Genomic DNA, 41,562 nt, shown 5'->3' on the forward strand with positions numbered 1-41,562 from the left:
GCGCGAGGTCCTGCTGCAGGACACCCCGCCGGATCTCATCGTCAGCACCCTGCGCCGGCTGGTGGCCGAGCGCGGCGAACGTTGAGGGGGCGGCCATGGAAGCCTGGACCTTCCCCACCGCCTACGACGACAGCTACTTTCCGGCGGACGACAGCCGCTACTGGTTCCCCCGGCGCGAGACCATGCCGGCGGGGGAGCGCGAGGCCGCGATCCTCGGCCGCCTGCGCGAGGTCTGCGCCTACGCGTACGCCAATGCGCCGTTCTACCGCCGCCGCTGGGACGAGGCCGGCTTCCATCCGGACCAGCTGAAGAGCCTGGAGGATTTCGAGGACCGGGTGCCGGTGGTCACCAAGGCGGAGCTGCGCGCCTCGCAGAACGCAGCCCCGCCCTTCGGCGACTATCTCTGCGTGCCGGACCGCGAGATCTTCCACATCCACGGGACGAGCGGCACCACTGGGCGGCCCACCGCCTTCGCGATCGGCCGCAACGACTGGAACGCCATCGCCAACGCCCATGCCCGGATCATGTGGGGCATGGGGATCCGGCCGGGCGACATGGTCTGCGTGGCCGCCATCCTCAGCCTGTACATGGGCAGCTGGGGGGCGCTGGCCGGGGCCGAGCGCCTGGGCGCACAATCCTTCCCGTTCGGCGCCGGCGCCCCCGGCATGACCGCCCGCTGCGCCCAGTGGCTCGCGAGCCTGAAACCCGCGGCCTTCTACGGCACGCCGACCTACGCCCTGCACCTCGCCGAGGTCGCCCGCGGCGAGGGGCTCGACCCGCGCGATTTCGGCCTGCGCATCATGTTCTTCTCGGGCGAGCCCGGCGCCTCGATCCCGGGCGTGCGCGACCGCATCGCCGAGGCCTTCGGCGCGAGGGTGTTCGATTGCGGCTCGATGGCGGAGATGTCGCCGTTCATGAACGTCTCGGGCACCGCCGAGACCGAGGGCATGCTCTGCTGGCAGGACGTGGTCTACACCGAGGTCTGCGACCCGGCCACGATGCGCCGCGTGCCCTACGGCAGCCGCGGCACCCCGGTCTACACGCATCTGGAGCGCACCTCCCAGCCGATGATCCGGCTGGCGTCGGGCGACCTCACCCTCTGGACCAACGATCCGACCCCGTGCGGCCGGACCTATCCGAGCCTGCCGCAGGGCATCTTCGGGCGGATCGACGACATGTTCACGATCCGCGGCGAGAACGTCTACCCGAGCGAGATCGACGCCGCGCTCAACGCCACCGCGGGCTACGGCGGCGAGCACCGGATCGTCATCAGTCGCCAGGCGGCGATGGACGAGCTGCTGCTGCGGGTCGAGGCGGATGACGGCGTGTTCGCCCGCGGCCCCGAGGCCGTCGAGGCGTTCCGCCGCGACACCTGCCACCGGCTGCAGAAGATGCTGGGCCTCCGGGCTCAAGCGGAGATCCTGGCCCCCAACACCCTGCCGCGCACCGACTTCAAAGCCCGCCGGGTGATCGACGACCGCGCGGTGTTCCGCGACATGCACGCCCAGATCGCCGACCCGGGCGTCGACAGGGGCGCAGCGTGACGCCCTCCCGCGATCTCGTGGCGCGCGTGGCGGCGGGCGCCGTGCCGGCGATCGGGCGGATGATCTCCCGGGCCGAGGCCGGCTCGCCGGAGGCGCGGCCCGCGCTCGCCGAGATCTACCGCCGGGCCGGACGCGCCCACGTGGTCGGCCTCACCGGCGTGCCCGGCAGCGGCAAGTCGACCCTGGTGGCGACGCTGACCGCCCATCTGCGCAAAGCCGGCCAGAAGGTCGGCGTCGTGGCGATCGACCCGTCGAGCCCGTACTCGGGCGGCGCCATCCTGGGCGACCGGATCCGCATGGCCGACCATGTCTGCGACGCGGGCGTCTACATCCGCAGCATGGCGACCCGCGGCGCCATGGGCGGCATGGCCCGCGCGGCGCTCGACGCCGTCGACATCCTGGATGTCGCGGGCTTCGACACGGTGATCATCGAGACCGTGGGGGTCGGCCAGGACGAGGTCGAGATCGCCCGGGCCTCGCACACCACGGTCGTGGTCTCGGCCCCGGGGCTCGGCGACGAGATCCAGGCGATCAAGGCCGGCATCCTGGAGATCGCCGACATCCATGTCGTGTCGAAATGTGACCGCAGCGACGCCAACCGCACGCTGACCGACCTGAAGCAGATGCTCACCCTGGGCACGCTCACGGCCGGCCGAACGGAATGGCGCGTCCCGGTGATCGGCCTGTCCGCCTACAAGGGCGAGGGCTTCGAGACCCTGATGACGGCGATCGGAAACCACCGCCGCGTCGCCTTCGAGACCGAGGCGGGCGCGCGGCGCCGGGCGGCGATCGCCCGCTTCCGCCTGGAGAAGACCGCCGAGACCCTGCTCATCGAACGCTTCACCCGCGGCGCGGCGCCCGTCGCCGGGCCCTTGGCCGAACGCCTCAGCACCCGGGACGGCGACCCCTACGGCCTCGCCACCGAACTCCTCGAACAGGCGCTCGCGCCGCACGCATCCGGAGCATCGACATGACCAGCCTGATCGACCGCACCACCGTCGAGGCTTTGCGCTCGGAGGAGGCCGAGTGGGAGCAGAAGGAGGTCGGCGCCTTCCTGAAGAAGCAGGCCGAGCGCAAGCCGGAATTCTTCACCCTCGGCGACATCCCGGTGAAGCGCGTCTACACGGCGGCCGACGCCGCCGAGACGCCGATCGAGGATATCGGCCTGCCGGGGCGCTACCCGTTCACCCGCGGCCCGTACCCGACCATGTACCGCTCGCGGAACTGGACGATGCGCCAGATCGCCGGCTTCGGCACCGGCGAGGACACCAACAAGCGCTTCAAGTACCTGATCGCCCAAGGCCAGACCGGCATCTCGACCGATTTCGATATGCCGACCCTGATGGGCTACGATTCCGACCATCCGATGAGCGAGGGCGAGGTCGGGCGCGAGGGCGTGGCGATCGACACGCTCGCCGACATGGAGGCCCTGTTCGACGGCATCGACCTGGAGAAGATCTCCGTGTCGATGACCATCAACCCCTCCGCCTGGATCCTGCTCGCCATGTATATCGTGCTGGCGGAGAAGCGCGGCTACGACCTCGACAAGCTCTCGGGCACGATCCAGGCCGACATCCTCAAGGAGTACATGGCGCAGAAGGAATACGTCTTCCCGGTGGAGCCGTCGGTGCGGATCGTGCGCGACTGCATCACCTACTGCGCCAAGACCATGAAGCGGTACAACCCGATCAACATCTCGGGCTACCACATCTCGGAGGCCGGCTCCTCGCCGCTCCACGAGGCGGCGTTCACGCTCGCGAACCTGATCGTCTACGTCGAGGAGGTGCTCAAGACCGGCATGCCGATCGACGCCTTCGCGCCGCGGCTGGCCTTCTTCTTTGTGTGCCAGGCGGACTTCTTCGAGGAGATCGCCAAGTTCCGGGCGCTGCGGCGCTGCTACGCCAAGATCATGAAGGAGCGGTTCGGGGCGCAGAACCCGGACTCGATGCGCCTGCGCTTCCACTGCCAGACCGCCGCGGCCTCGCTGACCAAGCCGCAATACATGGTCAACGTGGTGCGCACCTCCATGCAGGCGCTGGCGGCCGTGCTCGGCGGCTGCCAGTCGCTCCACACCAACGGATACGACGAGGCCTTCGCCATCCCCACCGAGGACGCGATGCGCATGGCCTTGCGCACCCAGCAGGTGATCGCCGAGGAGACCAACGTCACCCAGGTGATCGACCCGCTCGGCGGCTCCTACTACGTCGAGAGCCTGACCACCGAGTACGAGACCCGCATCTTCGAGATCCTCAAGGAGGTGGAGGAGCGCGGCGGCACGCTCAAGCTGATCCAGGAGGGCTGGTTCCAGCGCCACATCGCGGATTTCGCCTACGAGACCGCGATCCGGAAGCAGACCGGCGAGAAGCCGGTGATCGGCGTGAACCGCCTCGTGGACGACACCCCCGATCCGAAGATCGAGACCCACCCCTACGACCAGTCCACCGCCGACCGCCAATGCGCCCGCACCCGCCGGGTCCGCCAGGAGCGCGACCCGGTGAAGTTCGACCTGCTGCTGCAGCAGCTCGTGGCGGTCGCGAAGGACCCGAACCAGAACATCCTGCCGATCACGATCGAGCTGGTCCGCTCGGGCGCCACGATGGGCGACATCATCGAGACGCTGAAGGGCGTGTGGGGGACGTACCGGGAGACGCCGGTGTTTTAGAGCTGGGTACTGACGGACGCGCCGCTCTCCCTCCCCCCTCTGCGGGGAGGGTGGCCCCCGAAGGGGGTCGGGCCGGGACGAAGTCCCGCAAGAGGGGAGCGACGGTGCAGAAGAAGGCCGTGGCCTTCATGCCGCCTTCGCCCTTTCCGGATGCCGGGTTCCCCTCTCCCGCCCCCTGCTCGCGCAGGGGCCACCCTCCCCCGCAGAGGGGGGAGGGAGGGCGCGTGGTGGAATTCAACCTCTCAGCTAAAACGCGGCTCCGGCTCCTCCGCCGGCTCGAACGCGGCCCGGATGGCGTTCGGATCGACGGCGTCGAGCGTCGCGGGCTGCCAGGCGGGGCGGTTGTCCTTGTCGACGAGCACCGCGCGCACGCCCTCGTAGAAATCGTGCCCCCGCATGATGCGGGTCACCAGCCGGTACTCCGTCCGGATCGCCTCCGGCACGGTCATATCGGCCCCGCGCCGCATCTGCTCGCGGGCGAGGCAGAGGCTGGTCGGCGAGCGGAGGCGGATGGTGCGCGCCGTCTCGGCGGCGAAGTCCGAGCCTTCGACAGCATCGAGCCGCGCCAGGATGGCCGGGACGCTCTCGGCCGAGAAGCACGCCGCGATCAGAGCCGCTTCCCGGGTCACCGACCCCCCTTCCGGTCGGGGCGCGGCGTGGGCGGCCAGGGCCTGCTCGATCGGGCCGCCCGCCGCCAGGGCGTCGAGGATGGCCGGGAAATCGGCCGCGCGCGCCGCGTGGGTCGCGAGCCCGAGGGCGAGGGCGTCGCCCGCGCCGATCCGCGATCCGGTCAGCGCCAGATAGGTGCCGGCATGCCCCGGCAGGCGCGGCAGGAGCGCGGTGGTGCCGACATCCGGGATGAAGCCGATGCCGACCTCCGGCATCGCGAAGGCGTAGGCCTCGGACGCCACCCGGACCGGCCCGTGCACCGAGATGCCGACACCCCCGCCCATCACGATGCCATCGATCAGCGCGATGATCGGCTTCGGGTAACGGGCCATCAGGGCGACGAGCGCGTACTCGCCCCGCCAGATCGTGAACATCGCCGCGGTCTGCCCGGCCTTGGCGGCCTCGTAGATCCGCCGGACATCGCCGCCCGCGCAGAAGGCCCGCCCACCGCTGCCCTGGACCGCCACGCGGGTCACGCTCTCGTCCGACTCCCAGGCCTGGAGCCGGTCCTGCATCGCCCGGATCATGCCGAGCGTCAGGGCGTTCAGGGCCTTGGGCCGATTAAGCGTCACGAGGCCGAGGGAGCCGCGTGTCTCGAACAGCACCTCGTCGGTCGCAGGTTCGGTCATCGTCGGACGCGTCCTCCCGTTTTCGTTTGGATCGATGGGCTGATTGAATAGGTGTGCCGCCAAGTCGCCGCAACGATGGGCGGCACGGAACAATCGCGGCCGACCGTACCGGATCCGGCCCGTCCCGCGCTCAAGCTCCGCGACCGCATGGGCTACGGCATCGATCACCCGATCGGCGGAGGACGAACCCGATGCTCTACATGGTCCACATGCAGGTCGACATCCCGGCGAGCCTGCCGAAGGCCGAGGCGGATCGCCTGAAGGCCGAGGAAAAAGCCTTCTCCCAGAAACTCCAGCAGGACGGAAGGTGGCGGCACCTGTGGCGCGTCGCCGGGCAATACGCGAACGTCAGCGTGTTCGACGTCGCCGGGAACGACGAGCTCCACGATCTCCTGACGGCGCTGCCCCTCTACCCGTACATGGCGATCCAAGTGACGCCGCTGGCGCAGCACCCGTCCGCCATCGCGGCCAACTGAGCGCGGGGAATCATGCCCTACATCATCGAGACCTTCGACAGGCCCGGCAGCCTCGACATTCGCAAGGCGAACCGTGCTGAGCATCTCGCCTATCTCGACCGAATCAAGGATCGCCTCCTGGCCTGCGGCGCCAAGCTGAACGACGACGGGACCGATGCGGGCGGCGGCCTCTACGTCGTCGATGTCGAGAGCCGCGCCGAGGCCGAGGCGCTCATCGCGGCGGATCCGTTCTTTCAGGTGGATCTGTTCGAGCGCGTCGAGATCCGGCGCTGGCGCAAGGCCTATCTCGCCGGCAAAAGCTATCTTTGAAGACAGGGAGGAGCCGGATGGCGTTCGCGGAACTCGACGGGGTCCGATTGCACTACAGGGCGGAGGGCGACCCGGCGCACCCCGCACTCGTGCTGTCGAACTCGCTCGGCGCGTCGCTCGACATGTGGGCGCCGCAGGTGGAGACCCTGGCGGCCCGCTTCCACCTGATCCGCTACGACACCCGCGGTCACGGGCAGTCGACGGTCACGCCGGGGCCCTACACGATCGCGCAGCTCGGCCGGGACGTGATCGGCCTCCTGGACCATCTCGGCCTCGATCGCGCGCATTTCTCCGGCGTGTCGATGGGCGGCCTGACGGGGCAGTGGATCGCCCTCAACCATCCGGAGCGGCTGCACCGCCTCGCCCTGTGCAACACGGCCGCCTATATCGGCCCGCCGGAGAACTGGACCAACCGGGTCGCGGCGGTCCGCGCCGACGGCGTCGGCAGCATCGCCGACGCGGTGGCCTCGCGCTGGCTGACGGCGGATTACGCGGCCGCCAAGCCCGAGCTGGCCGCCAGCCTGCGCCGGATGCTGGCCGCCACGGCCTCGGAGGGCTACGCGGCGGCGTGCCTGGCGGTGCGCGATGCCGATTTCCGCGCCGACCTCCCGCGGATCGCCGTGCCGACCCTGGTGATCGCCGGGACGCACGACGCCGCGACACCGGCCGCGGAGGGCCGCTTCCTGGCCGATCACATCCCCGGTGCGCAGTACCGCGCGCTGAGCGGCGCGCACCTGACCAATCTGGAGGATGTCGCGCGCTTCAACGAGGCGCTGCTGGCGTTCTTCGGCGAAGCAGACGCGGCGTAGTATGACAGCCGGGTTTCCGCGTTCGGTGCCGGTCGAGGCGAGCCCGAAGGGCGCGGGTGAGCGGGCGGCTCCGGAGGAGGCTCATCCTGAATCGCACCCTTGGAGGCACTGGACTCGGGGCTGGGGCGGCCCTCGATCCCCCCGCGATGCGCTGCGCCCCACCCTGCTGCAGGCGTTCTTCTCGGTGCGTTCCGAGCGCATGCTGATGGAGCAGATCGACTTGGTACCTTCGGCTATGCTGCAATCATGATTCGACGCGCCGCAGCCCGTCCATTCCGCAGGCTCGCAATCGGTCTCGCGCTCGGGGCCTGCGGCCTGTCGGCGGGGCCTGCCGCCGCCCAGGCCCTCCTCTGGCCGTCGATCGGCTTCGCCCCCCTGCCGTCCTTTGCCTGGCCCGGGTCCGTCGAGGACGCGGCCGGCCGCTGGACCGGCTCCTATGCCCGCCTGTCGACCGGCTATGCGGTGACGAGCAGCCGGCATGTCGGCAGCTATTCCGGCCCCACCCTCGGCTTCGAGGCCGGGCGGATGTGGCAGGAGGGCCCGATCCTCTACGGCATCAGCGGTGGCTTCGACGACCTCGCCGGGCGCGACGGTGCCCTGACGCCGGGCTACGGGCGGCGCGCCTACAGCCGCGACTTCGCCGGCACCCTGGCGGTGAAGGTCGGGACGCTGCTGGCGCCGGACGTGTTGGTCTATGCCAAGACCGGCGCCGTGGCCGTGCACGACACCCTGCGCGTCGGGCCGACGCCCGGGACGCTGCCGTTCAGCCGGCAGGACATCGCGGTGCGGCCGGCGGCGGGCGTCGGGGTCGAATGGGCCGTCACCGATCGGCTATCGCTGGCGGTCGAGGCGGGCGTGGTCGGCGGCGGGGTCCGCTGAGGGGGCCCTCGGCCGCGCCGGGATCCCGGATCGCAGGCCGTCGCCAGGAATGCGAGATCGTGCCAACCGTAGGCGGCCTCCACGAGGCGGCCTTCGGGCCGCACCTCCTCATTCTCGCCGGTCACGACCCCGCCGAGACCTTCGTGAAAGTGCCGGGCGGTCGCAGTGTCGCGCAGCACCCAGAGCCCGGCACCGCGATGGCCGACCGCGCGGAGATGCGCCGCGATAGCTCCCATCAGGCCCCGCCCGATGCCCCGTCGCCGACCCGCGCGCAGGACGTAGAGCGCACTGATCTCACCGGCAAAGCCGGACGCCGCCAGGTCGGCCGAGCGCCGCGCGTGGCCGGCACCGAAGCCGACGAGCGCGCCGCGCGCCTCGGCGATCGGGACCGCCACACCGGGGGCGGCCGCCGGATCGCCCAGGATGCAAGCCCAGCGGGCGCGGCGCTTGTCGAGCGTGCCGGCCGCGATCACCGCGTCGGGCAGGAGGCCCGTAGAGGTCTCCGACCCGGCCGCGACATGGACCGCCGCGATGGCCGGTGCGTCGTCCGGCTTCGCCGGCCTGATGAGCGCGGCTTCGGTCCCCGGGCCGGTCATGCGTCGTGCCCTGTCATGCGTCGTGCCCGGGCCTGCACGGATCGGGCGTGGACACGGGCGATCCCACGCCCCGTCCGAGCGCCGCCAGCGGCGCGAGGTTGCGCCACCCGTAGGCGATCTCGGTGAACCGGCCGTGCCCGCGGACCGCCTCCGGCCCGTCGAGCAGGGTGCCGCCGAGCCCGTCGATGAAGCGCCGGCCGGGCGCGTTCGTGCGCAGCACCCAGGCGCCGACGGCCCGATACCCGGCCTGCTGCAGGCCGTTTGCCATCGCGGCGACCAGGGCCCGGCCGCCGCCGCGCCCCTGGGCGGCCCGCACCAGGTAGGGCCCCCGGAACTCGCCGTCGAAGCCCGCCGCCGCCAGGGCGCCCGCGCGCTGGGCGTTGCCGAGGCTGAACCCGACCGGCGTCCCGCCGAGTTCGGCCAGGTAGGCCGCCTCGTCGGCGCCCGGCTGCGGGCTGCTGAGAACCTGCGCCCACCACGCCTGCCGCACCTCGACCGTGAGGGCGTCGATCATCGCGGAGGGAAGAAGACCGCCATAGGCCTCGTGCCACGCGGTCACGTGGACGGCGGCGATGGCGGCCGCGTCCTCCGGTCCCGCGCGCCGGACGACGAGGGCGCTCCGCCTCGGGATCCGGGTTGGCGCCTTGGGCATGGGGTCCGGTCCCCGGGCCTTGCCGAGCGCGCTATTTCGGCACGAACGCCCAATAGTCGAGGTCGAGGATCACCGCGGGGTCGTAGCCCTCCCCGGCGCGGTCCGGGAAGGCGCCGCAGGGCTGGTTCTTGGTGGCGACCGTGCGCAGGCGCAGGAGCCCGACATCGGCGCGGCCGACATCCGCCGTCGCCAGAACCTCGCTCCAGGCGTAGACCGTGTCCCCGGCAAACAGCGGCGCCACGTGCCGGCCAGCGTTGATGCCGGCGAGCGCGAAGGCGTTGGCCAGCCCGTTGAAGCTGAGCGCCCGGGCGAGCGAGATCACGTGCCCGCCGTAGATCAGGCGGCGGCCGAAGCGGGTGTCCTTGGCGGCCAGCCCGTCGAAATGCACCTTGGCGGTGTTCTGGAACAGGCGCGTGGCGATCTGGTGCTCGGCCTCCTCGACGGTCATGCCGTCGACGTGGTCGATCCGCTCGCCCACCGCGTAATCCGCGAAGCGGTGCGGGCTGCCGGCGAGGTCCGTGTCGTAGGCGGCGGCCGAGAGCGGCGGCAGGGCGCCCGCGAGATCCTGCGAATCGACCACCTTGGCGAGGGTGGGCACGTGCTCCTCGGCGATCGCGGCCCCGGGGTCGCGCTTGCGCACCAGCACCCAGCGGCAATAGCTCAACACGGTCTCGCCGCGCTCGTCGGACCCGACCGAGCGGACATAGACCACGCCGGTCTGGCGATTCGAACTCTCCTTGAGGCCGATCACCTCCGACACGGTCGACAGGGTCTCGCCCGGATAGACCGGCCGCCGGAACCCGCCCTCCGCGTAGCCGAGATTGGCCAGCGCGTTGAGGGAGACGTCCGGCACGGTCTTGCCGAACACCATGTGGAAGGTCAGCAGATCGTCGAGCGGGCTCTTCGGGTAGCCGAAGGCGCGCGCGAAGGCGTCCGAGGATTGCACGGCGAAGCGCGGGCCGTAGAGGCCGGTGTAGAGGGCCACGTCCCCCACCGTCACGGTGCGCGGGGTGGCGTGGCGGATGGTCTCGCCGAGGCGGAAATCCTCGAAGAAGCGGCCGGGATTGGTCTTCACGGGTGGGCGATCCTACTGCGTGTAAACGTAGGTTGCGGGCACGGCATATTCGTGCAGCAGGCGGCTGATGAACAGCAGCAGCAGGATCAGGATGATCGGCGAGATGTCGACGCCGCCGAGATTGGGCAGCAGGTTGCGGATCGGCCGCAGCACCGGTTCGGTGACGCGATAGAGCACCTCGCCGATCTGAGCGACGATCGGGTTGCGCACGTTGACCACGTTGAACGCCACGAGCCAACTCAGGACCGCACTGGCGATGAGGACGTAGATGAAGAGCTGGACGACCGTGTCGAAGAGCCAGATCAGGGCGTTCATGCGGGTCCGCGCGCTATCCTTGGGGCGCCCGCACCCCAGCGCCGAAACGGCGCGCGGCGGGCGGCGTTGAAACAGGGAATTGACAGGCTGAGCCGCCCGCGCCTACAAGGCCGGCGCCTCGACGGGGCTGTAGCTCAGATGGGAGAGCGCCGCAATCGCACTGCGGAGGTCAGGGGTTCGAATCCCCTCAGCTCCACCAGGCTTTCCTGGTGAAAAGTCAGCGTCTTGGACTGCATGGCGATTGTGCTGTCGCGGCCGGGGCTTAGTGGCAGCTCGCAGGGTCTCCGTCACCGTTCGCTAGCGACCGTCTGGTCGACCTCAGGCTTGCTGACGGCCAAGTTCTCGACGCCGGGTCTTGCGTTTTCCCGAGCTCCCTGATCGCAGCGTATCCGGAGACTGGTTGGCACTGCGATGTGAGACGCGAGTTCGCAGAGAAAGCGCGCTGTCGAGGAGCCGTTCCGCGTGCCGCTAGGATCAGGAACCGACGCACCGACCGGCGCGGCGTCTGGTGGCGGGCCATCGGATGACCGCGACGAGCAACAGCCGGATGTGACGAGGACAGTACCCCGTGGCGGTCAGGCCGCGCTGCTCTTCGCCACGATGTTCCCGCAGGCCGCCCTGTCGATGCTCAGCCTCGCGCCGCCGGTCATGGCGGGGCCGATCGCGCACAGCTACGGCCTGCCCGCCGAGGTCGCCGGCGCCTACTCGGGGCTGGTCTACGCTTTCGTCCTCCTGGGCAACCTGCTCGCCGCGCCGCTGATCCGGCGCTGCGGACCGCTGCGGCTGAGCTTCGCCTGCGTCCTCGGCGGCGCTCTCGGCCTCGCGATCTTCGCGCATGCCGGCATCGCCGGCCTGCTGCTAGGCGCCGTCCTGATCGGCCTGTGCTACGGGCCGCTCACGCCCGCCAGCTCCCAAGCGATCGCCCATCAGGCGGGGTCGCCCGCCTTCGTCTTCATCGTCTCGGTCCGGCAGACCAGCGTCCCGCTCGGCGGCGTGCTCGCCGGGCTGCTGGTCCCGCCCCTGCTGGCACGGCTCGGCTGGACCGCGACCTGCGCGACGCTGGCCGTCGGCAGCGCTCTGGCCGCCCTCGCCTTCGCGGCGGCCTCGCCCCTGGTCAGGGCCGAGCGCGCCGTCGGTGCGCGCGGCCGGACCTCACGCCTGCTCGATCCGCTGGCCATGATCTTCCGCAACCCCGCGCTGCTGCGGCTCGCCGGCGCGTCTGCGATCTTCGGGGCGATCCAGCTCGTCCTGAGCGCCTTCTTGGTGATCTACCTCGTGCGCGTCGTCGGGCACGACCTGATCACCGCCGGGGCCCTGCTCTCGGCAAGCCAGGTGGCGGGCATTTTGGGGCGGCCGGCCTGGGGCCTCATAGCCGACCGCACGCGGGCCTCGCGCACGGTGCTGGTCGGACTGAGCCTCGGCATGGCACTGAGCTGCCTCCTGACCGCTGCCTTGACGCTCCTCGGCCCATCCTGGCTGTCGCTGCCCGTGGCGCTGGTGTTCGGCGCGACGGCGACCGGCTGGAACGGCGTGTTCCTGGCGGAGATCATGAGCGCGGTCGCGCCGGCGGAGGTGGGTGCGGCGACGAGCGGCGGCCTTCTGTTCACCTACGGCGGCATCGTGATCGGGCCCAGTCTGTTCGGGGCTCTGGCGCACGCGGCCGGGTTCGGCACCGCTTTCCTGACGCTGGCGCTCGGCGCGCTGATTGCGGCATGGCTCGTGGGCAGGTCGCCGCGTCCGCGGCCGGGCACGCGCTGACCAGGCGCTGACGGCCGGTCGCCTGCCGAACGGGTGCAGCCGCCGCTTGCGATGACAGCATGCCAGTCAGTTTGACGACGCCCATCGCGGTGCAGGCGGACCAGCCGTTTAGGCCACCCCGGACGCTCTGCGCTAAGAGCGGAAGTCGGCGGTCCGCCCGGAAGCGGACGTTCGGTTTTAGGTGAGCGACCGTCCGGTGTCGACCCTTCTCTGACTTTCGGAACGTCTGCGTGCCGGCAGTCTGAGGGGCCGCGAATGACTGAATCTGGCCGTAAGCGGAACGGCCGCTTCGGAGAAGGTCCGCGGGAAAAGCGGACGGCCTGCTACCGACCCAGCCCAGCCGCGGGGAGCGCTGTCGGCGTTCCCTCGAAGCAGACGTTCGTCAACCGTCCGGCAACTTCAGCTCGGGGTTGGGGAGCGGACGTACCGCCTACGACCCAACTCAGCCGCCTAAGCTGCCGTCAGCGTTTCTCCAAAGCAGCCGTTCGCCAGCCCTCGGGCAACTTCGGCTCGGGGTGGATTTGACGCGGTCCGGTTTCGAGCGGCGGATCAATGATAACGGACGTTAACACTCAGCCCAGCCTCAAATGGACGAAGCTGGAGCATGCGCCGCCTTCAACTACAAAAAACCACCCTCGAAAACCGTTAATCTACAGCGGCCTCTTCCTCGGTGAGGTCGTTACAAGGCTCCGAAAATTGCCATTAAATGCATGTTCATTCCACATCAATTGAAGGTCGTCATAGGAGATTGAGTTACGCCCCGGAGCACTTGCATTTGGGTCAACGACATTGATCGCCTGCGTTCTCTCATCAAAGCCGGTAATCACGATAGTATGTCCTTCCGGCATGCTCAAATCGATCATGACAGGGTGCCCACGAATGAGCTCGTCCTTCACGATAGCTAAACCCCTACGAAATCCGAAATCGTTGTCTTCAAAAATTTGCTCGTGCCATTCATACCCTAGGGCGCGCGCGGCTCTTATGATGTCTCTGTAATAGGTAATCGAAAAGTCGTCGAATGGCTTTGAGGAGGAGTATTCGATGCCGCGAGACATCGTCTTTAATTTTCTGGGGGAGTGACGGTCGCCATAGAAGGCCATGATCATTGAGGCTGATGTAGGCACGCACAACAAATCTTCTTGACGTAGATATTTCACGTCAAGGTCGTTAGTCGTCGAGATTGAAGGCAATTGACCAAGCACATTCGGACTTGCAACCGCCGTCGGCGGTCGATGCCATGCATAGCTCAATGCTATGACGCATGCGATCCCTAAGACAAAACTTTGAATTAAGCCCAACATGCCAGTCAAGAAACATATGGAAGGGGAGCGGTGATGACTAAGCTCCGAAAATTTCGCTTGAATGCATGCTCGTTCCAGATTGATTGAAGATGAGCATAGTTAATAGTGTATCGACCGGGCGCGGCGATGTTGGGGTCGACCACAAAAATGCACTGGAGCGTTTCGTCGAAACCGGAGACGACAACTGTGTGTCCCTCTGGTGCGCTGACATCAATCATGAGGGGGCGGCCATGTTCGAGTTCCCGCTTGATGGTTTCCAAGCCTTTTTGAAAGCCAAACCCATCGTCGGGGAAAGCTTTCTCGTGCCAAACGTAGCCGAGTTCAGCAACAGCTTTCACAATATCGCGGTAGAACGTAATTGAAAAATCATCGAACGGCTCTGATTCCACATAAGCTGTGCCGCGAGACATCTTTTTTAACTTTCGCGGTGATTGCTCATCTCCATAGTATCTCATGATTATTGCCGCAGACGTGGGCACGCCAAGCAATTTTTCTTGCCGAATAAACCCGATATTTAGATCAATTTTTGTTAGATGCCCTTTTGTTGTTTTTCCTGTGTCTGCTGTCTGTGCTGAAGATGATTTTGATTGAACCACGAAAATGGATACAAGGAGGGCGGCCAGAATCTGGCGAACCTTCGCTAGAAGCCGGGTATTAACGAAATGCACAATCATAACATCTTGTCTTGAAAGTAAGCGATCTCTGTCCGAAGATCGCATAGATATGAGATTGGCGGTCATTACCCTATGTGACGTTAAATTTTCATACTCCAGCGGCTGCCATTTTTAACAGCTCATAGTAGGACCCAGAGCTTGTCGTATAGCGGTCTACCCTGACACGACATCCTGCACGCGCTGTGTAGGTCTGCGTCAGGGATGCCGATGCGCCTGGAGGTTCCGTCCGCAACGGGTCGATAGGAGGCCGTCCGCTTTTCCGGCAGCGCCCCTCCGACTCGGTCATTCCGCTATCGACCAGACTAGACACCTCGGATCGTGAACACGCGCAGCACGGGACATTCGGCTGTGCGCCAATCCGTACCGTCGATAACGCCGACGATCTGCTGGATGGCATCGACGAGCGCAGCGCCGAGAAGCTGGAGTTGATTAGGAAACACTCGGTTTCGGTCCCGAGCCCAGACGGGGAAGCCTCGGCTCGGGTCGATCGGCCGGCTGCAGTGGCGGGGGCTCAGAACGGGTAGTACCGCAGCGAAGTCAGCCCGGTGACCAAGTGGTTGGAGGGCTGGATGCCCTGCGCCCCCCGGAACGCGTCGCGCTCGGTGTAGGAGACCTGCGCGCCCGCCACGAGGCGGCCGTAGCCGCCCTTGTAGAGATCGTGCCAGAATCCGCCGGTGATCTGGCGGATGTCTCGGGTCTCCGCCTGGCAGGTCCCGCTCGCCGCCCCCTCGACGTCGCAGCCGGTCACCACCAGGGTGGGCGAGCCGTACCCGGTGGCGTTGCGGGCCCCCGCCCGTGCGGCGTGCTCCCAGCCGGCGTAAACGTAGACGTCGGTCCCGGGCTGGACGTGGGCAACCGCGCCGGCCAGCAATTGGAAGGCCGGGATCGTCGCGACCGAGCCATCGGCTTTCAGGGCGAAGTCCGGTAGCTGCGCCGAGCCGTAGCGGCCGATGCCCTGGCCGACGAGGCCGCTGACCTGGAGATCGAGACGCTTGTCGATCACCGGCAGAGTCGCGGCGCCGCCGATGCCGTAGCCCACGGCGGTGTCGCTCCGTCCGGGCAGGCGGGTCGCGGTGGTCAGGTTGGTGGCGCTCAGCCGGTCGTCGAAGAACCGCACTAGTCCCTTGACCTCGTAATGGCCGAAGCCGGGCTCGATGGCGACCTTGCCGATGACGTCGGGGACGCTGTTATTGGAGTAGGTGGTCGAATTGTTTAGCAGGCCGGCCGCATCGCCGGTGTTGTTGACGTTGACGAGGCCGGGCGCCGCGAACGGGCTCGGCGGCAGCACGCTCTGGGGCGATTCAACCGACAGGCCGACCCACAGGCCCGGTGCGACGTCCTTGACGACGCGCACCTGCGGGTTGCGGGTCCAGTTGAAGCCGACGACGTACTGCGCGTCGATGGTCAGCGGGATCTGCTCCTTGAGCGGTATGATCCCCGTCGCGTCGGTCGTGATCAGGCTCCAGGCCTGGCCCGCCAGGACGTGCCAACCCGAGTCGAGCGCGTCGATGGTGGTGAAGACCTGCCGGACACGCGGCGTGTAGCTGTTGCTCTCACGCGAGTTCGAGGTTGTGCCGGCCGCCAGGAAATCGATCTCGTAGTAGGCCGAGATCTGGAGCGTCGGATCGACCTTTGCGGTGAACAGGCCGCTCAGGCGGCTCTGCCGGGCGGAGAAGCGGAACTCGCTCTCGCGCGACTGCGGGCTATTGCGGAACGGGATGCCGTTGAAATCGGTCGCGACATCCGAGACGACGTTCGGGCTGCGGAAGATGCCGGCGAGTTCGACGAAACCGCCTGGGGTGAAGCAAATCGCCGAACCCAGCGCGTAGCTGCCGGCGTTGCAGATGAGGTCGTTGGCGAGGATCACCGGCGTGTGCTCGCTCGCCGATGGCCGGGCGCCCCCGGGGCCGCCAGCCTGGGCAACGCTCTGTTGGCGCTGGGTCCGGGCAGCGAGGCGCGACTGCTCCTGCGACAGCATTCGCCGCTCGCGGGTCTCCCCGGCCAGCGCGGTGCGCTGGGCGCCGGCCTGCCGGCGCAGGATGGCGAGCTCCTGCTGCATCGCCAGCATCTGGCGCTGCATGGCGTCCATGCGGGCGGTCATTTCGGACACGGTCTGAGCGGAGGCCGGATGGGGAACGGCCACCCCAGCGAGGAGCGCTAGACAAAGGATCCGTGGCGTGGGCCGATGAATCGGGGGCATGGCGAACGGTCTCCGATGCGAGGCACGGGACCCGTCGCTTTAATGGGCCACGCCCCGGTCAGATGCGCGTCCGTTCATGACGCTGCGTCAACTCAGATTGCCGTCATCCGCAGGAATGGTCGAAAATCGTCGCAAAATACCATTTTGGTGCAGCTCGTGGTAATTCTGGAACGCTTGCCTGAGACAGAGGGGCGGTACTTAGCGCGGCCGGGTCGGCAATCTCATACCGATCCAAAGAAATGGCGTGCTCCAGCAGTAGCACGCCCTGAGTTCGTCCTCGTCTCGGACTGCGCGTTGTCCAGGTCTTATGTAAGACTTAGCGCTGCGACAGGGGCTTCCGCGGGCGGCCTCAACGCCATTAGGATGAGAAGCCATCGGTGTGGCCGTGTCATCCAACTGTCATCCATGTTACGTCGCCCTTCGCCTCGAGCATGGATCATTGCGTCGGCGCTGCGAAGCATCGCGACACCGGGAATGAAACCGAAGGCTCTTCGGGCGGCCGTCCGGGAGAGATACCCTGATGCAAGCAAGAAAGAGCTTGCTCGCGCGGCATTCTACGCCCTGACGGAAGCCTCATCGGCAGACCAAGAGACTCATTCGGAGCTTCATAACTTCGCCCTCGCTGAGCGCATGGCTGACGACAAGGCGGTTGAGGTGCACAGGGCTGGCAAGCTCAAGAAGAAGCGCCCCCGCGATGCCGATGGAAAGTCGCCAATGCAGTAGGGCATCGGCTCCACCCGCCAAGCCCGCCTGCGACCGTTCTGTTGAGACGGGCAGGCGGGCGTGGGGGTCGGGATTGGAAGTCCGACGTACCGGCATAGCCCAAAGCGTACGACACGCTGACGACCCACAGAATCATGCGCTGTTCACGGCTGCGCAGCGTGGGCTTTTAGCGAGCAGACCTTTCCGCTGCTTTGGTCGGAAATCGAATGGCTGTTCGGGGTGGTTTGGGGATGGTCAGCTTCGGCCACAGAACGTGGCAGACGCTGGCGCTGGGCTACTCTCGTTGAGCCTGAGCTGCGATGCCTCGTCAGACGACGACAGCCTCAGAGTGCCGGAGTTGGGTTTGCGTCGCGACCTCGATGAAATAGCCACCCTTGGCCTTGAAGTAGAATGTCCAGGCCCCGTGGTAGTCACGCGGCTCCGGCACGTCCCAGCCATCAGCCTTCAGGCGCGTGTTGAGCGCGTCGACCTGCTCCCGGCTGTCTTGGATGAAGCCGATATGGTGGACGTCACTATCCTCGGGGTAAGCAAAATTGCCCCGCTTCTTCGCGAAGTCATTTACGACCAGCAACATGCCGTCATCGTCGTGCATGACGGCAAGCGCTTTCCCGCGTGCGACCGACGTGCGCAGTCCAAAATAGGTCTCGAACATCGCCACGTCAGCTGGAACGTCGATGCTCGTTAAATTGATGTGGTTGAGCTTCATCGGACGCACCTTTCCTGTTCATCGGAAAGGACGCGCTGGTAGTCGACCGCTGATGGCGGCCGCCATGTACGAGCGCTGAGCCACCCGGACTACCGACCGGGCTGTGACTTCTACACGTCCAAGGCCGGGGTAAACAGCGCGCGGTTGCCTGTCAACGATCACGCCCGTCCAGAGGCTCGAATGAACATGCGGCACGCTCTGGAGGTGCAGGCGCGGCGGCCGATGCAGCTTGCTCTGGTCGCAAGTGGGCCGGCGGCTTTGGGTGGAAACGCGAGCTTCTGCTTTTGAGCCGCAAAGGCCAGAAAGCCGACGGCCTTAGCCGTATCGCCAACCCTTCTGACGAGCACGACCACCAAGCATCTATCCGGCGAGAACCATCGCCTTCGTCACACTCAGTAGACCTTTAGGACGCTCGCCGCACGTTCCAGAACACAGACAGGTTCTTGACCACGTCCTGGAGATCGTCCCGATAGGCAGTTCGGCTGAGATACTGCCCAAGGGGCAGGTAGGGCACCTCCTGCATCGCCAGCGCTTGGATGTCGTGTGCGATCTTCCTGCGGCCGTCTTCGTCCGGCGCCTCGATCCATGCCCTGCGCATCGCCTCGATTTGCGGAAGATTTGGCCAGCCGAAGAAGCCCGTCTGCATGCCGCCGCAGCGCAGCACCTGCTCCACCGCCGGGTTCAGCATGTCGAAGCCGGACCAGTCAGTGCAGAAGATGTTCCAGCCTCCCTGGTCCGGAGGCGCCTTGTTGGCCCGGCGGGTGACCATGCTCCCCCAGTCCGAAACGGCGTGCTGCACGTTCATGCCGATGCGCTGGAGCAGGTCGCTCATCACATCGCCCATCGCGGCCAGCCGCGGCAGGTCGCCTGCTGCCAAAAGGACGACGCGCTCGCCATTGTAACCGGCTGCGATCAGATCCCTCTTCGAGCGTTCCAGGTCGCGCGGAACTGTCAGCGCATCGAGACCCACATCGGAGGCCATCGCAGTGTCGGGGGCGAACAGACCGACGCCGGTACGGATCAGGTTCGGATCCGTGCCGTTGATCGCGGTCATGAAGTCCTCTTGTGAGAGTGCCTCCAGCAGCACGCGGCGGACCGCAGGTTTGTCGAAGGGCGGGTGCAGATGATTCATCACCCCGGTGCCCATCGTCCCCAGCCTGCCTGATAGCGGCGTGACGATCCCGCGGTCGGCTCCCAGTGTTGGAAGCAGGTCGTTGATCGGGTTCTCCCACCAGTCGACCTCGCGGTTCTTGAGCGCGGCTGCGGCCGTACTGGGGTCGGGCATGGTCGTCCACTCGACTCGGTCAAAATGCACCCGCTTCGGCCCGGCCACTCCGGAGACCTCCCCGTCTGCACGTGGCACGTAGTCCGGGTTGCGGTCGTAGACGACGCGGGCGCCGATGATGCGCTCGCGGGCGTTGAACCGGAACGGACCCGAACCGCCGACCTCGGGAAGCTGCTGTTTGGGGTCGAGGACAGCCAGCCGCTCGGGCAGGATCAGCAGCGCCGGGGGCCCGAGCTTCGACAGGGTCGCCAGCATCAGGCCGTAGGGCCGATTAAGGCGGATGATGAAGCTGCGATCGTCGGGGGCTTCCATCGCATCGGTACGCGCCAAAAGCAATTGGCCAAGGTTGTCGCGAGGGGCCCACCGCCGGATCGAGGCGACGCAGTCGCGCCCGCGCACCGGCTCGCCGTCGTGGAACCTGAGCCCATCCCGCAGGCGGAAAGTCCAGCGCTTCCCGTCGTCCTGCACCGTGTGGCCCTCGACCATCTGCGGCTGAGGCCGGAGATCGCCGTCGATCGCGAAAAGCTGGTCGAACACCAGCAGTGCGTGGTTGCGCGTGACGTAGGCGCTCGTCGTGAGCGGGTCGAGGATGGTGACATCTGCCTGCGGCACGATGCGCAGGGTCCGCTGGCGATCACTCTGCGCGAGCGCGGGTCGGGCGGGGAGGAACGAGGCGGCGCCTGCCGCGGCGGCGGTCCCGAGAAAGCTTCGACGCAGCATAGCCTGAGGCCTCGACAGATGCGTTGGAAGCGACCTGACCTCCCAGCCGGGCAGGCGGTACTTCCCGTTCCGCACCCTACCATGCTGAATGGCTTTGGGCTCATCCCGTCATCTTACGCCGGGTTTGAACATCGGGCGCTTCGTCTGCTTTGCGGATGCCCGAGCGACGCTCAGGACGTCCGGAAGGGGTCGTGAGCGGGCACGGAGGCGATGTCCGCTTCTATCATTACTGTCCGAAAGCAGACCGGCGGAAAACCACCCATCTGAGATGCCACAAGGCGGTTTGCGGCAGCTGATGCTGGCCGTAAGCGGAACGGCAGCTTTTGAGAGGGACGGTCGGAAAAGCGGACTGGCTCCTACCACCCCGAACGCAGTCAATTACGCGTGGCCGTGTGGATCCCGAAAGCAGAGGGGGTGGATGGCTCCCGCTCCGACCGACGGCATCTGTGTGCGAGCCGCTTGCTGCACGTTGTGCGCAATCTCGTGAGTCGCCGCATTCTGCTCCTCTATCGCAGCCGCACCAACGTGACAGAGAGGCGAGAGCAACCCGCCTATTTCAACCGTTTCGAACGGCATGGGAACGTGACCGCCATGCCACGAGCGTCGTGTTTTGAGCTTCCATTGGCACATGTGCTTGTCGCCGCCGTGGCGAACTGCTCTCTGACACCGTGATCAAAACGCGCCGCGCCGCAGCCTTCTTGGCCGTCTCCCTCGCTCTCGCGGCGCCTGCCAGCGCCGGGGACGACACGTTCGAAGGCATGGCCGGCCCCTACGGAGAGCGCTTGCGCTACGATGAGAAGGGGCTGACCCTCACGTTCCGTGACCCGGATGTGAAGCTGAATATCGGCGGTCGTCTACACATTGATGCTGGCGCGGCTGGTCTCAGTCAACCGGGTCTACCTGAGGCCTTCCCGGACAATGTCGCGGTGCGCCGTTCCTGGATCGAACCGACACTCACTATCGGCCGCGACTGGGTGATCGCCTTCCAGTACGATTTCAGCGATCCCGTCCTGCCGATCAACGACGCCTTCGTGGCCTGGAAGGGGTTGCCAGACACGATCTTCACGCTTGGCAACATGAAGGTGCCGTTCAGCCTCGAATGGCTGCAAAGCAACAACGACACCCTGTTCGCCGAGCGTTCGCTGGCCAACGCATTCGTGCCGGACCGCCGGTTCGGCTTCGCAATGGGCCATCACGGGCAGGCTTGGACTGCGGTGGCAGGGGTGTTCGGCAATGCCGCCAGCAACGGCATCTCCGGCGACGGAGTGGCGGTGGCCGCACGGGCCACCGTGGCGCCCATCATGAACGAGGACGAGACCCTCCATTTCGGGCTCGCTGGGATCTATCGCCGTCGCTCCCGCGGCGACGACAATTTCAGCTTCTCCACCCAGGCCGAAGCCTCTTTATTTGCGCGCTCCTTCGTCGACACCGGCGACTTGCCCGACGTTGCACGCGCTACTCGCATCGGCGCGGAATTTGCCTACCGCAACGGCCCATTGCTGCTCCAAGCCGAGTACATCCACGCAGACATTGAGCGGTTCGAGGGGCTTGCTGGCCCATTGCCGGTCCTCGGTTTCCAAGGCGGCTATGTCGAGGCGGGCTTAGTGCTGAACGGAGAAGGCCGAAGCTACGCTATGACACCTCAAGGCGGCACGACTTACGCGACATTCAAGGGCGTGACCGTGCCGGAGGGGCAGCGGGTATCCCGGGGCGGGATCGGTGTGTTCGAAGCCGCCGCCCGCTACAGCAGCATCGACCTTAACGCTCGGGGCTTCCGTGCCGGTTCGGAGCGAGATGTGACCCTTGGCCTGAGCTGGTACCCCGAGCCGAACCTGCGCCTGATCGCGAACTATATCCACGGGCGCGTGCAGCCGAGCGAGTCCCAATCTGACGCCCTCAGCCGCACGTCATTCTCGGTCGACACGATCATCACGCGCCTCCAGATCTACTGGTGAGCGCCGTTCAGGCAGAAGGCGGCGCAGGCGCTCGATGTCAGGACTGCTCGGCACGGTCGCGCGATGTTAGGCAGGCTGCCATTGAGCTTCAGGATCAGCAAGCGGACATTCGTAGATCGGCAAGAGCTGATCGATGCCGTGCCGGCTGCTTCTGGATCACGCGGCACTCTTCGAAGCCCAGCACCGGTCAAATGATCGATCACGGATTTGCTGGACCGCGTCGCGGGCCCATTTCGTGCGGATGCGCGTGTGGCCGCCCGTTCGGCTTCGGTAGCATCACGATGATGGAACATCGCGTTCGCAACAAAGCACCGAGAACGGTCGCACCTTTCCCGAGATCTCGCGTTTCACTCATGATCGGCCGAGCGCTCTCAAGTCGTTGCTTCGTTGGAGGAAAGAATGGCTAGGCAACTTGACGCGGGCGGTGCGCCCCGGCCGCTGCACCCGTTGTTCGTCGGATTGGGTGGGGCTTTTCTAATAGCCGCCTTGTTCACGGACTCCATGTATTTCAGCAACGCGTTGATGCAGTGGGCCAACTTCTCGGCGTGGCTGATCACCGGCGGGCTCGTCCTGGCCCTGATCGCCGCGCTCGTCCTGGTGCTGGATTTCGTGCTTGGGAGGGCCGGGCCGATCAGCTGGTCCGACTTCGGCCTGCTGACCGTCGCCGCGCTCCTCTCGATCGTCAACGTTTTCATTCATACGCGCGATGGGTGGACGTCCGTCGTCCCGTCCGGGATCACCGTGTCGGCCATCGTTGCGATCCTGCTTCTCGTCGCCGGCCTTCGCGGCTGGTGCGTGACCGGCCCCAAGATGCCCGCCCAGGGAGACAACGCATGACCGTGAAGCGATTCCGCACGGCTTCCAGCTTGATGGTCGTCGCTTTGCTGGCTGGCTGCAACGACAAGGGAGGCGATCCAAGGAAGCAATACGGGTCGAACCCGGACATTCCGGAGTCGCGCCAGTACCTCGTCCCCCCGATGAGCGTACCGCAGGCCGTCGGCTGGAAGGCCGGGGAAACGCCCACAGTTCCCTCCGGCCTACACATCCAGGCTATGGCGAACGGGCTGATGCATCCGCGTATCGTGTACCCGTTGCCCAACGGCGACATCCTCGTCGTCGAAAGCAACGGCCCCGGCACCAAGCCTTTCCGGCCGAAGGATTACATTTCCGGTTTGATCAAGGCCCGCGGCGGCTCCGCCGAGAAGGGCGGCAATCGCATCACGTTGCTGCGGGATGCCGACGGCGATGGCGTTCCGGAGATGAAGACGGTGCTCGTCGACCACCTGCACTCGCCCTACGGGGTCGCGGTGGCGGCGGATACGCTGTACGTGGCCAACACCGACGCGATCATCGCCTATCCGTTCAAGCCCGGGCAGACGGAGATCAAGGAACCGGGGACCAAGCTCGCGGATCTGCCGGCCGGCCCGATCAACCATCACTGGACCAAGTCGTTGGCCGCCAGCCCGGATGGATCAAAGCTCTACGTCGGCGTCGGGTCCAACAGCAACGTCGCCGAAAACGGGCTGGATATCGAGGAGGATCGCGCGGCCATCTTTGAGATCGATAGGCTGACCGGGGCCAAACGCCTCTACGCGACCGGGATCCGCAACCCGACGAACCTCGCCGTCCAGCCCGGAACGGGGCAGTTGTTCGCCGTCGTCAACGGACGCGACGAGAACGGGCCGGATGCGGATCCGGATTACCTATCGTCGATCAAGGAGGGCGGCTTCTACGGCTGGCCCTACAGCTACTGGGGGCAGCACGTGGACGACCGCGTCCAGCCGCAGAAGCCCGACATGGTCGCGAAAGCGATCAAGCCGGATTACGGACTAAGCTCCCACGTTGCGACCCTTGGTGTCGCGTTCACCCAAGGTCAGAAGGTGTCGCCGCAATTCGGCGATGGCGCGTTCGTGGGCGAGCATGGCAGCTGGAACCGCGACCCGCTAAACGGCTACCAGGTGATCTTCGTCCCCTTCGTCGATGGACGCCCGAGCGGAGCACCGATTCCGGTGGTCACCGACTTCCTCGCGCAGGACAAGAAGACGGTCCGCGGACGCCCGGTCGGTGTGTCCCTCGATCGGACCGGCGCTCTCATCGTCGCCGACGATGTCGGCAACACTGTTTGGAGAGTGAGCTCGACGACAGCCACGCACTGAGTGTCGCAACGTCCGCTCCGATGGAGCTGATATCGGCGGCTGACCGGCCGAGATGGGCGCGAAGCTGAACGCGAGCATTGGGCTATGCGGACCGGTGAATATCCGCGCGTCCACTGGGATGCGCGGATTCGTCAGATCAAGGCTTCGAGGCCGGCCCGTGACTTTGACTTAGGTCAAGCGGAAGCGCAGTTCACCCAGACCTTCGAGTTCCGACACGATCTCGTCGCCGGGCTTCAGCCATGCCCGCTCCTTGCGCGGTATCTTCTCCCCAAAGATCACCCCTTGCGGCGTACCGGTGTAAAAGATGTCCCCGGGCTTAATCGTCATCACCTTCGACGCGAAGCTGATCAGCTGGCGGCAATTGAAGATCATGTCATTGGTGTTCCAATCCTGGCGCACTTTGCCGTTCACCACAGTGCGGAGCTTCAAGTTATTGGGGTCCTTCACCCGATCGGCGGTGACGAGATAGGGACCGAGCGGGGCGAAGCCGTCCGAGGTCTTTCCGATCATGAACTGCGAGGTCAGCGTCTGGAGATCTCGGGCACTGAAGTCGTTGCCGGTGCTGTAGCCCGCCACATAGTCGAGGGCATCCGCCTCGCTCACGTTCCGGCATTCGCGTCCGAACACGATGACCAATTCGGTCTCGTAGTCGAACTCACGCGCCGCCGCGGTCGGCAGCTTGATCGCGCCACCATGATAATTGAGGGCGTTGTTGTACTTATTGAACAGCGGCGGATCCTTCGGGATCGGCGTTCCGGTCTCTTCGGCATGGTGCTTGTAGTTGAAGCCCATCATGATGATCTTTTCCGGACGCGTCACGACTGGGGCGTAGTCGATGGCAGCCTCGTCCAATACGAGCCGCTTGTCGGGCGTCGCCCCGACCGTGTCGATGAGCGCCCGCAGGACCGGGCCGCGACTGTTCTGCAGCAGGTCATCCATGTCGGCTGGGAACGGCATCCCCAGGGCGCGGCCGGCAGCCACAACGTCGAGCACGCCGCTCGTCATTTTCACGCCAAGCGCGTAGCTGCCATCCCGGCGCATGTTGATCAGCGTCATGTCCCGCGGCATTCCCGTCGGCTCGGGCGCGGCAGTGCCCTTCTCCGTTCGGCCGTCCGTCGCCCGCGCTGGGGATGTCGCGGCAGCGAGACCGACCGCCGTGGCCGTCAGGAATTGGCGCCTGTTGCTCATGATCGGTTCCTCCGGAAGGCCCGTCTTTGCGGGCCGTTTGCGGCCTGCGGTTCACACCAGGCCGTGCCGCGAGCCTGCGCTCACAGGGACCGGATCAGTACAGCATTTTCCGCCGAAGCGGATACGGTTCGGCGTTGAACGATGCGGCAAGAACAATGACCTGGCATTTTCTGAAAGTCTTGGATCACGCCAACCGGCACACCTGCCGGTGTCGGCCGCAAGGTCTCACCGACGAAGGTCGGCAGCCGTCTTCTTCCACCGCTCCCATGCGCGCCGGTGGATCAGATCGAGGGCCTGATTCGCCGTCTCGCCTTCCTCGACATCCAGGTAGGTGACCGGGCCGCCGAGCGCGATCGCCTGCGCTTGAATCTTGGCGTTCGCTTCAGTGTAGACGGCGCAAAAAACGGTAAGGGGAATCGTCGGCCCGACCACGACATCGCCGTGGCCGCGCATCAGCACCACACTCTTGCGCCCCAACACATCGGCGAGGGACTTCCCGAGACGCGGGTCGCGTTCAGCGGTTCTGTGCCCGGTGAGCCTGGGTCAGGCCGCCATAGCCCCAACTGTCCTTCGGCACCTCGTGGATGACGACGTAGGAGACGTCCGCGAGCTGGGAGCCGAGAACGTCTTTCAGGAGGCGGCTCGCCTCGGCGATGAACCGCCCCTTCTCCTCGGCTGTGTTGGTCCCCGCGCTGATGACGGCATCGACCTGCGCGGCGCACGCGACCGGCGCGGCGCCGACGCTCCATCCCGCCAGCGGTACCTCCTCGACCAGCACGCCGACGAGTGGGCCGACCTTGTGCAGGATGTCGGTCATCAGGGTCGTGACGCCCGCCTGGATCCGCTCGACTTGGTCCCGAGACAGCTTCTGACCTGCCACCTTGACGTTGATGAAGGGCATGGTTGTCTCTCCTCCCACGCGCCACCGCCGCGGCGGCAATCCGTGAGACGGTGCTACTGACGCCCGAGAGTTTGGTAAATTTGAAAATTCCGGATTAAATCTTCCGTGAAATCGAACGAAAGACGTCGTACCCAATGCCGCCGCATCCGGTGTCGGCCGCGCCGGGCCGGATGATCATGGGATGGTGTCGGGTCAAGTCTGCCCCGCGCTCTACGCGACATGCTCACGGATCGTCTCGAGCAGGATATCCGTGAGCCGCGCGACGGCCGGCGACAGGTCGGCTTCCGCCTGATGGAGGGTGAGCGGCGCGCACGGAAGGGCCGGCAGCCCTGTCGCGGCCGGGTCGAGCACGCTCAGCGTCTTCGGCAGACCGACGGCTGTCCGCGCTGTGATGCCGAGCCCACCCTCGGCCGCAGCCCAGAGACCCGAGAGGCTGGGGCTCGTGAACACCAGACGCCAGGGCAGACCATCGTGGTCCAGGGCGGCGACGGCCGCGGACCGGAACGTGCACGGCGGCGCGAAGGCCGCGAACGGCAGGGGCTCCCGGCCGAGGCTCGCGAGGCCCGGCCAATCGGGCTGACCGATCCAGTGGATCGGCACCGCGGCGACCCGCTGGGCATGGGGGGCGTCGCCCACATCCCCCCAGACCAGCGCGACGTCGAGTTCGCCCTTCAGCGTCCTCTCGACGAGCTGCGCGCCGAGGCCGACCTGGACCTCGATGCGCACCCGCGGATAGGCCCGGGAGAAGCGTTTGAGCACCGCCGGGAGCCAGCTCTCGGCGAAATCCTGCGCGAGGCCGAGCCGCGCCCAGCCTTCGAGTTCCGTGCCGCGGAGACGATCGATCGCCTCGTCGTTGAGATCCAGCAGCCGCTTGGCGTAGCCGAGCATGCTCTCGCCGGCGGGGGTCAGGGCGAGGCCACGCCCGGCCTTCTGGACCAGCGGCTGCCCGACCTGCTCCTCCAGCTTGCGGAGCTGCGTGCTCACGGCCGATTGCGACCGCCCCAGGCGCTCGGCCGCCCGGGCGAAGCTGCCGAGCTCGAACCCGGTCACGAAGGTCCGGAGTACGTCCATGTCGAGGTTGGTGCGGATCGTCATCGTTCGATCTTATCGATGTTATTGTTCGGTAGTTTCAAATTTTCAGAACGATGGTGCCGCGATAGACCGGTCGGGTCAAGCCGGTCGAGACCCGACGGGACCTGCCAGGGGATACCATTTCCATGCCTCTCGTTCGTATTTCACTGATCAAGGGCAAGTCATCGGAGCACATCCGGGCGATTTCGGATGGCGTCCATCGCGGCCTGATGGAGGCCTATGGCGCGCCGGCCGACGATCGCTTCCAGCTCGTCCACCAGCACGCGCCAGACGAGCTGATCTACGATCCGGACTACCTGGGTCTCCATCGCACCGACGATCTCGTGATCATCAACATCGTGGCCGGGAACTGGCGCGAGACGCCGCAGAAGAAGGCGCTCTACCGGGCAATCACCGACAACCTCGTGGCGAATCCCGGGCTGCGCCCGGAGGACGTGCTGATCGTCCTCTCGCCGAACGGGCGCGACGAGTGGTCCTTCGGCAACGGCCTCGCATCCTACGTCGAGGATGACGCAGCCTGACGGTCTCGCGAGCGCGCCGCCGGACATCCCCAGCACAGGCAGGAGATCGCATGAGCATCCTCGTCACCGGCGCGACGTCGGGCTTCGGCCTCGCGATCGCGCGGCGCTTCGCACGGACCGGCCACAAAGTCGTCGCGGCCGGGCGCCGCCGGGAGCGGCTCCAGGCGCTCGCCGATGAACTCGGCACCCAGACGGTCCACACCCTCGCACTCGACGTCCGGGACAGGCGGGCGGTCGAGGACGCCGTCGCCGGCCTTCCCGCGGCCTATGCGGCCATCGACGTGCTGGTCAACAATGCCGGCCTCGCCGTCGGGCTCGAACCCGCGCAGGCGGCGGACCTCGACGGCTGGGAGGCGATGGTCGACACCAACGTCAAGGGCCTGATGTACGTGACCCACGCGGTGCTGCCGGGGATGGTCGCGCGCGATACCGGCCACATCGTCAACATCGGATCGACGGCGGCGAGCTACCCGTATCCGGGCGGCAACGTCTATGGGGCCACCAAGGCGTTCGTCCGGCAGCTGTCGCTGAACCTGCGCGCCGATCTCGTCGGCACGCGGGTGCGCGTCACGCAGATCGATCCGGGCCTCGTCGGCGGCACCGAGTTCTCCAACGTGCGGTTCCGCGGCGACGACACCCGTGCCGCGGGCGTCTACGACGGCGCCGACGCGCTCACGCCCGAGGATGTCGCCGACACGGTGTTCTGGGCCGCCACCCGACCCGCCCGCGTGAACATCAACGTCATCGAGCTCATGCCGGTCAGCCAAGCCTTCGGCCCGCTCGTCGTGCACCGCGGCGACCGGGGCGGCCGCTGAGCCCCGGAAGAGGGGCGCGGCGGCGAACGATCCGTGGCAGGACCATCGGGGACCGCCCGCGCGACCGACAACCGCCCACGAGGATGCCATGACCGTCACCCTGCCGCGCGAGACCTCCGGCGATGGCGCGATCCCCGCGGCCGTACGGCGGGCCGAACCGGTCGTCTGGCGCAATCCGCACCGGAAGGATGCCGCATCGGTGCTGGCCGCGTCGGCATTCTCCGAGGCGGACATGCACGGTGCAGAGGCGCGCTGGCGGCGCTTCGATCCGCTCCTGGCCCAGCTGTTCGAAGGTACGGAGGACGGCCGGATCGACTCGCCGTTGCTGCCCGTCGCGTCCGATCTCGCACGGACCCTGCTCGGCGATGCGCCCGGTTCGGTCTGGGTCAAGGCCGATCACGACCTGCCGGTCACCGGCTGCATCAAGGCGCGCGGCGGGGTCTACGAGGTCCTGGCCTATGCCGAGACGCTGGCCGCGGCGGCGGGGCTCCTGCGGCCCCGCCTGTCCTACGCAGCCTTCGCGTCCGGCGCCTTCCGCGATCTCTTTGCCCGGCACACGGTCGCGGTCGGCAGTACCGGCAATCTCGGCTTCAGCGTCGGCGTGATGGGCCGCGCCCTCGGCTTCCAGGTCGAGGTGCACATGTCCCACGACGCCAAGGCCTGGAAGAAGCAGCGCCTCCGCGATCTCGGCGCGCGCGTGGTCGAGCATCCGGGGGATTACGGGCGCGCTGTGGCGGCGGCGCGGGACGCTTTCCGGGATCGCGCCGACGCGCATTTCGTCGACGACGAGGATTCGGTCGACCTGTTCCTCGGCTACGCGGCGGCGGCACTCGACCTGCAGCGCCAGCTCGCGGCAGCCGGGATCGCGGTCGATGCGGCGCACCCACTCTACGTCTACCTCCCCTGCGGTGTCGGCGGCGCGCCGGGGGGCGTGGCCTTCGGCCTGACTCTGCTGTTCGGCGACGCGGTGCGGCCGGTCTTCGTGGAGCCGGTGGCCTCGCCGTGCATGCTCGTGCAGCTCGCGGCCGGGCTCGACCGGCCCGTCAGTGTCTACGAGGCCGGGCTCGACAACCGGACGGCGGCCGATGGGCTGGCGGTGGCGAGCGCCTCCCTGCTGGTCGCCCGGACCGTCGGCGCGCTCATCGACGCGGTGGTGACCGTCCCCGACGCGGAGCTGTTCCACTGGCTGCGGGTGCTCTGGACCGGCGCGGGGCTGCGCCTCGAACCCTCCGCGGCCTCCGGCTTCGCCGCCCTCCACCGGTTTCGCGCGGAGGGGCCGCCGGCGGACGAGGCGGCCACCCATGTGGTCTGGACCACGGGGGGCGCGCATCTGCCGGACGCGGAATTCGAGGCCGCCCTGGCCCGCGCCTGATCCGGCACAGGCTGCCACCCCCACCCCTTTGCCGGCACCGTCGTCCCGGCGGGCGGAGCGGGGCGCTCCGAGGTCGCGCCCGACCCCAGGCCATGGCGCTGCGCCCGGCATCTCGGCCGGCGCGATATCCGCCAGAAGATCCGGGCGGAGATCGTTTCAGGCCGAGGCCGGTTCCGGAGCGGTCACCGGTCCAGGTCCAGGATGGCGGCGGCGAACAGGTCCGGCGCCTCCTGGGGCGCGTTGTGGCCGACGCCGTTCAGCACCGTCGTGCGGCGCAGCTGCGTGAAATGCGGGGCTGCCGTCCCTGGAGGTTCCGGCGGATCGACGCCTTCGTCGGCACCTTCCAGCACGATCGTCGGGACCGTGATCCGCGGGCTCCCGGAGAGTTGCCGCTCGATCGGCTCCAGCGCGGGATCGCCCGGCACCTCGCCGATGCGGAAGCGGTAGGAGTGCAGCGCCACGGTCACGAAATCGGGGTTCTCGAACGCCGCGGCGGTCCGGGCGAAGGTCGCATCGTCGAAGGCCCAGGTCGGCGAGAAGTCGTGCCACAGATAGCGGCAGAACCCGGCGGGATCGTTCGAGAAGGCCGTCCTGCCGCGCTGCGCGTTCAAGTACCAGTAGAACCAATGACGGCGCTCGAACGCGGCGTCACGCGGCGTCAGGAAATCCACGCGATTCTGGATGTTGTAGCCGGGGCCGCCGCTGCTGACGAGGCCGCTGACCCGTTCGGGATGGAGCGCCGCCACCACGCACGCCGCGCGGGCGCCCCAGTCGAAGCCGGCAAGCGTCGCCTTGCGGAGGTCGAGCGCGTCGAGGAGGGCGAGGAGGTCGTTGCCCAGCGCAGCCTGCTGGCCGACCCGCGGGATGGCGGCCTCGATGAACCGGGTGGGTCCGTAGCCGCGCAGGTAGGGCACGATCACGCGCCGGCCCGCCCTCGTCAGAACGGGTGCGACCGCCGCGTAGGCATGGACGTCGTAGGGAAAGCCGTGGAGTAGGATCACCGGATCCCCGTCCGGCGGGCCGGACTCGCGATAGGCCACATCGAGGACGCCTGCCCTGATGCGCCGGATGGCCGGATCGCCTGTTGGATCGCCTGCCGGATCGGGCGCGGCGTCGGCGCGCACCGGGATCAGATCGCTGGCGGCCGCCCCGGCCAGGGCGGCCACGACATCGCGGCGACGAAACGATACCATGCGGCCACTCCTTCGGGCTCGACGGTCCGCAGCGGGATCAGGCGTAGGCGCCGATCATCGCGCGCGTGCTCCGTTCCTCGGCCCGGACCGCGGGATCCGCGGCGTGGTCGGCCAGGAATTTCTCCGCCTCCAGGGCCGCCATGCAGCCCATCCCGGCGGCCACGACCGCCTGCCGATAGACGCTCTCCGCGCAGTCGCCAGCCCCGAAGAATCCCGGGATCGAGGTCCTGGTGGACCACGGGGAGATCCGGATGTAGCCGCCGGCCTCCATCTCGACCTGTCCTCGAAAGAGTGCCGTCGCGGGATCGTGCCCGATGGCGACGAAGACGCCGTCGGCCGCCAGATCGCGGGTGTCGCCGGTCCCGACCTCGCGCAGCCGCACGCCCGTGACCGCCTTCACGGGCTCGTCCCGGCCGAGGATCTCCTCGACCACGTGGTTCCAGACGACCGCGATCCTGGGATGGGCCGCAAGCCGGTCCTGCAGGATCGGCTCCGCCCGGAAGCGGTCGCGCCGATGGACCACGGTCACCTTCGCGGCGAGGTTGGCGAGGTAGAGCGCCTCCTCGACGGCGGTGTTGCCGCCGCCCACGACCACGACCTCCTTGCCGCGGTAGAAGAAGCCGTCGCAGGTCGCACAGGCCGAGACCCCGGCGCCGTTGAACGCCAATTCGGAGGGCAGCCCGAGCCAGCGGGCCTGTGCCCCGGTGGCGGCAACGAGCGTGTCGGCGCGATAGGTGTCGCCGCTGTCGCCGGCGGCCTCGAACGGCCGCCTGGAGAGATCGACGGAGACGATGGTGTCGGAGAGGATCCGGGTTCCGACATGCTCGGCCTGCGCCCGCATCTGCTCGACGAGGTCCGGGCCCTGGATCGCGCGCGCGAAGCCCGGATAGTTCTCGACCTCCGTGGTGATGGTGAGCTGTCCGCCGGGCTGAAGCCCGGTCACCAGGAGAGGCTGCAGGTTCGCCCGCGCGCCGTAGATCGCGGCCGTGTAGCCGGCCGGACCGGCGCCGACGATCAGGAGTTTCGTCCGATGAACCGTCATGTGCGCTCCGAGGGGTGGGATCGACGGCGCGAGCGCCTGGTGGTCTTGGCGTCCTGAAAGAGGAATTCGGTCGCGAGCCTCTCGACGATGCGGACATGCGTGGAGAGCTGGGTCTCGGCCTCCGAAAGCCGCCCCGTCACGGCGAGGTCGATGATGCGGCGGTGCTGCTCGACGGCCGCCCGCATGCGCGCGCGTTCGCGCGGCAGCCTGTGGCGCAGGGCGCCGACCTGATCGGCGATCCCGCGATAGGCCCGGGTGAGCAGCGCATTGTCCGCCGCCGCGATCAGAGCCTCGTGGAACGCGCCGTCCATCGCCTCGGCCCGTGCGAGATCGTCGTCCTCCACCGCCAGGGCGCCCCCGGACAGGGGAACCGAGACGGCGGCGACCAGAACGTCCGGATCGCGGGCGGCAGCGATGCGCAGCGCACCCAGCTCGAGCACGGCCCGCATCTCGCAGATGCGCCGCACGTCGGCGGCATCCAGGCTCATCACGAAGGTCCCGCTCTGCGGGCGCACCACGACGAGATCGTCCTGCGCGAGGCGAGCGAGCGCCTCCCGCACGGGCGTCCGGCTGATCTGAAGCTCGTCGGCCAGGGCCCGGTCCGACAGCCGCTCCCCTAAGGCGAAGCGGCCGCTGACGATGGCCTCACGGATGAGCGCCTCAGCACGGAGGCTCAGATTGTCGATGTCCGTCATAACTGGAATATCAGTTAATCGCTGTTGCGCGTCAACATGCAAACTGGCATATCAGTTGAGCACAGAAGCGCGCGATACCACCGAGCGGGGGTTCTCATGCTGCACGCGATCCGACGCACATCCTCCAATCTGACTCTGCAGGTCGTCGTCGCGCTCTGCGCCGGAGTGGCCCTGGGCATGCTCTGGCCCGGCTTCGCAGTCTCCCTGCAGGCGCTGAGCGACACGTTCATCAAGCTGATCAAGATGGTGATCCCGCCGATCGCCTTCCTGACGATTGTCATCGGCATCGCGGAGGTCAGCGACCTTAGGAAGGTCGGCCGCATCGGCGGGAGCGCGCTCCTCTATTTCGAAGTCGCGTCCACGCTGGCGCTGATCATTGGCCTGATCGTCGTGAATCTCGTCCGGCCCGGCGACGGATTTGACAGGAGCCGCGTCGGCTCGGCGGCGGTCGATGTCACCAAATACGCGAGCGCGTCGGCCGACCGGTACATGCTGGATCTGCTGTCGAACATCGTACCGGACAATGCCGTCGCCGCGTTCGCCAAGGCTGATCTGCTTCAGATCGTGTTCTTCGCCATCGCATTCGGCTGCGCGGCCGTCCTGATCGGCGAGCGGGCGAAGCCGTTCGTGGTGGTGGCGCAGGCCGCCAACGACATCCTGTTCCAGCTCGTGGCCCTGATCATGCGCCTCGCGCCGCTGGGCGCGTTCGGCGCCATGGCGTTCACGGTGGGCCGCTACGGCCTCGGCTCGGTGCTCGTCCTCGGGCACATGCTCCTGAGCGTCTACCTGACCTGCGCGCTGTTCGTCGGGGTGGTGCTGGGGGCGATCGCCCGCGCCTACGGGTTCAGCCTCGTCCGGTTCATCCGTTACATCGGCGCGGAGGTTCTGGTCGTCTTCGGCACCTGCTCCTCCGAGAGCGTGCTGCCGCGCCTCATGACCAAGCTCCAGCGCCTCGGATGCTCGAAGTCGAGCGTCGGCCTCGTGCTGCCGGTGGGCTACTCGTTCAACGCCGATGGAACGGCGATCTACCTGTCGATGGCGTCGCTGTTCATCGCGCAGGCCTACGGGATCGACATGAGCTTCGGCCAGCAGCTCGGCCTGCTCCTGCTCCTGCTCGTGACGTCCAAGGGCTCGGGTTCGGTGGCCGGCTCCGGCTTCGTCGTGCTCGCCGCGACGCTCTCGGCAACGCATGTCCTGCCGGTCGAAGGCCTGCTGCTGATCATCGGCATCGACCGCTTCATGTCCGAGGCGCGGTCGGTCACCAACATCATCGGCAACAGTCTCGCGACGGTCGTCGTCGCGAAGATGAGCGGCGAGTTCGACCCGGTCGCGGCCGAGGCGGCCTACGCCGAGGCCTTCGGGCCGGATATCCCCTTTCAGCAGGGGCGGTCGCGCCGTTCGACTGCCGCCTCGGCGCCGGTCGAAGGCCCGGCCGCCCGCGGCGACCGGACGGCAACCCTGACCGAGAGCACGTGGGAACAGCGTCTCTGAGCCGCCGGGCTCATCGGCACCACCCTTCGAAAGTCTGGTTCCATCAAGGAGAGAGGCCGTGAACACGCATGTGAGACAGGGCGATCAGCTCGTCATCTTCGTCAAACACGGATGCGAGACGTGTCAGATGCTGGAGGACGTCGTCGGGCGCATCGCCGGCGCCGTGCCGACCCGCGTCTACACGCAGGACGATCCGGGCTTTCCCTCCAGCGTCGCGGCGATCGACGACACGTCGCTGGAGCAGTCCTTCGCCTTCGACATCGAGGCGGTGCCGACGCTCGTCCGCCTCAAGGACGGTCAGGAGGTGGCGCGCACCTTCGGCTGGCACCGCGGCGACTGGCAGGACATGACCGGTCTCGGCGATCTCGGGACGGATCTTCCCGCGATGCGTCCCGGATGCGGCTCGAAGTCCCGGGAGCCCGGCGTGCACGACGTGCTGCGGGCCAGGTACGGACGGGTCGATGTCCAGTCGCGGCCGATCCAGCTCGGCGCCTGGGACGACGAATTCGAGGCCACCTACGACCGGGGCTGGAGTGACGGCCTCCCGGTCGTCCCACCGACCGACGCGCGCATCCTCCGCATGCTCGATGGCACGTCGCGAAAGGCCAACGAGGTCATCGGCGAGGTGCCCCCCAACCTTTCGCCGATCACCGTGGAGAAGGTCGCCATCAACGCCGTGATGGCCGGCTGCCGCCCCGAATACATGCCGGTCGTCCTGGCGGCGCTGGAGGCGGCGCTCGACCCGCTGTTCACGATGCACGGTCTGCTGTGCACCACGTGCTTCTCCGGGCCGATCGTCGTGGTGAACGGGCCGATCGCCCGCGAGATCGGCATGAACTCTGGCATCAACTGCCTGGGCCAGGGCAACCGCGCCAACGCGACGATCGGCCGGGCGCTGCAGCTGATCATCCGCAACGTCGGCGGCGGTCGACCGGGCGAGCTCGATCGGGCGGTCCTCGGCGGCCCCGGGAAGTACACGTTCTGCTTCGCCGAGGACGAGTCGGATCCGACTTGGCAACCGCTCGCCGTCGCCCGCGGCGTGGCGGCCGGCAAGAATGCGGTGACGCTGTTCCAGGGCGACGGCATCCAGGGCTTCCTCGACCAGCGCTCCCGGACGCCGGAGGAGCTGACCAAGTCCCTGGCCATGTCGCTGCTCGCGGTCGGCCATTACAAGCTGTGCGAATTCACCAACGCGATGCTCGTCCTCGTCCCCGAGCACTACGCCATCTTCCGGGATGCCGGATGGGACCGGGCCCGGATCACCGCGGAATTGCACAGGGCCATGATCCGCCCCGGCGCGGACGTGATCCAGGGCGCCCACGGAGTCGGCGAAGGCATCGCCGTCAGCCGCCGGAACGAGATGGTCAACAAGTTCTGGCCCGAGGGGCTCCTCATCGTCCAGGCGGGCGGTCAGGCGGGGCTGTTCTCCGCCATCTGCGCCGGCTGGACCGGAGGACGCTTCCGCACCGAGTCCCAACCCGTTACCCGGGAGATTGTGCTGTGAACGAAGGCATCCTGCTGCGCGACCCGACCGCCGAGACCGCATCGGCCCTGCGCCCCCGCGTCGAGCCGCTCGACACCCTGCAGGGCCGGACTGTCGCCCTGATGGATATCGGCAAGATGCGGGGCGACGAGTTCATCGACCGCCTGGAAATCCTGTGCCGCGAACGCGGCATCGCCACGCGCCGCTACAAGAAGCCGACGAACACGCGCGTGGCGCCGCGCGAGATGATCCTGGATATCGCGGCGCGCTGCCAGGCCGTCATCATCGCCCTGTCCGATTGCGGCTCGTGCACCTCGTGCTCGACGCACGATCTCAACGATCTGGACAAGCGGGGCCTGACCGGCGTCAGCGTCCTGACGACCGAGTTCGAGCAGGCATTCGAGGCGCAGAAGGCGACGATCGGCCTCGACGCGGCGTCGGTCTACGTCTCGCATCCGATGCAGAACAAGACCACGGCAGAGCTTCACCGTTCCGCCGACCTGGCCTTCGACGCGATCCTGCAGGCGATCACCGCGGAGGCGGACCTGACGCCGCGTTCGGAAGCGGCCTGACGGGCTGCGCTACGCCGTGCCACGATGGCGCTCCCGGCGGCTCATCCCGCCGGGCGCCGGCCGGGCGCCCCGGATTTGACGAAGCCTCGGCGCACGGTCCGGCCATGCGCCACCGTCCGCCAGGAAATGGCCAGGGAGATGCCGATCATGACACCCCACCGGTTCGATGCCGTCCTGTTCGATCTCCTGACGGCGCTCCTCGACAGCTGGTCCTTGTGGAATGCGGTCGCCGGCGGCGAGGAGGCCGGCCGCCGGTGGCGGGCGGAGTACCTGCGGATCACCTATCGGACGGGCGCGTACCGGCGCTACGAGACCCTCGTGGCCGAGGCCGCCGAGGCGGTGGGTCTGCCGCGCCGCGTCGCGGACGATCTGGAGGCCCGTTACGACGAACTCCGACCGTGGCCCGGGGTGACCGAGGCCCTGCAGGCGCTCGCAGGGCGATCCGTGCGGCTCGGCGTCGTGACCAACTGCTCCGAGCGCCTGGGCCGCATCGCCGCCGATTGCGTGGGCGTCGCGTTCGACGCCGTCGTCACCGCGGAGCAAGCCGGCTTCTACAAGCCCGACCCGCGGCCTTATCGGCTCGGTCTTCAGGCGCTCGGGGTCGCGCCGGAGCGCTGCCTGTTCGTCGCCGGCTCGGCCTACGACCTCGTGGGGACGGCGCAGGTCGGCTTGGCGACGTACTGGCACGACCGGGTCGGCATGGCGGCCCCCGAGGGTGTGACGCCCCCGCTGGCCCATGAGACCACCCTGGATCCGCTGCGCACCTGGTTCGATCCGGGGGCGTGAGATCGGGAACTCTGCGCCTTCGCCGCGGCCTTCTCAGGGCCCGGCCTCCGCGACCAGCGCGACCGTCTCGGCGAAAGTCTGCTCCAGGCGCTCGCCCAGACTCGGCTCGGGATCCTCCAGCCAAGCGATCACCGCGTGCACGAAGGCCGCCATCCCGGTCCGGGCCGCCAGCGCCGCCGGCAGATCCGCGACACCGCGCAGCTGCAGCGCGTCGGCCAGCGCGTCGGTCAGCGCGGCCGTCTTGGCCAGTTCGCGCTCGTAGAGGGCCGGCGTGCGGGCGATCAGCGCGTGCCGCGGCTCGGAATAGGGCCGGTTGTTCTCGAGCAGCGGGTGGATCGACCGGAACGACCAGAACAGCGTGGCGAGCGGTCCGAGCGCGCCGGGGGCCTCGGCAATGGCGGCCGTCAGGGCGGTTCGCAGCACAGCCTCGCCGTCGAACAGCACCTCCCTCTTGTCCGGGAAGTGCCGGAAGAAGGTCCGCTCCGTCACACCGACGCGCGCGGCGATCTCGGCGGCCGTGGTCCGCTCGTACCCGCGCTCCCCGAACAGTGCCAGGGCAGCCTGCCGGAGGCGGACGCGCACATCATCTTCCGAGCGATCCAAGAATCGAACCTCCTGTTGTCAGTGACTGACATCGACGCTATGTCAGTCACTGACGCGGCGGACCGGATGGGCAGCCGCTGGCCACGGCGAGGGATCTAGCATGCGCGTCTTCCTGACTGGAGCGAATGGCTGGGTCGGGTCTGCGGTCGCCCGAGACCTGCTCGACGCGGGCCACGCGGTGACCGGGCTCGTGCGCACGACGGACAAGGCGCACGCCTTCTCGGCCCTGGGCGGCACACCGCTGATCGGCGCGATCGGGGATCCGGACGCGCTTCGGACCGGTGCCGCAGAGGCCGATGGCATCATCCATCTGGCGTTCGGCCTCGACCTCGCGCAGATCGCCGCGATGGCCGAGGACGATCGGCGGGCGATCGAGACCTTCGGGGCGCTGTTTGCCGGCACCGACCGACCGATCGTGTCGGTCAGCGGGTTCCTGCTGCTGCCCCGCGGGGAGATGTTTCGGGAGGACGCGCGGCCCCCGGTCGACCCCGCGTTCCCCCGCGCGACGGAGCAGACGACCTTCGCGCTGGCCGAACGCGGGCTGCGCGCCTCCGTGGTCCGCCTGCCGCGCTCCGTGCACGGGCGGGGCGAGCGGCACGGCTTCATCCCCATGCTCGCGGCCGTGGCGCGCGAGCGGCGCGTCTCCGCCTATGTCGGCGACGGGCAGAACCTGTGGCCGTCCGTGCATCGGCTGGACGCGGCGCGCGTGTTCCGCCGCGCCCTCGAGCGTGGCGCCCGGGGCGAGGCCTACCATGCCGTCGCGGATGAGGGCGTGCCGTTCCGGTTGATCGCCGAGGCGATCGGCCGGCAGGTCGGCGTGCCGGCGATGTCCCTCGCGCCCGAGCAGGCGGAGGCGCATTTCGGCGGCTTGGCGATGTGGGTCGCCGGCAACGGGCCCGCCTCCAGCGCACGGACGCGGTCGACCCTCGACTGGCAACCGCGGGAGAGAAGCCTCATCGCGGATATCGACCACCCGGACTACCATGCCTGAGCGGTCGCCCCGCATCGTCGCGCGGTCGGCATCGGTTCGATTTGGCGGAAGAATTTCTTCGGAAGTTTCGAATTTTCGCGAGCAACAGGGCGGCCTAGACCGAGGCGTCGCGTGGGGCCGTCGATCGGGTCCGTGACACCACCAGGGGCGGGCCGAATGTCGAAGTCTACCCACGCCATCGTTCCGGATCGTCGAACGCTGGTCGCAGGCTTGGCCGCAGCGCCGATCCTCCGGGTGGCGACGCGTTCCGCTTCCATGACGGATCAACCCATCGACACGCGTGCCGCGCCCATCATCGTCTTTGACGTCAACGAGACGCTCCTCGATTTCGGCGTGCTTGCCCCGGTCTTCGTCCGCATCTTCGGCGATGCGAGCGCGCTGCGCACGTGGTTCAACCACGTCATCCTATATGCCGAGGCGCTGACCCTATCGGGCGAATACGCCGATTCCGGCACGGTCGGCGTGGCCGTCCTGCGGATGCTGGCCCAGGCGAGCGGCCGCGCGGTGGCTCCGGCGGATCTCGACGCGCTGCGGCGCCTCTCGGCAGGGATGCCGACCTACGCCGACACCCCGAAGGCCCTGGCCGATCTGAACAGCGCCGGCTACCGCCTCGTCACGTTGAGCAACAATCCCGCGGCCGCCGTCGAGGCCCAGCTCACGCAGGCCGGGATCAGGCCCTTCTTCGACACGCTCCACAGCATCGACGACCGCGTCCGCCGCTACAAGCCGGCGCTGGAGAGCTACACGGACCTCGCCGCGACGCTGGGCGTCGCGCCGTCCGACCTGTGGCTCGTCTCCTGTCACGCTTTCGACACGTTGGGGGCTGCCGCGGCCGGTTACCGGACGGCGCTCGTGCTGCGGCCCGGGAACGCGCCAGTCGCGCTCGGTCGCGCGCCGGACATCGTCGCGGACGATCTCAGCACCGTCGCCGACCGCATCGTCCGGGCTGGTGCGCGCCGCGGCCCGTCGCCGGTCCGTGACCGGAGCGCCCCATGAGGGATCGACCGGCTTCGCAGGCCGAACCGACACGACGGACCGTTCTGGGTGGTGTCGCGGCCGCATCATCCCTCTCTTGGCCCATCGGCCAAGCCAAGGCGTCGCCACGCCTTCGCACTTTCGCCGGAGCCATCGCCATGACGTTTGAAGATGGGGCGGACATCGAGCAGCCCGCCGGGATCCGGACGCGCAGCCTCGCGGGCATCAACGGGCTGACCGTGAACGTGCTCGAGGCGGGTTACGAAACGCCCGCGCGTCCCGCCGTGCTGCTGCTCCACGGTTTCCCGGACCTCGCCTTCAGCTGGCGCCGGACGATGCTGCCGCTCGCCGCCGCCGGCTACCACGTGATCGCCCCCGACCAGCGCGGCTATGGCGTGACTACGGGGTGGGATGACCGTTATGACGGCGACGTCGCGTCCTTCCGCACGCATAGTTACGCCCGGGACGCGCTCGGCGTCGTGGAAGCCTTGGGGCACCGCTCGGTCGCCGCAGTCGTGGGGCACGACTTCGGATCGATGATCGCCGCCTACTGCGCGCTCGTGCGGCCCGACGTGTTCCGCTCCCTCGTGATGATGAGCTTCCCGTTCGACGGACCGCCCGCGATCCCGTTCGATACGGCCGGGAAGCCTTCTGAGCCGCCCCCGCCGTCTCTGGCCGCCCAGCTCGCGGCCCTCCCGCGCCCGAGGCAGGACAGCATGGCCTGGTTCGGAACGCCGGGCGCCAACGCCGACATGCTCCACGCGCCCCAGGGCCTTCACGACTTCCTGCGCGCCTACTTCCACGTGAAGAGCGCGGATTGGCCCGGCAACCATCCACACCCGCTCGTCAGAGGATCCGCGGCCGAGCTCGCCACGCTGCCGACCTACTACATCATGGATGCGGGCGTCGGCATGGCCGCGACCGTCGCGCCCGATATGCCGACGCCGGCTGCGATCGCGGCCAATCGATGGCTGCCCGAGGCTGAATTGGCCGTCTACACGGCCGCCTTCGGTTACACGGGATTTCAAGGCGGCCTTAACTGGTTCCGCTGCCACACCGGCCCGATCGGCCGCTCGGAGATCGAGCTGTTCGCCGGCCGCTCGATCGACGTGCCGTCTTGCTTCATCTCCGGCGCCGCCGATTGGGGCACCTACCGCAAGCCTGGCGCGATCGAGCGCATGCGCACCACGACCTGCACCCGCATGGACGGCGTTCACCTGATCGAGGGCGCCGGGCATTGGGTGCAGCAGGAGCAGCCGGAGCGGTTCAACGCCATTCTGCTCAAGTTCCTGCGGCGCCATCCCGTCCCGGGATGACAAGCTGCATCATGGGGCGGGTTTGCGGCGTGGAGAGGTACCCACCGACAACGACCTGCGCGACAGAGAAGCTGTTCCTGGCTAGCCCCGTGAGTCTTCCGCGGAAGCCGAAGCACGCCGAGCCGTCGATGTCCGCTTTTGGAAGCGGCGCCCGGTGACTGGAACGGCCGAGATGGGCGCCAAGCCGAACAGCCGGTTTTGCGCCCATTGGCAATTCGGCATGACGCAGTCTGGCCGAGAGCGGCCTGTCCACTTCGGAGAAGGTGTGCTGGAAAAGCAGACGGCCTCTCATCGACCCAGTTCAGCCATGCGGACCATCGTCGGCGTTTCCCGAAAGCCGACATTGGTCGGCCGTCTGGCGCTGTGCGCTTGGGGCGGCGTCTCCCCGCTTTGGGTTGCGCGAGGGATACACAATACGGGCCGGCGCAGAGGT

At 67.8% G+C, this 41,562-nt stretch carries 39 protein-coding genes, 1 tRNA gene and 3 pseudogenes (1 of these 43 only partly in view); 25 read left to right on the top strand and 18 right to left on the bottom strand.

Going from position 1 to position 41,562, the window contains the following annotated elements:
* The 4 genes in view from MKK75_RS27885 to MKK75_RS27900 are tightly spaced (at most 10 nt apart) and all read left to right on the top strand, a layout consistent with a single transcriptional unit that may run on beyond the window.
* Nucleotides 1-85 carry the end of a cobalamin B12-binding domain-containing protein gene (locus MKK75_RS27885; RefSeq protein WP_244045728.1) on the top strand. It extends 323 nt beyond the left edge of the window, so the window shows 85 of its 408 coding nt (coding positions 324-408); its start codon lies off the left edge, out of view; its stop codon occupies nucleotides 83-85.
* A gap of 10 nt (nucleotides 86-95) precedes the next feature.
* Nucleotides 96-1,544: a phenylacetate--CoA ligase family protein gene (locus MKK75_RS27890; RefSeq protein ID WP_244045729.1), complete on the top strand. Its 1,449-nt coding sequence runs from the start codon at nucleotides 96-98 to the stop codon at nucleotides 1,542-1,544.
* Nucleotides 1,541-2,518 carry a methylmalonyl Co-A mutase-associated GTPase MeaB gene (meaB, locus tag MKK75_RS27895; protein WP_244045730.1) on the top strand — a complete coding sequence of 326 codons (978 nt, stop codon included), beginning with the start codon at nucleotides 1,541-1,543 and terminating at the stop codon, nucleotides 2,516-2,518. The genes MKK75_RS27890 and meaB overlap by 4 nt, the downstream gene beginning before the upstream one ends.
* Nucleotides 2,515-4,206, top strand: coding sequence for a methylmalonyl-CoA mutase family protein (locus MKK75_RS27900; protein ID WP_244045731.1), 1,692 nt, complete (start codon nucleotides 2,515-2,517; stop codon nucleotides 4,204-4,206). The genes meaB and MKK75_RS27900 overlap by 4 nt, the downstream gene beginning before the upstream one ends.
* A gap of 242 nt (nucleotides 4,207-4,448) precedes the next feature.
* Here the strand turns inward: MKK75_RS27900 and MKK75_RS27905 are convergent, their stop codons facing one another.
* Complete coding sequence (locus MKK75_RS27905) at nucleotides 4,449-5,504, bottom strand: enoyl-CoA hydratase/isomerase family protein (RefSeq protein ID WP_244045732.1); 1,056 nt, start codon at nucleotides 5,502-5,504, stop codon at nucleotides 4,449-4,451.
* Between the two features lie 191 nt (nucleotides 5,505-5,695).
* On the opposite strand from MKK75_RS27905, the gene catC reads away from it, so the two are divergent.
* The 5 genes and pseudogenes from catC (at nucleotide 5,696) to MKK75_RS27930 (ending at nucleotide 7,977) form a co-directional block, all read left to right on the top strand.
* Nucleotides 5,696-5,980, top strand: coding sequence for a muconolactone Delta-isomerase (gene catC, locus MKK75_RS27910; RefSeq protein ID WP_244045733.1), 285 nt, complete (start codon nucleotides 5,696-5,698; stop codon nucleotides 5,978-5,980).
* 12 nt (nucleotides 5,981-5,992) lie between these two features.
* Nucleotides 5,993-6,289: a YciI family protein gene (locus tag MKK75_RS27915; protein WP_244045734.1), complete on the top strand. Its 297-nt coding sequence runs from the start codon at nucleotides 5,993-5,995 to the stop codon at nucleotides 6,287-6,289.
* Nucleotides 6,290-6,306: 17 nt separating this feature from the next.
* Entirely contained in the window at nucleotides 6,307-7,098 is a 792-nt protein-coding gene (gene pcaD, locus MKK75_RS27920; protein WP_244045735.1) for a 3-oxoadipate enol-lactonase, read from the top strand.
* A 102-nt stretch (nucleotides 7,099-7,200) separates the two neighbouring features.
* Nucleotides 7,201-7,318: pseudogene (locus tag MKK75_RS27925) on the top strand (transposase); the annotation flags it as partial.
* 26 nt (nucleotides 7,319-7,344) lie between these two features.
* Entirely contained in the window at nucleotides 7,345-7,977 is a 633-nt protein-coding gene (locus MKK75_RS27930; protein WP_244045736.1) for an outer membrane protein, read from the top strand.
* Nucleotides 7,978-8,108: 131 nt separating this feature from the next.
* Here MKK75_RS27930 and MKK75_RS27935 read toward each other — a convergent pair.
* The 4 genes and pseudogenes from MKK75_RS27935 to MKK75_RS27950 all read right to left on the bottom strand — a co-directional run.
* Nucleotides 8,109-8,573, bottom strand: a pseudogene (locus tag MKK75_RS27935) (N-acetyltransferase family protein); the annotation flags it as partial.
* A gap of 13 nt (nucleotides 8,574-8,586) precedes the next feature.
* Nucleotides 8,587-9,225, bottom strand: a complete 639-nt coding sequence (locus MKK75_RS27940) for a GNAT family N-acetyltransferase (RefSeq protein ID WP_244045737.1) — start codon at nucleotides 9,223-9,225, stop codon at nucleotides 8,587-8,589.
* A 31-nt stretch (nucleotides 9,226-9,256) separates the two neighbouring features.
* Nucleotides 9,257-10,300 (bottom strand): MaoC family dehydratase, encoded by a 1,044-nt coding sequence (locus MKK75_RS27945; protein WP_244045738.1) that lies wholly within the window; start codon nucleotides 10,298-10,300, stop codon nucleotides 9,257-9,259.
* A gap of 12 nt (nucleotides 10,301-10,312) precedes the next feature.
* Nucleotides 10,313-10,615: a YggT family protein gene (locus tag MKK75_RS27950; RefSeq protein ID WP_244045739.1), complete on the bottom strand. Its 303-nt coding sequence runs from the start codon at nucleotides 10,613-10,615 to the stop codon at nucleotides 10,313-10,315.
* A gap of 123 nt (nucleotides 10,616-10,738) precedes the next feature.
* Here MKK75_RS27950 and MKK75_RS27955 point away from each other — a divergent pair.
* Nucleotides 10,739-10,814 (top strand) — tRNA-Ala (locus MKK75_RS27955).
* A 350-nt stretch (nucleotides 10,815-11,164) separates the two neighbouring features.
* Nucleotides 11,165-12,373: an MFS transporter gene (locus tag MKK75_RS27960; RefSeq protein ID WP_244045740.1), complete on the top strand. Its 1,209-nt coding sequence runs from the start codon at nucleotides 11,165-11,167 to the stop codon at nucleotides 12,371-12,373.
* A gap of 650 nt (nucleotides 12,374-13,023) precedes the next feature.
* Here the strand turns inward: MKK75_RS27960 and MKK75_RS27965 are convergent.
* The 3 genes from MKK75_RS27965 to MKK75_RS27975 all read right to left on the bottom strand — a co-directional run bounded on the left by MKK75_RS27965 (nucleotide 13,024) and on the right by MKK75_RS27975 (nucleotide 16,449).
* Nucleotides 13,024-13,674, bottom strand: coding sequence for a C39 family peptidase (locus MKK75_RS27965; RefSeq protein ID WP_244045741.1), 651 nt, complete (start codon nucleotides 13,672-13,674; stop codon nucleotides 13,024-13,026).
* Between the two features lie 5 nt (nucleotides 13,675-13,679).
* Nucleotides 13,680-14,348: a C39 family peptidase gene (locus MKK75_RS27970; RefSeq protein ID WP_244045742.1), complete on the bottom strand. Its 669-nt coding sequence runs from the start codon at nucleotides 14,346-14,348 to the stop codon at nucleotides 13,680-13,682.
* A gap of 511 nt (nucleotides 14,349-14,859) precedes the next feature.
* Complete coding sequence (locus tag MKK75_RS27975; protein ID WP_244045743.1) at nucleotides 14,860-16,449, bottom strand: hypothetical protein; 1,590 nt, start codon at nucleotides 16,447-16,449, stop codon at nucleotides 14,860-14,862.
* A gap of 573 nt (nucleotides 16,450-17,022) precedes the next feature.
* Between MKK75_RS27975 and MKK75_RS27980 the strand changes: the two genes are divergently transcribed.
* Nucleotides 17,023-17,271, top strand: coding sequence for a hypothetical protein (locus MKK75_RS27980; RefSeq protein WP_244045744.1), 249 nt, complete (start codon nucleotides 17,023-17,025; stop codon nucleotides 17,269-17,271).
* Between the two features lie 307 nt (nucleotides 17,272-17,578).
* On the opposite strand, the gene MKK75_RS27985 is transcribed toward MKK75_RS27980, so the two are convergent.
* Together MKK75_RS27985 and MKK75_RS27990 are read right to left on the bottom strand one after the other, a co-directional pair.
* Nucleotides 17,579-17,977: a VOC family protein gene (locus MKK75_RS27985; RefSeq protein ID WP_244045745.1), complete on the bottom strand. Its 399-nt coding sequence runs from the start codon at nucleotides 17,975-17,977 to the stop codon at nucleotides 17,579-17,581.
* 403 nt (nucleotides 17,978-18,380) lie between these two features.
* Nucleotides 18,381-19,982, bottom strand: coding sequence for an ABC transporter substrate-binding protein (locus MKK75_RS27990; protein ID WP_244045746.1), 1,602 nt, complete (start codon nucleotides 19,980-19,982; stop codon nucleotides 18,381-18,383).
* Nucleotides 19,983-20,650: 668 nt separating this feature from the next.
* Here MKK75_RS27990 and MKK75_RS27995 point away from each other — a divergent pair.
* The 3 genes from MKK75_RS27995 to MKK75_RS28005 all read left to right on the top strand — a co-directional run bounded on the left by MKK75_RS27995 (nucleotide 20,651) and on the right by MKK75_RS28005 (nucleotide 24,093).
* Entirely contained in the window at nucleotides 20,651-21,937 is a 1,287-nt protein-coding gene (locus MKK75_RS27995) for an OprO/OprP family phosphate-selective porin (RefSeq protein ID WP_244045747.1), read from the top strand.
* Nucleotides 21,938-22,336: 399 nt separating this feature from the next.
* Nucleotides 22,337-22,774, top strand: a complete 438-nt coding sequence (locus MKK75_RS28000; RefSeq protein ID WP_313901897.1) for a DUF2231 domain-containing protein — start codon at nucleotides 22,337-22,339, stop codon at nucleotides 22,772-22,774.
* Complete coding sequence (locus MKK75_RS28005) at nucleotides 22,771-24,093, top strand: PQQ-dependent sugar dehydrogenase (RefSeq protein WP_244045749.1); 1,323 nt, start codon at nucleotides 22,771-22,773, stop codon at nucleotides 24,091-24,093. The genes MKK75_RS28000 and MKK75_RS28005 overlap by 4 nt, the downstream gene beginning before the upstream one ends.
* A 168-nt stretch (nucleotides 24,094-24,261) precedes the next feature.
* Here MKK75_RS28005 and MKK75_RS28010 read toward each other — a convergent pair whose 3' ends face one another.
* The 4 genes and pseudogenes from MKK75_RS28010 to MKK75_RS28025 form a co-directional block, all read right to left on the bottom strand.
* On the bottom strand, nucleotides 24,262-25,281 hold the full coding sequence (locus MKK75_RS28010) for a fumarylacetoacetate hydrolase family protein (RefSeq protein WP_244045750.1): 1,020 nt from the start codon (nucleotides 25,279-25,281) through the stop codon (nucleotides 24,262-24,264).
* A gap of 225 nt (nucleotides 25,282-25,506) precedes the next feature.
* A pseudogene (locus MKK75_RS28015) lies at nucleotides 25,507-25,782 on the bottom strand (class II aldolase/adducin family protein); the annotation flags it as partial.
* 13 nt (nucleotides 25,783-25,795) lie between these two features.
* A complete protein-coding gene (locus MKK75_RS28020; RefSeq protein ID WP_244045752.1) occupies nucleotides 25,796-26,182 on the bottom strand; it encodes a tautomerase family protein in 387 nt (128 codons plus the stop codon).
* Between the two features lie 210 nt (nucleotides 26,183-26,392).
* A complete protein-coding gene (locus MKK75_RS28025; RefSeq protein WP_244045753.1) occupies nucleotides 26,393-27,277 on the bottom strand; it encodes a LysR substrate-binding domain-containing protein in 885 nt (294 codons plus the stop codon).
* Between the two features lie 122 nt (nucleotides 27,278-27,399).
* On the opposite strand from MKK75_RS28025, the gene MKK75_RS28030 reads away from it, so the two are divergent.
* From MKK75_RS28030 to MKK75_RS28040, 3 genes are all read left to right on the top strand, one after another.
* Complete coding sequence (locus MKK75_RS28030) at nucleotides 27,400-27,795, top strand: tautomerase family protein (RefSeq protein WP_244045754.1); 396 nt, start codon at nucleotides 27,400-27,402, stop codon at nucleotides 27,793-27,795.
* 50 nt (nucleotides 27,796-27,845) lie between these two features.
* Nucleotides 27,846-28,610: an SDR family oxidoreductase gene (locus MKK75_RS28035; protein WP_244045755.1), complete on the top strand. Its 765-nt coding sequence runs from the start codon at nucleotides 27,846-27,848 to the stop codon at nucleotides 28,608-28,610.
* A gap of 88 nt (nucleotides 28,611-28,698) precedes the next feature.
* Nucleotides 28,699-29,982, top strand: a complete 1,284-nt coding sequence (locus tag MKK75_RS28040) for a D-serine ammonia-lyase (RefSeq protein ID WP_244045756.1) — start codon at nucleotides 28,699-28,701, stop codon at nucleotides 29,980-29,982.
* Between the two features lie 182 nt (nucleotides 29,983-30,164).
* On the opposite strand, the gene MKK75_RS28045 is transcribed toward MKK75_RS28040, so the two are convergent.
* The 3 genes from MKK75_RS28045 to MKK75_RS28055 all read right to left on the bottom strand — a co-directional run bounded on the left by MKK75_RS28045 (nucleotide 30,165) and on the right by MKK75_RS28055 (nucleotide 32,912).
* A complete protein-coding gene (locus MKK75_RS28045; protein ID WP_244045774.1) occupies nucleotides 30,165-31,052 on the bottom strand; it encodes an alpha/beta fold hydrolase in 888 nt (295 codons plus the stop codon).
* Nucleotides 31,053-31,212: 160 nt separating this feature from the next.
* Complete coding sequence (gene trxB, locus MKK75_RS28050; protein WP_244045757.1) at nucleotides 31,213-32,217, bottom strand: thioredoxin-disulfide reductase; 1,005 nt, start codon at nucleotides 32,215-32,217, stop codon at nucleotides 31,213-31,215.
* Nucleotides 32,214-32,912, bottom strand: a complete 699-nt coding sequence (locus MKK75_RS28055; RefSeq protein ID WP_244045758.1) for a GntR family transcriptional regulator — start codon at nucleotides 32,910-32,912, stop codon at nucleotides 32,214-32,216. Before MKK75_RS28055 ends, trxB begins: the two co-directional genes overlap by 4 nt.
* Before the next feature lie 96 nt (nucleotides 32,913-33,008).
* On the opposite strand from MKK75_RS28055, the gene dctA reads away from it, so the two are divergent.
* The 4 genes from dctA to MKK75_RS28075 all read left to right on the top strand — a co-directional run bounded on the left by dctA (nucleotide 33,009) and on the right by MKK75_RS28075 (nucleotide 37,244).
* Nucleotides 33,009-34,403 carry a C4-dicarboxylate transporter DctA gene (gene dctA / locus MKK75_RS28060; protein WP_244045759.1) on the top strand — a complete coding sequence of 465 codons (1,395 nt, stop codon included), beginning with the start codon at nucleotides 33,009-33,011 and terminating at the stop codon, nucleotides 34,401-34,403.
* A gap of 127 nt (nucleotides 34,404-34,530) precedes the next feature.
* Nucleotides 34,531-35,907 (top strand): thioredoxin, encoded by a 1,377-nt coding sequence (locus MKK75_RS28065; protein WP_244045760.1) that lies wholly within the window; start codon nucleotides 34,531-34,533, stop codon nucleotides 35,905-35,907.
* Nucleotides 35,904-36,458, top strand: coding sequence for a hypothetical protein (locus MKK75_RS28070; protein ID WP_244045761.1), 555 nt, complete (start codon nucleotides 35,904-35,906; stop codon nucleotides 36,456-36,458). Before MKK75_RS28065 ends, MKK75_RS28070 begins: the two co-directional genes overlap by 4 nt.
* A gap of 147 nt (nucleotides 36,459-36,605) precedes the next feature.
* Entirely contained in the window at nucleotides 36,606-37,244 is a 639-nt protein-coding gene (locus MKK75_RS28075) for an HAD-IA family hydrolase (protein ID WP_244045762.1), read from the top strand.
* A 33-nt stretch (nucleotides 37,245-37,277) separates the two neighbouring features.
* Here MKK75_RS28075 and MKK75_RS28080 read toward each other — a convergent pair whose 3' ends face one another.
* On the bottom strand, nucleotides 37,278-37,826 hold the full coding sequence (locus MKK75_RS28080; RefSeq protein WP_244045763.1) for a TetR/AcrR family transcriptional regulator: 549 nt from the start codon (nucleotides 37,824-37,826) through the stop codon (nucleotides 37,278-37,280).
* Nucleotides 37,827-37,947: 121 nt separating this feature from the next.
* Here MKK75_RS28080 and MKK75_RS28085 point away from each other — a divergent pair, with 121 nt between their 5' ends.
* From MKK75_RS28085 to MKK75_RS28095, 3 genes are all read left to right on the top strand, one after another.
* Nucleotides 37,948-38,838 (top strand): SDR family oxidoreductase, encoded by an 891-nt coding sequence (locus tag MKK75_RS28085; protein ID WP_244045764.1) that lies wholly within the window; start codon nucleotides 37,948-37,950, stop codon nucleotides 38,836-38,838.
* Nucleotides 38,839-39,093: 255 nt separating this feature from the next.
* A complete protein-coding gene (locus MKK75_RS28090; RefSeq protein WP_244045765.1) occupies nucleotides 39,094-39,834 on the top strand; it encodes a haloacid dehalogenase type II in 741 nt (246 codons plus the stop codon).
* 137 nt (nucleotides 39,835-39,971) lie between these two features.
* Entirely contained in the window at nucleotides 39,972-41,129 is a 1,158-nt protein-coding gene (locus MKK75_RS28095; RefSeq protein ID WP_244045766.1) for an alpha/beta fold hydrolase, read from the top strand.
* Nucleotides 41,130-41,562: the final 433 nt, after the last annotated feature.

The organism is Methylobacterium sp. J-030, assembly GCF_022829545.1.
GTDB lineage: Bacteria > Pseudomonadota > Alphaproteobacteria > Rhizobiales > Beijerinckiaceae > Methylobacterium.

What these genes read in the sequence shown, in the direction of transcription:
- MKK75_RS27890 (WP_244045729.1), top strand. Translation starts at nt 96, where the DNA reads ATGGAAGCCTGGACCTTCCCCACCGCCTACGACGACAGCTACTTTCCG.
- MKK75_RS27900 (WP_244045731.1), top strand. Translation starts at nt 2,515, where the DNA reads ATGACCAGCCTGATCGACCGCACCACCGTCGAGGCTTTGCGCTCGGAG.
- MKK75_RS27905 (WP_244045732.1), bottom strand. Translation starts at nt 5,504, where the DNA reads ATGACCGAACCTGCGACCGACGAGGTGCTGTTCGAGACACGCGGCTCC.
- catC (WP_244045733.1), top strand. Translation starts at nt 5,696, where the DNA reads ATGCTCTACATGGTCCACATGCAGGTCGACATCCCGGCGAGCCTGCCG.
- MKK75_RS27915 (WP_244045734.1), top strand. Translation starts at nt 5,993, where the DNA reads ATGCCCTACATCATCGAGACCTTCGACAGGCCCGGCAGCCTCGACATT.
- pcaD (WP_244045735.1), top strand. Translation starts at nt 6,307, where the DNA reads ATGGCGTTCGCGGAACTCGACGGGGTCCGATTGCACTACAGGGCGGAG.
- MKK75_RS27930 (WP_244045736.1), top strand. Translation starts at nt 7,345, where the DNA reads ATGATTCGACGCGCCGCAGCCCGTCCATTCCGCAGGCTCGCAATCGGT.
- MKK75_RS27940 (WP_244045737.1), bottom strand. Translation starts at nt 9,225, where the DNA reads ATGCCCAAGGCGCCAACCCGGATCCCGAGGCGGAGCGCCCTCGTCGTC.
- MKK75_RS27950 (WP_244045739.1), bottom strand. Translation starts at nt 10,615, where the DNA reads ATGAACGCCCTGATCTGGCTCTTCGACACGGTCGTCCAGCTCTTCATC.
- MKK75_RS27965 (WP_244045741.1), bottom strand. Translation starts at nt 13,674, where the DNA reads ATGTTGGGCTTAATTCAAAGTTTTGTCTTAGGGATCGCATGCGTCATA.
- MKK75_RS27970 (WP_244045742.1), bottom strand. Translation starts at nt 14,348, where the DNA reads ATGATTGTGCATTTCGTTAATACCCGGCTTCTAGCGAAGGTTCGCCAG.
- MKK75_RS27975 (WP_244045743.1), bottom strand. Translation starts at nt 16,449, where the DNA reads ATGACCGCCCGCATGGACGCCATGCAGCGCCAGATGCTGGCGATGCAG.
- MKK75_RS27980 (WP_244045744.1), top strand. Translation starts at nt 17,023, where the DNA reads ATGAAACCGAAGGCTCTTCGGGCGGCCGTCCGGGAGAGATACCCTGAT.
- MKK75_RS27985 (WP_244045745.1), bottom strand. Translation starts at nt 17,977, where the DNA reads ATGAAGCTCAACCACATCAATTTAACGAGCATCGACGTTCCAGCTGAC.
- MKK75_RS27990 (WP_244045746.1), bottom strand. Translation starts at nt 19,982, where the DNA reads ATGCTGCGTCGAAGCTTTCTCGGGACCGCCGCCGCGGCAGGCGCCGCC.
- MKK75_RS28000 (WP_313901897.1), top strand. Translation starts at nt 22,337, where the DNA reads ATGGCTAGGCAACTTGACGCGGGCGGTGCGCCCCGGCCGCTGCACCCG.
- MKK75_RS28005 (WP_244045749.1), top strand. Translation starts at nt 22,771, where the DNA reads ATGACCGTGAAGCGATTCCGCACGGCTTCCAGCTTGATGGTCGTCGCT.
- MKK75_RS28010 (WP_244045750.1), bottom strand. Translation starts at nt 25,281, where the DNA reads ATGAGCAACAGGCGCCAATTCCTGACGGCCACGGCGGTCGGTCTCGCT.
- MKK75_RS28020 (WP_244045752.1), bottom strand. Translation starts at nt 26,182, where the DNA reads ATGCCCTTCATCAACGTCAAGGTGGCAGGTCAGAAGCTGTCTCGGGAC.
- MKK75_RS28025 (WP_244045753.1), bottom strand. Translation starts at nt 27,277, where the DNA reads ATGACGATCCGCACCAACCTCGACATGGACGTACTCCGGACCTTCGTG.
- MKK75_RS28030 (WP_244045754.1), top strand. Translation starts at nt 27,400, where the DNA reads ATGCCTCTCGTTCGTATTTCACTGATCAAGGGCAAGTCATCGGAGCAC.
- MKK75_RS28035 (WP_244045755.1), top strand. Translation starts at nt 27,846, where the DNA reads ATGAGCATCCTCGTCACCGGCGCGACGTCGGGCTTCGGCCTCGCGATC.
- MKK75_RS28040 (WP_244045756.1), top strand. Translation starts at nt 28,699, where the DNA reads ATGACCGTCACCCTGCCGCGCGAGACCTCCGGCGATGGCGCGATCCCC.
- trxB (WP_244045757.1), bottom strand. Translation starts at nt 32,217, where the DNA reads ATGACGGTTCATCGGACGAAACTCCTGATCGTCGGCGCCGGTCCGGCC.
- MKK75_RS28055 (WP_244045758.1), bottom strand. Translation starts at nt 32,912, where the DNA reads ATGACGGACATCGACAATCTGAGCCTCCGTGCTGAGGCGCTCATCCGT.
- dctA (WP_244045759.1), top strand. Translation starts at nt 33,009, where the DNA reads ATGCTGCACGCGATCCGACGCACATCCTCCAATCTGACTCTGCAGGTC.
- MKK75_RS28065 (WP_244045760.1), top strand. Translation starts at nt 34,531, where the DNA reads ATGCTGGAGGACGTCGTCGGGCGCATCGCCGGCGCCGTGCCGACCCGC.
- MKK75_RS28075 (WP_244045762.1), top strand. Translation starts at nt 36,606, where the DNA reads ATGACACCCCACCGGTTCGATGCCGTCCTGTTCGATCTCCTGACGGCG.
- MKK75_RS28085 (WP_244045764.1), top strand. Translation starts at nt 37,948, where the DNA reads ATGCGCGTCTTCCTGACTGGAGCGAATGGCTGGGTCGGGTCTGCGGTC.
- MKK75_RS28090 (WP_244045765.1), top strand. Translation starts at nt 39,094, where the DNA reads ATGACGGATCAACCCATCGACACGCGTGCCGCGCCCATCATCGTCTTT.
- MKK75_RS28095 (WP_244045766.1), top strand. Translation starts at nt 39,972, where the DNA reads ATGACGTTTGAAGATGGGGCGGACATCGAGCAGCCCGCCGGGATCCGG.